The organism is Methylomonas sp. LWB, from assembly GCF_001856095.1.
GTDB classification, from domain to species: Bacteria; Pseudomonadota; Gammaproteobacteria; order Methylococcales; family Methylomonadaceae; genus Methylomonas; species Methylomonas koyamae_A.
In genome coordinates this window covers 113,336-168,723 of record NZ_MKMC01000034.1, presented here as the reverse complement: position 1 = coordinate 168,723, position 55,388 = coordinate 113,336, and the positions used below count along the sequence as shown (strand labels likewise).

The 55,388-nt window shown below is 56.0% G+C and carries 60 protein-coding genes, 1 tRNA gene and 2 other RNA genes (2 of these 63 running past the window's edge); 35 read left to right on the top strand and 28 right to left on the bottom strand.

Translation table 11 applies throughout. From position 1 onward, the window contains the following. From ffs to BJL95_RS14620, 5 genes are all read left to right on the top strand, one after another. Positions 1-45: signal recognition particle sRNA small type (ffs, locus tag BJL95_RS14640), an RNA gene on the top strand (it extends 52 nt beyond the left edge of the window). A gap of 33 nt (positions 46-78) precedes the next feature. Then, complete coding sequence (gene dnaX / locus BJL95_RS14635) at positions 79-1,734, top strand: DNA polymerase III subunit gamma/tau (RefSeq protein ID WP_071158946.1); 1,656 nt, start codon at positions 79-81, stop codon at positions 1,732-1,734. Positions 1,735-1,747: 13 nt separating this feature from the next. Further along, entirely contained in the window at positions 1,748-2,071 is a 324-nt protein-coding gene (locus BJL95_RS14630; protein ID WP_064030769.1) for a YbaB/EbfC family nucleoid-associated protein, read from the top strand. A 3-nt stretch (positions 2,072-2,074) separates the two neighbouring features. Next, a complete protein-coding gene (gene recR / locus BJL95_RS14625; protein ID WP_071158944.1) occupies positions 2,075-2,671 on the top strand; it encodes a recombination mediator RecR in 597 nt (198 codons plus the stop codon). An 8-nt stretch (positions 2,672-2,679) separates the two neighbouring features. Then, positions 2,680-3,018: a histidine triad nucleotide-binding protein gene (locus BJL95_RS14620; protein WP_071158942.1), complete on the top strand. Its 339-nt coding sequence runs from the start codon at positions 2,680-2,682 to the stop codon at positions 3,016-3,018. A gap of 28 nt (positions 3,019-3,046) precedes the next feature. On the opposite strand, the gene BJL95_RS14615 is transcribed toward BJL95_RS14620, so the two are convergent. The 7 genes from BJL95_RS14615 to ssrA form a co-directional block, all read right to left on the bottom strand. After that, complete coding sequence (locus tag BJL95_RS14615; RefSeq protein WP_071158940.1) at positions 3,047-4,336, bottom strand: MFS transporter; 1,290 nt, start codon at positions 4,334-4,336, stop codon at positions 3,047-3,049. Positions 4,337-4,356: 20 nt separating this feature from the next. After that, on the bottom strand, positions 4,357-4,878 hold the full coding sequence (locus tag BJL95_RS14610) for a hypothetical protein (RefSeq protein WP_064030765.1): 522 nt from the start codon (positions 4,876-4,878) through the stop codon (positions 4,357-4,359). Between the two features lie 136 nt (positions 4,879-5,014). Then, on the bottom strand, positions 5,015-5,341 hold the full coding sequence (locus BJL95_RS14605) for a hypothetical protein (protein ID WP_071158938.1): 327 nt from the start codon (positions 5,339-5,341) through the stop codon (positions 5,015-5,017). 124 nt (positions 5,342-5,465) lie between these two features. Beyond that, entirely contained in the window at positions 5,466-6,806 is a 1,341-nt protein-coding gene (locus tag BJL95_RS14600) for a peptide MFS transporter (RefSeq protein ID WP_071158936.1), read from the bottom strand. A gap of 139 nt (positions 6,807-6,945) precedes the next feature. Then, positions 6,946-7,983 (bottom strand): 23S rRNA (adenine(2503)-C(2))-methyltransferase RlmN, encoded by a 1,038-nt coding sequence (gene rlmN, locus BJL95_RS14595; protein WP_071159265.1) that lies wholly within the window; start codon positions 7,981-7,983, stop codon positions 6,946-6,948. Between the two features lie 124 nt (positions 7,984-8,107). Beyond that, complete coding sequence (locus tag BJL95_RS26075; protein WP_368086605.1) at positions 8,108-8,260, bottom strand: Fic family protein; 153 nt, start codon at positions 8,258-8,260, stop codon at positions 8,108-8,110. Positions 8,261-8,435: 175 nt separating this feature from the next. Next, positions 8,436-8,816, bottom strand: a transfer-messenger RNA (tmRNA) gene (gene ssrA, locus BJL95_RS14590). A gap of 465 nt (positions 8,817-9,281) precedes the next feature. Here ssrA and BJL95_RS14585 point away from each other — a divergent pair. Genes BJL95_RS14585 through trxC form a run of 4 tightly spaced genes read left to right on the top strand, consistent with a single transcriptional unit; the run spans position 9,282 to position 11,941 of the window. After that, positions 9,282-10,226 (top strand): DnaJ C-terminal domain-containing protein, encoded by a 945-nt coding sequence (locus tag BJL95_RS14585; RefSeq protein ID WP_071158934.1) that lies wholly within the window; start codon positions 9,282-9,284, stop codon positions 10,224-10,226. 3 nt (positions 10,227-10,229) lie between these two features. Continuing rightward, complete coding sequence (locus BJL95_RS14580; RefSeq protein ID WP_064030760.1) at positions 10,230-10,535, top strand: chaperone modulator CbpM; 306 nt, start codon at positions 10,230-10,232, stop codon at positions 10,533-10,535. A gap of 2 nt (positions 10,536-10,537) precedes the next feature. After that, entirely contained in the window at positions 10,538-11,482 is a 945-nt protein-coding gene (locus tag BJL95_RS14575) for a zinc metalloprotease HtpX (protein WP_071158932.1), read from the top strand. 21 nt (positions 11,483-11,503) lie between these two features. Next, positions 11,504-11,941 carry a thioredoxin TrxC gene (gene trxC, locus BJL95_RS14570; RefSeq protein WP_064030758.1) on the top strand — a complete coding sequence of 146 codons (438 nt, stop codon included), beginning with the start codon at positions 11,504-11,506 and terminating at the stop codon, positions 11,939-11,941. 111 nt (positions 11,942-12,052) lie between these two features. Here trxC and BJL95_RS14565 read toward each other — a convergent pair whose 3' ends face one another. Together BJL95_RS14565 and BJL95_RS14560 are read right to left on the bottom strand one after the other, a co-directional pair. Next, positions 12,053-13,411, bottom strand: coding sequence for a UDP-N-acetylglucosamine-peptide N-acetylglucosaminyltransferase (locus tag BJL95_RS14565; RefSeq protein WP_064030757.1), 1,359 nt, complete (start codon positions 13,409-13,411; stop codon positions 12,053-12,055). Positions 13,412-13,535: 124 nt separating this feature from the next. Beyond that, complete coding sequence (locus BJL95_RS14560; RefSeq protein ID WP_071158930.1) at positions 13,536-13,949, bottom strand: hypothetical protein; 414 nt, start codon at positions 13,947-13,949, stop codon at positions 13,536-13,538. 87 nt (positions 13,950-14,036) lie between these two features. Between BJL95_RS14560 and cysD the strand changes: the two genes are divergently transcribed. From cysD to cysN, 6 genes are read left to right on the top strand one after another with little or no spacing between them, the layout of a single operon-like run. After that, the gene (cysD, locus tag BJL95_RS14555) at positions 14,037-14,945 is read left to right on the top strand and encodes a sulfate adenylyltransferase subunit CysD (RefSeq protein ID WP_071158927.1); all 909 of its coding nucleotides are present in this window, start codon (positions 14,037-14,039) and stop codon (positions 14,943-14,945) included. Between the two features lie 52 nt (positions 14,946-14,997). Then, entirely contained in the window at positions 14,998-15,234 is a 237-nt protein-coding gene (locus tag BJL95_RS14550; RefSeq protein WP_071158925.1) for a type II toxin-antitoxin system HicA family toxin, read from the top strand. Next, positions 15,221-15,559, top strand: coding sequence for a type II toxin-antitoxin system HicB family antitoxin (locus BJL95_RS14545; protein ID WP_071158923.1), 339 nt, complete (start codon positions 15,221-15,223; stop codon positions 15,557-15,559). The genes BJL95_RS14550 and BJL95_RS14545 overlap by 14 nt, the downstream gene beginning before the upstream one ends. A 33-nt stretch (positions 15,560-15,592) precedes the next feature. After that, the gene (locus BJL95_RS14540; protein WP_071158921.1) at positions 15,593-16,669 is read left to right on the top strand and encodes an ATP-binding protein; all 1,077 of its coding nucleotides are present in this window, start codon (positions 15,593-15,595) and stop codon (positions 16,667-16,669) included. Then, a complete protein-coding gene (locus BJL95_RS14535) occupies positions 16,666-17,283 on the top strand; it encodes a hypothetical protein (RefSeq protein WP_071158920.1) in 618 nt (205 codons plus the stop codon). The genes BJL95_RS14540 and BJL95_RS14535 overlap by 4 nt, the downstream gene beginning before the upstream one ends. A gap of 30 nt (positions 17,284-17,313) precedes the next feature. Next, on the top strand, positions 17,314-18,939 hold the full coding sequence (gene cysN / locus BJL95_RS14530) for a sulfate adenylyltransferase subunit CysN (RefSeq protein WP_071158918.1): 1,626 nt from the start codon (positions 17,314-17,316) through the stop codon (positions 18,937-18,939). Between the two features lie 49 nt (positions 18,940-18,988). Here the strand turns inward: cysN and BJL95_RS14525 are convergent, their stop codons facing one another. The 10 genes from BJL95_RS14525 to BJL95_RS14480 all read right to left on the bottom strand — a co-directional run bounded on the left by BJL95_RS14525 (position 18,989) and on the right by BJL95_RS14480 (position 27,616). Beyond that, entirely contained in the window at positions 18,989-19,597 is a 609-nt protein-coding gene (locus BJL95_RS14525) for a hypothetical protein (protein ID WP_071158916.1), read from the bottom strand. A gap of 245 nt (positions 19,598-19,842) precedes the next feature. Then, positions 19,843-20,286 (bottom strand): hypothetical protein, encoded by a 444-nt coding sequence (locus BJL95_RS14520; RefSeq protein WP_071159263.1) that lies wholly within the window; start codon positions 20,284-20,286, stop codon positions 19,843-19,845. A 63-nt stretch (positions 20,287-20,349) separates the two neighbouring features. Beyond that, positions 20,350-21,771 (bottom strand): phosphomannomutase, encoded by a 1,422-nt coding sequence (locus BJL95_RS14515; RefSeq protein WP_071158913.1) that lies wholly within the window; start codon positions 21,769-21,771, stop codon positions 20,350-20,352. Between the two features lie 21 nt (positions 21,772-21,792). Next, positions 21,793-22,398, bottom strand: a complete 606-nt coding sequence (locus tag BJL95_RS14510; RefSeq protein WP_071158911.1) for an RloB family protein — start codon at positions 22,396-22,398, stop codon at positions 21,793-21,795. A 2-nt stretch (positions 22,399-22,400) separates the two neighbouring features. Then, positions 22,401-23,651, bottom strand: a complete 1,251-nt coding sequence (locus tag BJL95_RS14505) for an ATP/GTP-binding protein (protein WP_064030750.1) — start codon at positions 23,649-23,651, stop codon at positions 22,401-22,403. A 116-nt stretch (positions 23,652-23,767) separates the two neighbouring features. Beyond that, a complete protein-coding gene (locus BJL95_RS14500) occupies positions 23,768-24,454 on the bottom strand; it encodes a YafY family protein (protein ID WP_064030749.1) in 687 nt (228 codons plus the stop codon). Between the two features lie 18 nt (positions 24,455-24,472). Continuing rightward, positions 24,473-24,847, bottom strand: a complete 375-nt coding sequence (locus tag BJL95_RS14495) for a VOC family protein (protein WP_064030748.1) — start codon at positions 24,845-24,847, stop codon at positions 24,473-24,475. An 81-nt stretch (positions 24,848-24,928) separates the two neighbouring features. Continuing rightward, complete coding sequence (locus tag BJL95_RS14490) at positions 24,929-26,404, bottom strand: helicase HerA-like domain-containing protein (RefSeq protein ID WP_071158909.1); 1,476 nt, start codon at positions 26,402-26,404, stop codon at positions 24,929-24,931. Between the two features lie 53 nt (positions 26,405-26,457). Further along, the gene (locus BJL95_RS14485) at positions 26,458-27,126 is read right to left on the bottom strand and encodes a TlpA disulfide reductase family protein (RefSeq protein ID WP_254786808.1); all 669 of its coding nucleotides are present in this window, start codon (positions 27,124-27,126) and stop codon (positions 26,458-26,460) included. Positions 27,127-27,133: 7 nt separating this feature from the next. Continuing rightward, entirely contained in the window at positions 27,134-27,616 is a 483-nt protein-coding gene (locus tag BJL95_RS14480; RefSeq protein WP_071159259.1) for a YajQ family cyclic di-GMP-binding protein, read from the bottom strand. Positions 27,617-27,787: 171 nt separating this feature from the next. Here BJL95_RS14480 and BJL95_RS14475 point away from each other — a divergent pair, with 171 nt between their 5' ends. The 4 genes from BJL95_RS14475 (at position 27,788) to BJL95_RS14460 (ending at position 33,378) form a co-directional block, all read left to right on the top strand. Beyond that, entirely contained in the window at positions 27,788-28,318 is a 531-nt protein-coding gene (locus tag BJL95_RS14475; RefSeq protein WP_071158907.1) for a hypothetical protein, read from the top strand. Positions 28,319-28,679: 361 nt separating this feature from the next. Continuing rightward, on the top strand, positions 28,680-30,329 hold the full coding sequence (locus tag BJL95_RS14470) for a methyl-accepting chemotaxis protein (RefSeq protein ID WP_071158906.1): 1,650 nt from the start codon (positions 28,680-28,682) through the stop codon (positions 30,327-30,329). A 56-nt stretch (positions 30,330-30,385) separates the two neighbouring features. Next, positions 30,386-32,353, top strand: coding sequence for a methyl-accepting chemotaxis protein (locus tag BJL95_RS14465; protein WP_071158904.1), 1,968 nt, complete (start codon positions 30,386-30,388; stop codon positions 32,351-32,353). 527 nt (positions 32,354-32,880) lie between these two features. Beyond that, entirely contained in the window at positions 32,881-33,378 is a 498-nt protein-coding gene (locus BJL95_RS14460; protein WP_139306276.1) for a hypothetical protein, read from the top strand. A 101-nt stretch (positions 33,379-33,479) separates the two neighbouring features. Here the strand turns inward: BJL95_RS14460 and rsgA are convergent, their stop codons facing one another. Continuing rightward, positions 33,480-34,379, bottom strand: a complete 900-nt coding sequence (gene rsgA / locus BJL95_RS14455) for a ribosome small subunit-dependent GTPase A (protein WP_071158900.1) — start codon at positions 34,377-34,379, stop codon at positions 33,480-33,482. Further along, positions 34,379-35,629 (bottom strand): M48 family metallopeptidase, encoded by a 1,251-nt coding sequence (locus BJL95_RS14450; protein ID WP_071158898.1) that lies wholly within the window; start codon positions 35,627-35,629, stop codon positions 34,379-34,381. The genes rsgA and BJL95_RS14450 overlap by 1 nt, the downstream gene beginning before the upstream one ends. Before the next feature lie 93 nt (positions 35,630-35,722). Here BJL95_RS14450 and orn point away from each other — a divergent pair, with 93 nt between their 5' ends. The 7 genes from orn (at position 35,723) to BJL95_RS26070 (ending at position 41,206) form a co-directional block, all read left to right on the top strand. Continuing rightward, positions 35,723-36,268: an oligoribonuclease gene (orn, locus tag BJL95_RS14445; protein WP_071158897.1), complete on the top strand. Its 546-nt coding sequence runs from the start codon at positions 35,723-35,725 to the stop codon at positions 36,266-36,268. Positions 36,269-36,393: 125 nt separating this feature from the next. Then, positions 36,394-37,665 carry a serine--tRNA ligase gene (serS, locus tag BJL95_RS14440; RefSeq protein ID WP_071158895.1) on the top strand — a complete coding sequence of 424 codons (1,272 nt, stop codon included), beginning with the start codon at positions 36,394-36,396 and terminating at the stop codon, positions 37,663-37,665. 191 nt (positions 37,666-37,856) lie between these two features. Continuing rightward, positions 37,857-38,246 carry a group 1 truncated hemoglobin gene (locus BJL95_RS14435; RefSeq protein WP_064030956.1) on the top strand — a complete coding sequence of 130 codons (390 nt, stop codon included), beginning with the start codon at positions 37,857-37,859 and terminating at the stop codon, positions 38,244-38,246. Positions 38,247-38,393: 147 nt separating this feature from the next. Next, on the top strand, positions 38,394-40,589 hold the full coding sequence (gene rlmKL / locus BJL95_RS14430) for a bifunctional 23S rRNA (guanine(2069)-N(7))-methyltransferase RlmK/23S rRNA (guanine(2445)-N(2))-methyltransferase RlmL (protein ID WP_071158893.1): 2,196 nt from the start codon (positions 38,394-38,396) through the stop codon (positions 40,587-40,589). Continuing rightward, a complete protein-coding gene (yccX, locus tag BJL95_RS14425; protein WP_071158891.1) occupies positions 40,586-40,858 on the top strand; it encodes an acylphosphatase in 273 nt (90 codons plus the stop codon). Before rlmKL ends, yccX begins: the two co-directional genes overlap by 4 nt. 45 nt (positions 40,859-40,903) lie before the next feature. Continuing rightward, entirely contained in the window at positions 40,904-41,029 is a 126-nt protein-coding gene (locus BJL95_RS25940; RefSeq protein WP_302848349.1) for a hypothetical protein, read from the top strand. 39 nt (positions 41,030-41,068) lie between these two features. Continuing rightward, positions 41,069-41,206: a GNAT family N-acetyltransferase gene (locus tag BJL95_RS26070; protein ID WP_217631691.1), complete on the top strand. Its 138-nt coding sequence runs from the start codon at positions 41,069-41,071 to the stop codon at positions 41,204-41,206. Positions 41,207-41,455: 249 nt separating this feature from the next. Here BJL95_RS26070 and BJL95_RS14420 read toward each other — a convergent pair whose 3' ends face one another. Continuing rightward, a complete protein-coding gene (locus tag BJL95_RS14420) occupies positions 41,456-42,037 on the bottom strand; it encodes a TetR/AcrR family transcriptional regulator (RefSeq protein ID WP_254786807.1) in 582 nt (193 codons plus the stop codon). 162 nt (positions 42,038-42,199) lie between these two features. Here BJL95_RS14420 and BJL95_RS14415 point away from each other — a divergent pair, with 162 nt between their 5' ends. From BJL95_RS14415 to BJL95_RS26065, 4 genes are all read left to right on the top strand, one after another. Further along, positions 42,200-42,616 carry a 4-oxalocrotonate tautomerase gene (locus BJL95_RS14415; RefSeq protein WP_071158887.1) on the top strand — a complete coding sequence of 139 codons (417 nt, stop codon included), beginning with the start codon at positions 42,200-42,202 and terminating at the stop codon, positions 42,614-42,616. Between the two features lie 150 nt (positions 42,617-42,766). Continuing rightward, a complete protein-coding gene (locus tag BJL95_RS24070; RefSeq protein WP_175463720.1) occupies positions 42,767-43,255 on the top strand; it encodes a cupin domain-containing protein in 489 nt (162 codons plus the stop codon). 51 nt (positions 43,256-43,306) lie between these two features. After that, positions 43,307-43,819 (top strand): heme-binding protein, encoded by a 513-nt coding sequence (locus BJL95_RS14405; RefSeq protein WP_083386047.1) that lies wholly within the window; start codon positions 43,307-43,309, stop codon positions 43,817-43,819. Positions 43,820-43,973: 154 nt separating this feature from the next. Then, a complete protein-coding gene (locus BJL95_RS26065; RefSeq protein ID WP_082885655.1) occupies positions 43,974-44,099 on the top strand; it encodes a helix-turn-helix transcriptional regulator in 126 nt (41 codons plus the stop codon). 127 nt (positions 44,100-44,226) lie between these two features. On the opposite strand, the gene BJL95_RS14400 is transcribed toward BJL95_RS26065, so the two are convergent. The 3 genes from BJL95_RS14400 to metG all read right to left on the bottom strand — a co-directional run bounded on the left by BJL95_RS14400 (position 44,227) and on the right by metG (position 47,116). Further along, a tRNA-Arg gene (locus BJL95_RS14400) sits at positions 44,227-44,303 on the bottom strand. A 184-nt stretch (positions 44,304-44,487) separates the two neighbouring features. Then, the gene (locus BJL95_RS14395; RefSeq protein ID WP_071158885.1) at positions 44,488-45,090 is read right to left on the bottom strand and encodes an RnfABCDGE type electron transport complex subunit B; all 603 of its coding nucleotides are present in this window, start codon (positions 45,088-45,090) and stop codon (positions 44,488-44,490) included. Beyond that, positions 45,056-47,116, bottom strand: a complete 2,061-nt coding sequence (gene metG / locus BJL95_RS14390; RefSeq protein ID WP_071158883.1) for a methionine--tRNA ligase — start codon at positions 47,114-47,116, stop codon at positions 45,056-45,058. Before metG ends, BJL95_RS14395 begins: the two co-directional genes overlap by 35 nt. Positions 47,117-47,341: 225 nt before the next feature. On the opposite strand from metG, the gene BJL95_RS14385 reads away from it, so the two are divergent. The 4 genes from BJL95_RS14385 to BJL95_RS14370 all read left to right on the top strand — a co-directional run bounded on the left by BJL95_RS14385 (position 47,342) and on the right by BJL95_RS14370 (position 51,130). After that, positions 47,342-47,740 (top strand): hypothetical protein, encoded by a 399-nt coding sequence (locus BJL95_RS14385; RefSeq protein WP_064030948.1) that lies wholly within the window; start codon positions 47,342-47,344, stop codon positions 47,738-47,740. Between the two features lie 257 nt (positions 47,741-47,997). After that, positions 47,998-48,261 (top strand): hypothetical protein, encoded by a 264-nt coding sequence (locus tag BJL95_RS14380; protein ID WP_064030947.1) that lies wholly within the window; start codon positions 47,998-48,000, stop codon positions 48,259-48,261. A gap of 263 nt (positions 48,262-48,524) precedes the next feature. Further along, positions 48,525-48,863 carry a hypothetical protein gene (locus BJL95_RS14375; protein WP_071158881.1) on the top strand — a complete coding sequence of 113 codons (339 nt, stop codon included), beginning with the start codon at positions 48,525-48,527 and terminating at the stop codon, positions 48,861-48,863. Further along, on the top strand, positions 48,860-51,130 hold the full coding sequence (locus BJL95_RS14370; RefSeq protein WP_071158878.1) for an EAL domain-containing protein: 2,271 nt from the start codon (positions 48,860-48,862) through the stop codon (positions 51,128-51,130). The genes BJL95_RS14375 and BJL95_RS14370 overlap by 4 nt, the downstream gene beginning before the upstream one ends. Before the next feature lie 7 nt (positions 51,131-51,137). Here BJL95_RS14370 and BJL95_RS14365 read toward each other — a convergent pair whose 3' ends face one another. Beyond that, positions 51,138-52,427, bottom strand: coding sequence for a L,D-transpeptidase family protein (locus BJL95_RS14365; RefSeq protein ID WP_254786805.1), 1,290 nt, complete (start codon positions 52,425-52,427; stop codon positions 51,138-51,140). Positions 52,428-52,651: 224 nt separating this feature from the next. Here BJL95_RS14365 and apbC point away from each other — a divergent pair, with 224 nt between their 5' ends. Further along, positions 52,652-53,740, top strand: coding sequence for an iron-sulfur cluster carrier protein ApbC (gene apbC / locus BJL95_RS14360; protein ID WP_071158874.1), 1,089 nt, complete (start codon positions 52,652-52,654; stop codon positions 53,738-53,740). Between the two features lie 17 nt (positions 53,741-53,757). Here apbC and proB read toward each other — a convergent pair whose 3' ends face one another. Both proB and cgtA read right to left on the bottom strand, forming a co-directional pair. Beyond that, positions 53,758-54,879, bottom strand: coding sequence for a glutamate 5-kinase (proB, locus tag BJL95_RS14355; protein ID WP_071158872.1), 1,122 nt, complete (start codon positions 54,877-54,879; stop codon positions 53,758-53,760). Beyond that, positions 54,866-55,388, bottom strand: the end of a protein-coding gene (cgtA, locus tag BJL95_RS14350) for an Obg family GTPase CgtA (protein WP_071158870.1). It continues 524 nt past the right edge of the window; the window shows 523 of its 1,047 coding nt (coding positions 525-1,047); its start codon lies off the right edge, out of view — the gene reads right to left on this strand; its stop codon occupies positions 54,866-54,868. Before cgtA ends, proB begins: the two co-directional genes overlap by 14 nt.

Sequence of the window (55,388 nt, the reverse complement as noted above, 5' to 3'; positions counted from 1 at the left end):
GCAACGGTAGCAGCGGATTCGTGTGCCGGGATGCGGCTGGCACGGTAGCCGCCCAAACCTAGCCTACCCGCGCTGCCAATGGCTTATCAGGTCCTCGCCAGAAAATGGCGTCCCAGCAACTTCTCCCAGCTCGTCGGCCAGGAGCATGTCAGCCAATCCCTGATACACGCCCTGCGCCACGACCGCCTGCATCATGCCTATTTGTTCACCGGTACCCGCGGCGTCGGTAAAACCACGGTGGCTCGAATTCTCGCCAAGGCCATAAACTGCGAAAACCTCCAGGATTTCAATCCCTGCGGCGAATGCCCGGTTTGTCTGGCGTTCGAGCAGGGCCGCTTCATGGACATGATCGAAGTGGATGCGGCATCGCGCACCAAGGTCGAAGACACTCGCGACTTACTCGACAACGTCCAATACGCGCCGAACCAAGGTCGCTACAAGGTCTATTTGATCGACGAAGTCCACATGCTGTCCGGCCACAGCTTCAATGCACTGTTGAAGACGCTGGAAGAGCCGCCGCCTCACGTCAAGTTTTTGCTGGCCACCACCGATCCCCACAAAATTCCGGTGACGGTATTGTCTCGCTGCTTGCAGTTCAATCTGAAGCGTCTGCTGCCGGATCAAATCGCCGCGCAGATGCAGTTCATTTTAGAGCAGGAACAGATCGGCTTCGAAATCCCGGCTTTGAAAATCTTGGCTCGCGCGGCCGACGGCAGTTTGCGCGACGGCTTGAGCCTGTTGGACCAGGCCATCGTTTACGGCGGCGGCGGCGTCGTGCATGCGGCGGTAACCGGCATGCTGGGTACGGTGGCGCAACAGCCGGTCGACGATTTGTTGCAGGCTCTGGCGGCCGGCGACGCCAAGGCCTTGCTGGCCAAGATCGGCGATATCGCCGAACTGTCGCCGGATTTCGCCGACATCTTGCAGCAAATGCTCCGGGTCCTGCATCGCGTCGCGCTGCTGCAGCAAATTCCCGATTTCGTCGACGCCGAGTTCGATCAAGCATTGATCGGTCTGTTGGCGCGGACGCTGACCGCCGAGGACGTGCAACTGTATTATCAGATCGGCTTGCTCGGCCAGCGCGATCTGCCGCTGGCGCCCGATCCGCGTACCGGCTTCGAAATGACGATGCTGAGAATGCTGGCTTTCCGGCCGAAGACGGTGGACCAGCGGCAAGAGACGCCGCCCGGTCCGGTGATAACTACGGTCCGGCCGTCAACGCCCGCCAAGGAAACTGGGCAGTTTTCCGGTCCGGTGGCGGCTGTCGTAACACCCGCCGCGGCGCCGGTTGCGGCGGAACCACCGGCCGCCGTCGAGCCGAAGCCCGAGATGCGCTCGGTTTCGCCGGACTCGCTCCGACCGGAACAATGGCCGGAGATTATCGCCGCATTGAACATCGGCGGCCGAGCCAGGGAGTTGGCCAACAACTGCGTGCTGGAGGGCATCGACGATCACACTTGCCGGTTGTTGCTGGACCCGAGTTTTCATCAAGTCGGCACTCGGGCCGAGGATACGTTACGTAGCGCGCTGCAACAGTACTTCGGTCGGCCGATCAAGCTGGTGATCGCCGCTCGGGCCGGCGACCTGATGACGCCGGCGCTGCAGATGCAAAAAGCCAAGGAAGATCGCCAACAGGCGGCGGTGGAGAGCATCCAGACCGATCCTACCGTGCAGGCCTTAAAAGATACCTTCGGCGCCAGGGTGTTGCCTGGCAGCATAGAGCCTATTAATTGATTTCGGAGACACTATGAAAAACGCACTCGCGGGCATCATGCAACAAGCCCAGAAAATGCAGGAAAACTTGAAAAAGGCCCAGGAAGAACTCGAAAACATGGAGGTGCTGGGCGAATCCGGCGGCGGCTTGGTGACGATACTGATGACCGGCAAGCGCGAAGTGCGTAAGGTCAGTATCGATCCGTCGCTGGTCGGCGACGACAAGGATATGCTGGAAGATTTGGTGGCGGCGGCAATCAACGACGCCGTCCACAAGGTTGGCAAAATGAAGAAAGAAAAAATGGCCGATGTCACCGCCGGCATCCCGATTCCGCCCGGTTTTCAGATGCCGTTCTAAATCATGGCTAATCAGGGGCTGCTGAAGGAACTGATCCAGAGCCTGTGCTGTCTGCCCGGCGTCGGACCCAAGTCGGCGCAGCGGATGGCGTTTCATTTGCTGCTGCGCAACCGCGACGGTGCCCGCCAGCTCGGTCAGTTGCTGGAAAAAGCCGTCGCCGAAATCGGTTATTGCCGCGACTGCCGCACCCTGACCGAAGCCGAGATTTGCGAAGTCTGCGCCAATCCGCTACGGGAGAACGATACGCTGTGTATCGTCGAAAGCGCCGCCGACGTTTGGGTCGTCGATCAGGCCACCACGTTCAAGGGCAAATACTTTGTGTTGCACGGCCGCTTGTCGCCGCTGGACGGCATCGGGCCCGACCAGCTCGGTTTCGACTTGCTCGAGCAGCGCATGGCCTCCGGCACGTTAAAGGAAATCATCCTGGCAACCAATTCCACGGTGGAAGGCCAGGCCACCGCGCATTTTATCGGCGAAGTTGCCGCCAAACATGGGATACAAGCCACCCGCATCGCCCACGGCGTACCGATGGGCGGCGAGCTGGAATTCATCGACAGCGGCACGCTGTCGGCGGCTTTTAACGGGCGTAGAGAACTTTAGGAGGCACGATGAGCGATTGTTTGTTCTGCAAGATGGTCGCCGGCGAGATCAAGCCGGACGTGGTTTACGAAGACGATAAGGTGTTGGCGTTTCGCGATTTGCACCCGCAAGCGCCACTGCATGTGTTGGTGATTCCGAAACGGCACATTGCTAACTTAAACGATCTGGACGATGCCGAGTTGGGCGGGCACCTGCTGCAAACCGCCGCGAAAATCGCCAAGGACCTGGGCTGTGCCGACAGCGGTTACCGCACCGTGTTGAACTGCAACGCCGACGGCGGTCAAACCGTTTTTCACTTGCACCTGCACCTGCTGGCCGGCCGAGCAATGCATTGGCCGCCGGGTTAAGCCCTATCTGGTCGGCGGCCGGCGCGATTTACCGATTCAAGCTTGAGACCCGCATCGGTTCTTTCATCGCGATCGCGACGACCAGCGATAGTGCGCTGCAGGCGCTGACGTAGTAGCCAAACCATTCCGGATGGCCGTGGCTTTTCATCGATAGCGCCAGGTATTCGGCGCTGCCGCCGAATAAGGCCACCGTCACGGCATACGGAAATCCCACGCCCAGCGCCCGAATGTGTACCGGGAACAGTTCGGCTTTGACGATGGCGTTGACCGACGAGTAGCCGGAAACGATCAGCAGCGCGCAGATGTACCAGAACAACGCCGAAGTCAGGCTTTGCGGCTGTGACAAAACGCTCAGGATCGGTGCTGTGAACAGACTGGCGCAGACGCCGAAGCCGATCAACATGCAGCGGCGGCCGACGAAGTCGGACAGCAGGCCGAACAGCGGCTGTACCAGCATGAATACCGACAGCGCGATGGCGCAGATCAGCGTGGCGTCGTCCTTTGCAAAGCCGGTGGTGTTCACCAAAAACTTCTGCATGTAGACGGTAAACGTGTAATACGACAAGGTGCCGCCGGCGGTTAAGGCCACGACGGTGAAGATTTGCTTGGGATAGTTGAGCAACTCGCGCGGATTGGCTTGCTTGGCCGATTCGGTGTGTTGCTCGACGAAAGCGCTGGTTTCCGCCATATTGCCGCGCAACCGGACCGCGACGACGGCGAGCAAGCCTCCGACCACGAAGCCGATGCGCCATCCCCAATCGTGCAGTTGCGCGTCGGTCAAGAAACAGCGCTGCAACAGCATCAGCAAACCCAGCGCCAGGATTTGGCCCAAGACGATAGTGACGTATTGAAAGCTGGAGTAGTAGCCGCGCCGGTCGGCGCTGGCCATTTCGCTGAGATAGGTGGCGGAGCTGCCGTATTCGCCGCCGATACTAAAGCCCTGCAACATCCGGGCGATCAACAGCAAGGCCGGCGCCCAGGTGCCGATCACCGCATAGCCCGGCGTGCAGGCGATGATTAACGAGCCCAGGCACATCAGGCCGACCGACAAGAGCAGCGCGCTCTTGCGGCCCTTGCGATCCGCCAAACCGCCCAGCCACCAGCCGCCCAGCGGCCGAAACACAAAGCCGACCGCGAAGATCGCGGCGTTGTTTAGCAATTGGGCGGTTTGGTCGGTTTCCGGAAAGAATGCCGGCGCAAAGTACAGGGCGAAAGCGGCGTAAATGGCCCAGTCGAAATATTCCACCAGATTGCCGATCGAGCCGCTGAAGATATTCCGCAGGCGGGCGCGGTGCGAGAGCGCTGATCGATTCGTCATGTCGGTTGCCGTCCCGCCGCTCAATGCAGCGTCTTGGAGGCGCCGGCGGCGTCGTGCAGGCTGCAAAACAATTGTACGGTGACGAATATCAAGGTCTTGATCATCCGCACCGCGTCGCCGGGTGCCGGATGTTCGGCCAGATATTCATCGATGCAATCGTGGAGAAATTGCACCAAGCCTTTTTGCTCGTCGGTTTCGAACACGCTTTCCGAATGCGGTTTGCCGGACATCATCGCGGTCATTTCGGCGTCCACCAACGCGGCTTTTTCCTGTAGCCAGGCCATGCCCAGGGTTTGTTGGCTGGGCAGGGTGCCGGAGGTTTTTTCGAACACGCAAATAACGTCGAACACCAGATCCATGAACAGATGGGCGACGTTTTGATCCTGCTCGGCAATTAGCGAAGGAAACACCCCAAACAGCGTTTGCGCCAATACCGGTTGCTCGTTCTGAAACCGGGTCAGGATGGTATGGCCGGCGTTTTGATCCAGGCTTTTGGCATATTCCAAGCCCAAGTAAAGTTCTTTATCGGTAAATTCGCGCATGTTGAGTGAGTATGGAAAAGTGAAAATCGCGGCTATGGTCAGCGCATCGCCTCGAATTGAATGCCTCCAAAATGCCGGAGCCGGTTTGCTCCGACGAGTCAGTCGGCCGATCCGCCGGCATCGGCAGTCAAGGCCTTTAAGCTTCGAAGCCCGCCATGAACGCCGACCGGCTGGTTTCGTCGCCGTAGAGCAGGGTCAGGCCGGCGGGGTCGGGCGCGCCGGTCGGATGGGCCGAATAGGCCATCAGTAACGGGACGATATAGCGGCCCGCCGCCGGCGAAACATAGACGAAATAGCGCTCGCCGTCTTCCGTCCAATGCCCGAACATCGCCATGCCGGCCGGTCCGTTCTTGGCGATAAACGCGGCCCGAAACGAGCCGAACAAAACGCCTATCTCCCCGGACTCGTATTCGTGTCGGGTCAGGGCGATCCTATGCCAAGTTTGGGGTTTTGTGGTCGCCACGGGAATCTCCTGTCATCGCCAAACGTTTGATATACAGATGCGCGTCCGGCGGTTTCTCGCGCGGGCAGCGGGTCTTCGGTTCAGACTATAAAGCCAATTCCGCCACAATGCCATGCCGGCCGGATCAACAGTCCTTGCCGGCCAGTCGGCTTTCCAAAAACGTTCTTAATCCAAATATCGCCAAACCGGCGCCGCAGGCCAGCCCAGCCAACAACAGAAAGAAGCCGGCATGGGACATCGTCGAGTAAAAGCTACCGATATAGCCGGCCAAATAATTGCCGAAGAACACCGACAAAAACCACAGTCCCATCACCGCGCCGACCGCCTTGGCCGGCGCGACTTTACTGACCAGCGACAAGCCGACCGGCGACAGATATAGCTCGCCGACCGTGTAAATCAGGGTACACAAGGCCAGCCACAGGCCGCTGATTTTTTGGTCCAGGCCGTGTAGCGACACCGCGACGATCAACACCAGAAACGAGGCCGCCAGCCAAGCGCAACCCCAAGCCATTTTCACGACGCTGGAACGCGGCTTGGAGGGCTTGCCGAGCATGCCGCCCATCAGCGGCGTCAACAAAAAGATGAAGGCCGGATTCAAGGATTGAAACCAGGTGGACGGCATATCCCAACCCAACACCCGCCAATCGGCCCGCTGCTCGGCAAACAATTGCAAGGTATTGCCTTGCTGCTCGTAGACCGCCCAAAACACCACGTTGATCGTCGCCAACACCGCCAAGCTTAAAATCGCCCGCCATTCCTCGCCGCTGATCGGCGTTTCCGGTATCGGCGTCCGAGTCCCGTGCCGGGCGGCATCGCCGCCCAGAAAGCGTTGGCCGGCCAAATAAATCGACAAGCCTATCGTCATGCCGACACCGGCCGCCGCGAAACCGTAATGCCAACCGTAACGCTGGCCCAGCGTGCCGCAGACCAACGGCGCGAAAAAACCGCCGATATTGATGCCCAGGTAAAAAATCGTGAACGCGCCGTCGCGGCGCGGATCGCCGGCCGGATAAAGACTGCCGACCTGCGTCGAAATATTGGGTTTGAAGCAACCGTTACCCGCGATCAGCAAGGCCAACGCCGGCAAGAACCAGGCTTCCCGTGCCATCAGAAAATGCCCGGCGGTCATCAACACCGCGCCGAGTGCAACCGTGTTGCGCGGCCCCAACCAACGATCGGCCAAATAGCCGCCCAACAGCGGAGTCAAATAGACCAGGCCGGTGTACAAGCCGTAGATTTGCGAAGCCAGCGGCTGGATGTCCAAGCCGCCGTAAAGCCATTCCAGCCCGGCCCGCAAGCTCGCGAAGCCGAATATATCGGCACCGTCGTTCACCGCCGGAATCAAATACTGGATCATGTACAACACCAGCAAGGTCCGCATGCCGTAATAGGAAAACCGCTCCCACATCTCGGTCAGAAACAAGACATACAAACCCGGCGGGTGGCCGAAAAGCTGCTTAGGCATCGTCGCTCGAAAAAAATCGGTCGTTATGAAGTGACATCGCGGCGAATTTTAGCGCCCATACGGTCGTGCCGATGACGGTCTTTACCACGCGCAATCGGCCTGGACAAAACGGCCTCCGCCGTTCCGGCGCTGAATCCTATCACCCATTGGAATTGAGTTGCCCGCACGCCGCCAGCACGTCGTCGCCTTTAACCCCGCGAATCAAAGTTGGAATCCTGAAGGTATCCAATACCGCCTTAAACCTTTCCACGGTTTGCATATCCGGTCGTCGGTAACGCGATCCGGGGAAGGGGTTGAACGGAATCAAACTGATATAAGCGCTTTTTCCCGCCAGCAAGGTACCCAGTTTCTCCGCGTCGAGCGGGCCGTCGTTGAAATCCTTGATCAAAATATATTCGTAAGTCACGAATTGCTTTTTGTTTAATGCTATGCGGTCGATATGAGCCAACACTTCGTCCAGCGGATATTTTCTATTGATCGGAATCAACTCGTCGCGTTTTTCCGAGAACGGCGAATGCAGAGATAGAGCCAGATTGACGCCAGGCATTTCCTGGTTCCAACGTTTAAGTCCCGGAAGATAACCCGCCGTCGAAATTGTGATTTTCTGAACGCCGACTGAAAATCCAAATTGCGATAAAAATATTTCGCACGCTTTTTTAACCGCATCGAAATTATGCAAGGGCTCGCCCTGGCCCATAAACACGATATTTAATATGCGTTCTTCTCCAGGCCGGTTTTCGGCCAGCCACTGCCAGGCTTTCAAGAATTGTCCGATCATTTCACCGGTGGTCAAATTGCGTTTAAGGCCTTGTTCTCCGGTAAAGCAAAAAGCGCAATTCATCGCGCAGCCGACTTGCGACGACAGGCAAATCGAATATTTGTTATTGAACGGAATCAGCACAGTCTCGACTTTTTGGCCGTCGTTCAACTTAAACAGAAACTTCACGGTCCGGTCTTTTTCGGATTCGTAAACCGTATCGATTTCAGGCAAGGAAAAGTCGTAATACCGTTCAAAAAACGCCAAGGCCGGCTTGGATATTAGATTATGACAAGGCGAGTTCTGCTTTTTCTTGTAATACCAATTAAATAGCGTCGGCGTCACCGAGTTATTAAAGCCCTGCCGTTCGACTATCGTCTCTAAGTCGGTATACGTTAGATCGTAAAAAGAGGGTTTCAACGAGTTCTCCACGCGCTATAAATACCGGCCAATATCGGTGCGTTATAAATATTCAAAGCCGATTATCCCCGGCCAAACCGCCAACGGCGTTTACCTTGTCGATCAATCGTTGCCGTGCCGAGATTTATTGACGGAGTTTCGTGGCGGCAAATGTCCAGCTAGAGTCGGTCAAACGATATGGTTGCGAGCGGCTGTTAGGTTTGTCGGGAACGGTCATTTCGATCCGTCCCAGAGCAAGCGTTGGTTTCAAGTAACGCTCACGGAAAGATGTTTTCATATGCGGAACTCTCAAGCAGATTCTTTGCCGGCCGCGGTTCCGTTAACCGTTCAACAAACCGAGGCAATATATCATTTGCAAATCCCGCCGGTGAGGTTGGAGTCTACAGTATTTGATTCGGCTGGCGACAGGCGATAAAAAACCCCAGCCGGTCACCCGACTGGGGTTTGGTGTTTGGTGGAGGTGGCGGGAATTGAACCCGCGTCCGCAAGCACTCCGCCACAAGCTCTACATGCTTATCCCGCGCTTTTAATTTAACTGTTGACTACCCGTCGGGCCAAGAGGATCAACAGCGATTTCGATTGGATTTAGCGCTTTAGGCTCCGAACTAAGCCCTGGCGCGATCTTATGTAATATGATCCCTGAGCGCTCCCCGAGAGGAACTCCAGACGCATAAGTACATCTGGTCAGAGAAGTGGTGCAGGTTTTAAGCTGCGATAGCCACTGAGTAGTTTTCGTCGTTTGCGAATACTTTTTTTCAGTAGGTTTTACGAGCGGTACTGTGCTCGGCATGCACCTGAGGTTTTGCTACCCACGTCGAAGCCATGTCACCCCCAAGAGCGGTCATTCTATCAAAGCGGCGGGACAGTTGCTAACAATATGGATGCGGGTCCGGCAAATTCAAGTCCCCGCCGGTCGAGGCAAACGCGAATTTCGCTTGGCGAAATTGTAGTTGTTCTCACCGGTACGATTCGCTATAAATCGGCTAGCGTGCCGCCCGGTAAGGCAGGTAGCTCATTGGGGCTTGCAATTTTGGATTGACGCGCCCATTTCATGTCTTGCGTAATTCTACTTTGTCGGATTACAAATAAGCATCGTCATTCCGGCACGGATGGCCGGACCCGTTAGAGCGCGGAGCGAATCCAGACGCTATGGACGGATTTAAGCCATACCATCCATGGCACTGGATGCCCGCTTCCCGGCGGACATGACGGTCTGAACAAATCCGACAAAGTAGAAGTAATTCGGATTAAGAACAGCTATCCATCCTTGCCGGCCTTGTGCGCCGACGGAGAGCAGCGTGCAATACAAAGATTACTACCAGATTCTAGGCGTGGAACGCGAAGCGGCCTTGCCGGAAATCAAGAAGGCCTATCGCAAGCTGGCGCGCAAATACCACCCGGACATTTCCAAGGAGCCGGACGCCGAAGCCCGGATGAAGGACGTCAACGAGGCTTATGCGGTGTTGTCCGACACCGAAAAGCGCGCAGCCTACGATCAACTGGGCCGCGGTTACCGGTCCGGCCAGGAATTTCATCCGCCGCCGAATTGGGATGCCGGCTTCGAATTTTCCAGCGGCGATGCCGGCGATTTCGGTGACTTTTTCAGCCAATTGTTCGGCCGGATGGGCGCCGGCCGGCGCGGTGGGCCGTTCGAGGCGCAAGCCGGTGGTTTTCGGGCGCAGGGCGACGACCATCACGCCAAGGTGTTGCTGGACGTCGAAGACGCCTTTCGCGGCGCCTCCCGGCAAATCAGCCTGCGGGTGCCGACGATGGATGCCGACGGCCGGGCGGTTTTGAACAATCGCACGTTGAACGTCAAAATCCCGAAAGGCGTTTACGAAGGCCAAATCATTCGCCTTGCCGGCCAGGGCGCACCGGGCCTGGGTGGCGGCAAGGCTGGCGATTTGTTGCTGGAAGTCCATTTCAATCCGCATCCGCGCTTCCGGGTGGACGGCAGCAATCTGCACATGAGTTTGCCGGTCGCGCCCTGGGAAGCCGCGCTGGGCGGCGTCGTAACGATTAATCTATTCGATAGCGAATTGAAGGTTAGGATTCCGCAAGGCCTGCAAAGCGGCCAACAATTGCGCCTGCGAGGCAAGGGTATTCCCTGCGCCACACCCGGCGATTTGTTGCTGGATATTCAAATCGTGCTGCCGCCCGCCAACTCTGACAAGGCCAAGCAACTTTACGAAACCATGGCGCGCGAACTGGCCTTCGACCCGCGCGCAAGCCACAGGAGTTAAGCTATGTCTCAAGCCCTGTCCCCACTCGATGCGGTTCTCGAAGAACACGGCCTGACCTTGCAACAACTAACTTCGCTTGGCGAAGTCGATCTGGAATGGGTCAGCCGGCATATTGCCGAAGGCCAACTCGCGCCGCAGCGGCACGGTGGCGAATGGCGGTTTTCCAGCGCGATGCTGCTACGGGTTCGGCGCATCGCCGCGCTGGAGCGCGATTTCGAGGCGGTTCCGGAACTGGCGGCGCTCGTGGCCGACATGCAGGAAGAAATCGACGGACTACGCCGCCGTTTGCGTCGAGCCGGTTTGGAGTGAGCATGCAAAACACCATCGTCCACAATCACCGCTGGGCCAATCGGCTGCAAACCGTTCTATTGATCGCGGCACTGCTGGGCATTTGCGCGTTGGCCGGCCAATTGCTGCTCGGTGAAGACGGCATATGGATGGCGTTGATCGCCGCCGGGTTGGGCTTGGTCATCACGCCGGCTGCCGCTTGGCGCCTGACCTTGAGTTTTTACCGGGCCCGGCCGATCTCGCCGCGCCAGGCGCCGGTGTTGTGGCAACTTTTGGAAACGCTGGCTGAACGCGCCGAATTGCCGACCGTGCCGCAACCCTACTACGTGCCCAGTCCGATCATCAACGCCTTCGCGGTTGGCAATCGGCAGCAGGCGGCGATCGCGCTCAGCGACGGTTTGCTGCAACGATTGTCGACCCGCGAGTTGGCCGGGGTGTTGGCCCACGAGATGGCGCATATCGCCAATAACGACCTGCGGGTGATGGGCTTGGCCGATGCGGTCAGCCGGATTACCGCGCTGTTCGCCAGCGCCGGCCAATTATTCTTGTTGCTGAGCCTGCCGGCCCTGTTTTTCGGCGACGTGGCGTTTACGGTCAATTGGCCGGGAGTGATATTGTTGTTGTTTTCGCCGCATCTGGCTGTGTTGATACAGTTGGGGTTGTCCAGAACCCGCGAATACGATGCCGACCTGCGGGCGGCGACGCTGACCGGCGATCCGCTGGGTTTGGCGCAAGCCTTGGCCCATATCGAGCAAGCCAGCCGGGGCTGGTTGTCGGTGCTGTTTCCGGGCTGGGGCAACCCGGAGCCGTCCTGGCTGCGCACCCATCCGCCGACCGATGAACGGATTCGCCGGTTGCAAGCCCTGGCGCCAGCCGCGCCGTGGCAAATTCACGCCCCGATATTCGCCTATCCGCTGCAACCGGTCGCGCGCCTGCCACGTTGGCGGATCGGCGGCCTTTGGCATTAAGCTTCATTTTTCGAGGACATCATGAGCGACGCTTTACATCTGGTTTGCCCGCACTGTTCGGCCGTCAACCGCGTTCCAACGGAACGTCTGAACCAACAGCCCAAGTGCGGCCAATGCCATCAAGCCTTGTTTACCGGCCATCCGTTGGAGTTGACCGAAGCCAATTTCTCCAAGTATCTGGGCCAAAGCCAAATTCCGTTGCTGGTGGACTTTTGGGCCGCCTGGTGCGGGCCGTGCAAGATGATGGCGCCGGCTTTCGCCCAAGCCGCCCAAATGCTGGAGCCGGCGGTGCTCTTGGGTAAGGTGGACACCGACCGTCACCGCTATCTAAGCGAGGATTTCGGCATTCGTAGCATTCCGACGCTGATTTTGTTCAAGAATGGTCGAGAAATTGCGCGCGAAGCCGGCGCGATGTCGCTACAGGACATCCTGCGCTGGACGAGAAGTCATTTGGTTTGACGGTTGGCGCCGCTGGTCGGGCTGGCTTCGGCTACGCTCAGCCTACGCGGGTAGTCGAACATCCGGCTCGAGGAACACACCGGCATTGCTTGCCGGTCTAAGTCCAGCGCATCAATGGCTTTCGATCGTGATCGGTTGTAGGCCGTCCTGATGACGCCGCCACATGGCTTGAAACAGCGCCTCCAGATGCAGCGTATAGGCTAGCGTATCGAATAGCGGGGTGTTCAGGCGATTGGCGGCCAGCTTGCGGTTGACGTCGGCCAACTGCTCGGGACAGTTGGCTAGATCGTGAGCCAGCGTGTAATAGGTATCCAGATCGGTCGCGATCAACTCGTCCAAGCCTATCGCCCGCAACAGACTGCCGGCTACCCGTGACGGGAAAGTGTCGCCGGCGCAGGTAATCATCGGCACGCCGACCCACAGTGCGTCGCTGGCGGTGGTGTGGGCGTTGTAGGGCGCGGTATCCAACACCAAATCCGCCAGGCCCAAGCGTCCCAGATGCTCGATTTGCGGTAGCTCGTCGGCGAAGATGAGTCGGTCGGGCACAATGCCGCGCTGGTAGGCTTCGTTTCTGAGCCGGCCCTTGGCGGAGGCGTTTTTCAACAACCACAGTACGCTGCCCGGCGTGTTGTAGAGCAGCCGGCACCAGACGTCGAAAATTTCCGGCATGATCTTGTAAGCCTGATTGAAGCAGCAAAACACAAAGCCGTGTTCCGGCAGGCCCTGCTCGACGCGGCTGGATAGCTTGCCGATTTCGGCGTGCCGACCGTGCGGCTGGTAGCTGTCCGGCAGGTAGGCGAAGGCCTCGCTGTAGTCGGCGGCGCTGCCGGGCGGCGTCAGGTAGGGATCGGTGACGATGTAATCGCAAAAATCGCCGCCCAGCGTACTGGGGTAACCCAGGTAATTGACCTGAATCGGGGCCGGCCGGTAGGTGAGGATTTCGGTGCGGGTGCCGCGGGTATAGCCCTTTAAATCGATCAGAATGTCGATTTGGTCGGCATGAATGGCTTTGGCGCTGTCGGCGATCGATAACTCGCTCAAATCGACGAAACGGTCGAAGCAACGCAGCAGGCGTTGGCGCATGTCGCCGCCGTCGTCGGCGCCGTAGGAGTAAGCGTAGATTTCGAACCGGTCCTTGTCGTGGGCTTCCAGCATTTCCACCAACAAATACGCGGTGGCGTGATCGTGGAAATCGCAGGATAAATAGCCCAGCCGAATTTTCGGTCTGGCCGGGCCGACGAATTGGAACGCCAAGTCGTCCCGCTCGGCTTGACTGGCGGCGAGTCGGGCCAGCAACCACAAATCGGCGCATTGTCGTTGTTCGGCGGCACTGATGCCGGGTAAGGACAACAAATGGAAAGGCGAAATCCGGCTGCTTTCATTGGCGGCCAAACTGGCCCGTACCTTGTTCCGCCATTCGTCCAGACGCTCCCATTCGCATAATTTGCGGCTGCGGTCGTAGTGTTTCATCGGGGTTCCACTCCATCGTTGGCGCAAACCGCCAGGGAAGGCCCGACGTCTAGTCCGGGGGCATGGCGCCATCGTACCCCACTTTAGCCGGAATACCGAGGAAATCCGGCGCTTGCGGCGGCGATCAGTTCATTAAGGATTTCAGCGGTATCGCGAAGCGTTGCCGAACCACGTCGCCGATTCGGCCGCTGTAAGCGCTCAGATACAAATCCCGGCCGCAGACGTGCGGCAAGGCCGAACAACGACCGGTGATCGCGAATTGCCGGCCGAACAGCCGGAAGGTCAACGGTACGCAATCGGCGCGCAGAATGGGGCCGGCCACGCTGAGATCGATACGCCGGTCGAATGAATCGTAAGCCAAGCTATCGGTCACCAGAGCCAGTTCGGCCAGGACGATACGGTCGTTGTCGCCGATACAGCCGTAAACCGTGCAGCGGCACCCTTGCAAATCCGTAAGTAAGGCTTCCGCCAGCCGCTTGGCGGTCAGCCGACCGGGGAGTTGTTCCCGCAGAGTTTCCAAGCCGTGGTAGTGTCTCATAAGCTTTGTCGATAGCGTCACTAGGGGTTTGCCCGTAAAATACCCGGCCGACACCTGACTTCCATTGGCCCCGCGCCCCGAGATTTGATGACCGATTATAAACTGACCCATCTCAAACAGCTCGAAGCTGAAAGTATCCACATCATCCGCGAAGTGGCCGCCGAATTCGAAAAACCGGTGATGCTGTATTCGATAGGCAAGGATTCCGCCGTGATGCTGCACTTGACCCGCAAGGCCTTCTTCCCCGGCAAGCCGCCGTTTCCGCTGTTGCACGTGGATACCACCTGGAAATTCCGCGAAATGATCGAATTCCGCGACCGGATGGCCAAGGACCTGGGTTGGGATTTGCTGGTGCATATCAACGAAGAAGGCGTCGCCCAAGGCATCGGCCCGTTCACTCACGGCAGCAAGAAACACACCGACGTGATGAAAACCGACGCACTGAAACAGGCCTTGAACAAATACCAGTTCGACGCGGCGTTTGGCGGCGCCCGCCGCGACGAGGAAAAATCCCGCGCCAAGGAACGGGTGTATTCGTTCCGCGATAAAAATCACCGCTGGGACCCGAAAAACCAACGCCCCGAACTCTGGAACATTTACAACGGCAAAGTCGATAAAGGCGAGTCCATCCGCGTCTTCCCACTATCCAACTGGACCGAACTGGACATTTGGCAATACATCCATTTAGAGAACATCCCCATCGTACCTTTGTATTTTGCCAAAGAGCGCCCGGTCGTCGAAAAAGACGGCATGCTGATCATGGTCGACGACGAGCGCATGCCGATCGGCCCGGAAGACAAAGTCGAAATGAAGATGGTGCGCTTCCGCACGCTTGGGTGTTATCCCTTGACCGGGGCCGTTGAATCGACCGCGACCACACTGCCGGAAATCATCCAGGAAATGCTGCTGACCACCACCTCCGAGCGCCAAGGCCGTTTGATCGATCATGACCAGGCTGGGTCTATGGAGCAGAAGAAGCGGGAAGGTTATTTTTAGAACCGGACCTAAGCATTGCGACTGTTTTTTAGTTGCCATAGAATAAAGCGGCATGAGCAAAAAGCAAAAGCTGATTGAGAAATTCAAATCTGATTCCGAATTCACTTGGCAGGAATTGGAAAGAATGATGCTGCTACTGGGCTTTGAAAAACAGGAAGGCGACGGGTCGCGGGTTAAATTCTACAAACCGGAATTAACCATCAGCATCCACAAACCCCATCCCGACAAATCGATCAAGCACTATGTTCGAAAAGAAATTTTAGCGAGGTTAAAAGATGAATTGCTTTAGCTACAAGGGCTATCAAGGCTCGGTTGAAACCAGCATTCAGGATAAATGCCTCTACGGCAAATTGCTTAACATTACCGATTTAATTCTCTACGAAGGCAACACCGTAGATGAACTGGAGCAAAATTTTAAAGCCTCGGTAGACGATTATCTGGAGCACTGCAAACAGCAAAATAAACCGCCTAAAAAACCGTTCAAAGGCTCCTTCAATGTCAGAATCGGCCAGGAACTCCATGAAAAAGCCAGCAAAAGAGCCAGCGAAATCGGCAAGTCCTTAAACGACTATATTAAAGACATTGTGCAGAAAGACACCGAATCGCATGCCTGATAATAGTTTTTATCAAAATGACTAAAACCACTGATGATTAACAGCGTCCAGCTAAAAAACTTTGGCCCTCTCACCGAAATTGATTGGCAAGACTTAGGCCCGATCAATTTGGTGATCGGCAATAACGGCTGCGGGAAATCGTTTTTGTTGAAGGCGATATATAGCGCTGTGCGGACATTAGAGGATTATAAACGAGGAGATAATCCCGAAGATGCTTCGGATATTTTATTCAATAAATTGTATTGGACTTTTCAGACAGAAAAAATAGGCGACCTTGTTTCGAAGCAAAGCGATGCATCCCTATATTTTGGCTTAATGATCGACAAGCTAGCATTTAACTATTCGTTTGGAAAAGACACGTCTAAAGCAATTAATTCAGTAGAAAACAATGTTACGCCCCGTGAAAGCAACTCTATATTTTTGCCCGCCAAAGAAGTTATATCGATACATCAAATTATTTTAGAGACAAGGGAGCGCGGCAAGCGTTTTGGATTCGATGATACTTACTTTGATCTAGCAAAAGCTTTAACAATTACTGAACTTGAAGGATTTATAAACAATTTTGAAAAAACAGGCGTGACTATTAGTGAGCATCAAAGCCCTGCAAAAGGATATGGTTCGAAAGAATTCGAGGAATCACGCAATAAATTAGAACTCTTGCTCGATGGTAAAATTGAATACGACAAAACCTCAAGTCGCTGGTATTTCAAAAAAGGCAGGCAACGATTCTCTATAGGCATAACTGCGGAAGGTATAAAAAAAATTGCCATTCTTGATACATTACTGGGTAATGGGCAATTAGATAAAGACTCTATTGTCTTTATTGATGAACCTGAGTCAAATTTACACCCAAAAGCAATTTCTGATTTTTTAGATATTATTGCTTTACTTGCTCAACAAGGTCTCCAGTTTTTCCTAGCCAGCCATTCTTATGCTGTGGTCAAAAAACTCTTCTTAATTGCCCAACAACATCAGCTTTCCATTCCGGTAATATCTAAAGAAGGCGACAACTGGCTGCAATCCGATTTGTTGCAAGATATGCCGGACAATCCGATTATCAACGAATCGATTCGGCTTTACGAAGAAGAAGTGGATTTAGCGTTTAAATGACAGTGTCCTTCGTTGAATCGGATATGACATTTGGCCCGTATCCTGACGGGCGTTGTTTCCTCTTAGAGCAATCTGATATTTATAAAAATATCAAAAACAATGGAATTAAAACAGTTGAGGCTTTATTAATATCGAATGATTCAAAAAAAATTTTCTTTATTGAGGCAAAATCAACTGTCCCACAACCTCAAGCGAAATATCACAAACTCAATCCTGGCATAGAAAATATTGAGCTCTTGCTTGATCAGTTAAATCAAGATCAAGCACATATACAAATACTAAAAAAAGCACGAAAGGAACTGGGAAGCTTTAAAAACGAATCTTGGTATATTGAGATAAAAGAAAAATTCTTATATAGCCTTAATTTACTTTTTTCTATCTATCTCAATAGGCATGCTAATGAGCTGCCTGATGCTTTTAATAAAATCGAGACAGATAAGCTAGAAATCCGACTAATAATAGTCATAAAATCATGTAAAGCAGATCACCTTAAGCACATTAATAGCCATCTAGCCACAATATTAAAACCAGTAGCTCAAGCATGGAATCTGGGGCCATCTGCTTTTCATGCCATAAATGAAGAAATGGCTAGAAGTCGCAATATAGTTGCTTAATATAAAAGTTTCAAAATTAGGAATCCTTAAATGTCCCACCAATCCGACCTCATCGCTACCGATATCAACGCCTACTTGGCGCAACACGAACGCAAGGAGTTGCTGCGGTTTTTGACCTGCGGCAACGTCGACGACGGCAAGAGCACGTTGATCGGCCGTTTGTTGCACGACTCGAAAATGATCTACGAAGACCAGTTGGCCGCCGTCCAGGCCGACAGCGTCAAATCCGGCACCACCGGCGCGGGCAAGATCGACTTGGCCTTGCTGGTCGACGGCTTGCAGGCCGAGCGCGAGCAAGGCATCACGATCGATGTTGCCTACCGCTATTTCTCGACCTCGACTCGCAAATTCATCATCGCCGACACGCCGGGCCACGAGCAGTACACTCGCAACATGGCCACCGGCGCCTCGACCTGCGATTTGGCGGTGATTTTGATCGACGCCCGCTACGGAGTGCAAACGCAGACCAAACGCCACAGTTTCATTGCTTCGCTACTGGGCATCAAGCACATCATCGTCGCGGTCAACAAAATGGACTTGGTCGGTTACAGTCAGGAAACCTTCGAAAAGATTCGCGACGATTACATGGCCTTTGTCAAAACCCTGGATCTGCACGACATTCATTTCATTCCGATGTCGGCGCTGGACGGCGACAACGTGGTCAATCCCAGCGTAAACATGCCCTGGTTTACTGGCCTGCCGATGATGGAGTTGCTGAACAGCATCGAAATCGCCAGCGATCACAATTTCGACGATGCCCGCTTCCCGGTGCAATACGTCAACCGGCCCAACCTGGATTTTCGCGGCTTTTGCGGCACCGTCGCGTCCGGCCTGTTTCGGCAAGGCGATGCGATTACCGTGTTGCCGTCCGGTAAGACCAGCACGATCAAATCCATCGTCACCTTCGACGGCGACTTGCCGCAAGCTTTCGCCGGCATGGCCGTGACCTTGACCCTGAACGACGAAATCGACATCAGCCGCGGCGACGTGGTGCTCGGCGGACAGCAAACCGCGCCCAGCGTCGCCGACAAATTCAAGGCCAATATCGTGTGGATGACCGAACAAGCGATGCTACCCGGCCGTCAATACGTGATCAAACTGGCGACTCGCGGCGTATCCGGTTCGGTGGCGACGATACACCACCGCATCGACGTCAACACCCTGGAACACCACGACGCCGACGAATTGAAGCTGAACGAAATCGGCCTGTGCACGGTAGCCGTTAATGCGCCGGTTGTCTTCGAACCTTACAAACGTAATAAAACCACCGGTTCGTTCATCGTCATAGACCGCTTGACCAACGTCACGGTCGGCGCCGGTATGATCGTCGGCGAAGCGAATGATGAGGATTGGACGCCGGTTAGCGCTGAGGAACGCGCCAGCCGCTTCGGTCAATCCGCCAGCATCGTCGCTTTAACTGGCGCCAACGCCAAAACCATGGCTTATCACTTGGAGCGCCGCTTGTTCGACACCGGCCACGCCGCAACGGTGTTGGAACACGGCGACGTAAATCTGGCCGCCGCGATCAAGCATGCCGGCCTAATCTGCCTGTGTGCGGGCTTGGCTGCCGAGCATGCGGATTTGGCCTTCGATGCCGACCGGCAAACCATCGACGAAATCTACGACGCATTGAAGAATCGTAGCGTGGTTCACTAAGCCGCGCGGCTGTTCCCATGCGCCGCATGGGAACGCGAAAGGCCGTTTGTTATGCGCCGCGAATTGGCCGACCGGAATTTGACCTCAGCAGCGTCAACCCGCTTAAAAACAGTAAAAACGAAGCTGGGAGCGGAATATTGGTCGGTGTGATTGGGGAGCCGGTTATTTGAAAGCGAACTTCAGGATAGAGTTGGGTAATCTTGATGGAGTCTATCGCCCGCTCCGGTGATAGGTTTACATTGCCGCCCACCGGGACATAGATTGGCGTGAATATCGTGATCGAGGGCGCAAGCCTTGCCGTCAAATCTATATCGTTTCTCGCGGAGATGTTCCAGCCGGCCGATGACCTGGCGCCCGTCAGCGTCACGGTAGTCAAATCGATACTTCCGCCCGTGAGAATGGTCGCGGCCGGCGCGGGATTGATTTCTATAGGCGTTGCTCGACTTAGATCGGGCGTTGTCAACAGAATGTTGGGATAAGGAAAGATTACCCTGGTAAAGACGCTGGCCAACGAGGTACTGGGGCCGAGGTTGATCGCTCGACTGCTTGAGGACCGCAGGTCCAAGCGTTGAACGTCTTCCACTTCGGACGTTGCCGACGCATAGGCGGTGGACGTCGACAAAACCAAGAGTCCCACGAATAAGCCGTTCAAGCGCATAACTATCTCCTTAGTCTAGTAATTCAGATAAGTGTGCCTGGCGATTGTGTCAGAACGATGACCGATGCCGCGATCGATCAAGTCCGCACATTCTTTGTTGCTCTTGGCTGCGCTCGGCGCGCGAGTTTCGGCGGGGATTTATGCCTCGGGTAGGGGGGCTATGTGGCGAGCGGCGCGGTCGATCCAACACAAAAAAGCCCCGGTGGTTAAGCACCGAGGCTCCGCGTAGCCGAGGCGTTGGCCGGTTATTGCAACAAATCCAACGCCTTCTCGGCCGCTTTTTGCTTGGCCTTGGTTTTGCCGGCCTTGATCGCTTGTTCGGCGTTTGGGGCTTGCTCTACCTGGCTTTTCAATTGTTTAACGGCTTGTTTTTTCTCTTTCAAGAGTTGCGCGCCTTGTTTCAATTCTTCCGGCGTGGCTTGCTCGATTTTTTGTTTGACCGCTTGTTTGGCGGCGTCTTCGACTTGCTGTTTCGCGGCGGCCGGGGCATTTTCGACGCCGGCTTTGACCGCTTTCGCACTATCGACCGCCGCGCCGGCCGCCTCGACGCCGTTGACCGCGTCGGGCGCGACGGCGTTCGCGCTGTTTTGGACCGCCTGCTTGCCGACCGCTTCCAACAAGCCGGTGTCGGCCACGGCGGCTGAAGAAGCCAATACGAAGGAACTCAATACAACGATGCTGGTTTTCATGGATTTATCCTGGTCGTTCATTATTAGGAGCTTGCAGATTAGCCGTCCCAACTTAACCGACGATTAACGTCCGGCAATGCGGCGCAAGGTTTCCGTGACCAACTGGCCCGCCCGGTCCACCGAGTCGGATTCGGCATAGCAGCGTAATTCCGGGGCATTGCCGGACGGCCGCAGGTGGACGATGTCGCCGCTGGCGAAGGTCAGCCGCAGGCCGTCGGTAGTATCGCTATCGACCGGCGCGCCCAGGCTATCGCCCCACAGGCTGCGATAGGCGCTGGCGTCGGCCTGCAAGCGATCCAGCAAGGCGCGACTGTTGGCGGTCGGGAATTCCTGAATCCGGTCGCTGGCGGTGAAGCGTTGCGGCAAGCCTTGTAGCAAGCCGGACAGCTTGACGCCTTGGCCGCGCGCCATTGCCAGTAACGCCAACGCGGGCAACAGCGAATCCCGAGTCGGCAGGGCCGCCAGGGGCTTGCCGTTTACCGATAAACCGTTGCCGGCCAAAAAGCCGCCGTTGGCCTCGAAACCCGCCACGCCGCCCGTCGCGACCTGCTCCATGCCGGCGATTACGTAGGGCGAACCGATTCGGGTTCTAATCACCTGCTTGAACGAGCCGGACGCTTCGATCGCGGTATTGCAACTGACCGGCGTGACGACGGTGTCCGCGCCCAAAAACTTCGCGCACAGCAGGCCGACGATGTCGCCGCGCAGCCACTCGCCGGTCTCGTCCCCGATCAGCGGCCGGTCGCCGTCGCCGTCGGTGGAAATGATCGCGTCCAGTTGGTATTGTGCCGCCCAGTCGCGGCCGCGCTGGCGATCCGCCTCGCCGACCGCTTCGGTATCGATAGGCACGAAGGTGTCGGTGCGCTCCAATCCGACGACTTCGGCGCCCAATTCGGCCAAGACTTCCTTCAACACGTCGCGGGCCGCGCTGGAATGCTCGTAAACGCCGACTCGCCAGCCGGCCAACAAATCGTTGCCGAACAAACGGGTATAGCGCTGCTGAAATTGCGCCAGCGCGGCGGGATTGACGGCCGGCAATTCAGCGTTCACCGCTACGACTTCCACGGTCGCGCCGGTCATCGCCGTCTCATCGGCTTTGCTGATTTCACCGTCGGCCCGGTAGAACTTGATGCCATTACGGTCGAACGGAATGTGGCTGCCGGTGACCATGATGGCCGGCAAGCCTTGCGCCAGCGCATACAACGCCAGCGCCGGCGTTGGCAATACCCCGCAAAAATCCACTTCGCAGCCAGCTTGGCGAATGCCGGCCACGCACGCTTGGGCGATTGCCGGGCTGGACGGCCTTAAATCCATGCCCAGCGCGATTTTTTGGCCGGGCTTGGTCAGCTGCAAGCCGTGGATAAACGCCAGCGTATACGCGGCGCAGACTTCGCCGCTCATTTGGCTAACCAAGCCGCGCGCGCCGCTGGTGCCGAACGCCACGCCGCTGTCGGCCATCATTTGTTGGATGTTGATTGTTGTCATGGGATATTGAGATAGGTTGAATTAACGGATTTTTTGCGGTTGAGATAATTCTTCAAAATACGCCAGCAACTCATGCAAACGAGTACTCGGATTCATCTCGCCGCCGTCGATTGCTTCGGTTAAGACTTTTGGCGCTAAACGTCTGGCTTCAGGAAGGCGGTTTTCCAGGCTCCGGAAGATATTTCGTTCATTGCCTTTATCGTAGTCCGCGAATTCAGGATAAGCGCGTAAGTCCTTGAGCAAAGAGTCAGGCGAATGCGGCTTTCGGCTATATCCGAAATGCAGCAACAACCAAAACTCGAAACAGGGATAGGAAACCACCACATCGATCTTAGGCTGGCTTTTCGCTGCGTACAAAGCATTTTCGAAGTTGGCATGGGCATCGCGGTCTATCGTGCAGAACACCCTGTCGAATTTGCCTTTTCTGCCAATCGCTTCGTTGACGATACTCGTCGGATCGGTTTTGCCGCAGTGACGGATTTCCACTTGCACCTTCACCCGAAAATATCCACAGGCATCTTCCAAATAGCGCTTACCGGATTTGCTGTCTTCGCAAATCACCAATACCGTGGGTTGTGGTTTGAAACGCGGCTTGGCTCGATTAAACGACGCGGCACTACGAGCCATTCTTAACTCCGGCGAATGATCGGTAGTGCGCGATAGCGGCCTTCGTAATAGCGCTTTTCCAGATCCTCGCCTTCCCGGCCCTCGAAATCGTGGATGGAGCGGAGTTGGGTTGCGCCATTGGCATCCCGCTCGGTTAGCCAGAATTGGTCGCGGCGCAATAATTTGGCATCCATTAAGTGGGTGTCGTGGGTGGTAAATATGAGTTGCCCTGGCGATTCGGAATACAGATGCTTTGTTACTAGAGAGATGACAATCTCAGGGTGTAAACTCGTATCGAGTTCATCGAAAATTAACGCCAAGCCTTGTTCCGAAACGAGAGTAAGTAATTGCCACAGCAGCCAGAAACCTATCAAATTTCTTGTCCCATCTGACTCCTCATCAAAATTAAACTCAGCATCACCTAATGTAGTTCGATGAGTAAATACAGTTTTAGCTTGTCTTCCCGCCATTGGCGAGTCTAAAAAAGTACGCGATAAATTAGTAGAAACCGATTCAAGCTCATCAAATCGAATATCTGTGATCGGGACATCGACTTCTCGCAAAAACGATGACAGTGCTTCTGCAAATGTGGCGTCTGTTTCGGCTCGTTGCTGAGCAATTTCGGCTAATTCCGGAGTGCTATGGGTAAAATAAACCGACAATCCCCCCTGAAACCATAAGAGCGGTATTCTAAGTTGTTTTAATTCTTCGCTACTATTTGCAACTGCTTGAGAAATAAATAAGGTCTGAGGCCCCGTCGCTTTCCGCCATAATTCATGCAAATCTATTCCACCTTCTAACGCCGCACCGAAACGATAAATATCTCCTCCAGCTTGATGCTTTCTTTCGTATAAAAGAGTTTCTCTACCTTCGGGAAATATAACTAAACGTTCTTCAACGATGCGCTTTTCAGTTAATGCCAACTCAAATTGATAGCGCTGCTCATAGACAATAAAATGCACATCAATTCTTGTCGGTTTGTCAATTAACGTGGCGTCAAACCGAAAAGGAGCAACCGGAAGTGGCACAGGATGCGCCATTGGCTGACGATTGGAAACTTCACGAATAACATCGAATGCCTTAATTAAATTACTTTTCCCTGAAGCATTTGGCCCATAAATCGCTGCCACTTTCAGCAAATCAGGCAATTTCTCACCTTTGACCGCTGGTTTGATCAAATTCTCCCGCTTTCGCAATCTAGGCGCAGCAACCATCGAAAAGGTCTGCTTCTCGCGGAAGGATCGAAAGTTAGTGACGGAAAATTCAATTAACATGCAGAAATCTCGCAACTAGATGGCGTTATTTGCTGAATAATATAGCCACTTGTCAATTTATCTGCAGAAAAACTGCACTCAGCCTCAACTGCTTATGCGGGTTTGATCGGTAAGTGTCACTGCGGCTGGCAATGCATCTGGCGGATGAAATCCTGCAAGGTTTGGCCAGGATCTTCGGTGAAAGCTTCGTCCAGCACCCGCGCGTGCTCGATACGGTCCAGGCGGAAGTTGCGGAAATCGCCGCGCAGTTCGCACCAGCCGACCAGGGTCCAGACGTTGCCCCAAAAATACAAGCCCAGCGGCCGAATCCGGCGTTGGCTGAATTCGCCGTCGCCGCGCCGGTAATCGATCTGTAATACGCGTTTCTCGTCCAAGGCCTTGCGGCAAATGTCCAAGGTCACATCCAAGTCGTCGCGCCGCGAGAAGCGCAGCGCGAACAGTTTGGAGCGATCCAGGCGGTCGCGCAATTCGGCCGGTACGACCGCCACGACCTTGTCCAGCACCGACTGCGCGGAGCGGCCCAGTTCGGTGCCGCCCCAAGTCTTGACCATCCTGGCGCCGACCACCAGCGCCTCCAGTTCGGCGGCGCTGAACATGATCGGCGGAATATCCAGGCCGTGCCGTAACGCGTAGCCGACGCCGGCTTCGCCTTCGATCGGAATGCCGGACAGGCTGAGCACCTGGATGTCGCGGTAAATCGTGCGTTCCGAGACCTCCAGCCGCTCGGCCAGCGCCTTGGCGGTCACCAAACGTCGGTTGCGCAGAATCTGGACGATCTGGAATAGGCGGTCCGCTCGGCGCATGTGCGGTCGATGGTCTCGCTAAGCCGGCGAATACAAGCCGACCCGGTTGCCTTCGCTGTCGATGAACAGCGCGAAGTAACCGCAGTCGCCGTCGTGAATCGGCGTTTTCGGCACCAGCACCCGGCCGCCGCCGGCTTCGACCTTCGCCAGCGGCTCGTTCAAATCGGCGCCGCCGTTGAAATACACGACCGCGCCGGTCTCGGAGGGTTGATAGCACTCGCCCTGCACCAACATGCCGCTGACCGCGCCTTCCTCGGCTTCGAAAATCGCCAAGTTCATGTCATTCATCTCTTCCAGCTTGAACGTCGAATTCAACACGTGACGGTAGAAGTCCTGGGCGCGACCAAGATCGGCGGCGGGTAGTTCGAACCAAGTAGCTAGATTGTTGTTCATGATGCTCTCCTCGTTGCAGTTAAAAGAGCGGTCATGCTAAACCAGTGCTACTGACAGCGTGGTGTCAGCAGTGTTTTAGCGCTAGCGCCGACCGCCCAGCAACGAGCCCAGTACGCCGCGGATGATTTGGCGGCCAAGTTCCTGGCCGATGCTGCGCGCGGCGCTTTTCGCGGCGGCTTCCAGGACGCTTTGGCCGCCGCGCCGCCGCGATCCGGATTGGCCGCCGCCCGGCAACACTTCGCCCCAATCGAATCCGCCGCCGACCGTCGAGGCTTCTGCCTTTCCCGCCCGTTGTTTCAAGATTTCGTAGGCCGATTCGCGATCGATCTGTTTTTCGTAATGGCCGGCGATGATCGATGCGGCCAGCGTCTCGCGCCGCTCGGCGTCGCTGACCGGGCCGATCCGCGAGCGCGGTGGCTTGATCAAGGCGCGTTGGACCGGTAACGGAGTCCCCTGTTCGTCCAACAACGACACCAAGGCTTCGCCGACGCCCAGCTCGCCGATCGCGGCGGCCACGTCCAGTCCTGGATTGGCGCGGAAGGTTTCGGCGGCGGCCCTGACGGCTTTTTGATCGCGGGGCGTAAAGGCGCGTAACGCGTGCTGAATGCGATTGCCGAGCTGGCCGAGAACGACGTCCGGAATATCTTGGGGATTTTGGCTGACGAAATACACGCCCACGCCCTTGGAACGAATCAAGCGCACGACGTGTTCGATTTTCTGCAATAAGGCCGCCGGGGCGTCGTTGAATAATAGGTGGGCCTCGTCGAAGAAAAATACCAATTTGGGCCGGTCCAGGTCGCCGGCCTCCGGCAGGTTTTCGAACAATTCCGACAACAGCCACAGCAGCAGCGTCGCGTAAACGCGCGGCGATTGGTATAAGGTTTCGGCGGCTAGGATGTTGATCACCCCTCGCGAGCCGTCGGTTTGCAGCAGATCGTTGAAATCCAGGGCCGGCTCGCCGAACAAGTGTTCGCCGCCCTCGTGTTCCAGTTGCAGCAAGCCGCGTTGAATCGCTCCGACGCTGGCCGCCGAGAGTTTGCCGTAATCGTTGGCCAGTTCGGCGCCGTGTTCGGCAACGTATTGCAGCATCGCCTTCAGGTCTTTCAGATCCAGCAACAGCCAGCCCTGGTCGTCGGCGATCTTGAACGCGGCGGTCAATACGCCGCTCTGCACGTCGTTCAGGTTCAACATCCGCGCCAGCAGCAGCGGTCCCATGTCCGAGATCGTCGCGCGCAGCGGATGGCCCTTCACGCCGAACACGTCCCAGAACAGCACCGGCGCCGCGGCCGGCCGGCTATCCTGGATAGCCAAGTCCGCCAAGCGGGCTACCACTTTGGGATTGCCGCCGCCGGCCCGGCTCAGGCCGGCCAGATCGCCCTTGACGTCGGCCACGAATACCGGCACGCCGATGTCCGAAAAGGCCTCGGCCAGCGTTTGCAGCGTGATGGTTTTGCCGGTGCCGGTGGCTCCGGCAATCAGACCGTGGCGATTGGCCATCGCCGGTAGCAGGTTCAATTCGGCGGTGCCGGCTTTGGCGATCAGCAAGGGTGTGGTCATGGCGAGTCCTGGAGAAAAAAGGTCGGATCAGCCAGGAGCTGACCCGAGAATGTTTACAGCAACGCGATTAAGTCCGCTTCCAGCGTCTCGTAGGCGCCGAAGCGGCTGGCGACCAGATGGCCGTTCCGGTCGATGAGCAGGTAGGATGGCGTGCCTTGTAACTGGTAACGCTCGAAGCTTTCCGGCCGGAAGGGTTGCCTGGAAAAATAGTCGCGCAAATGGGCGCGCAGTGCGTGCTGCTCGGCGGGCGCCCGCGCCTGAAAATCGTCGATCCGTTGTTCGATGAAGCGCTCGACTTCGGCGGCTGTCCCGTCCGTTTCGCGCGGCGTCAAATGGTCCATCGCTACCGGAAAACTCAAGCGATAAGGCCAGGTGCCGCGCTCCAGCAAGCCGTATTGGCTCAACAGTTTTTCGGTTTCGCCGATGACCCGGCCTTCTTCCAACAACAGGCGCAGATTGGCGACGGTATTTTTATCGAAATCCTCGAAGGCGGTCGCCAGGCCCAACACCGTCAAGCCTTGTTCCCGGTAACGCCGATACAGGCCTTCGACGCGCGGCAGACAGTGCAAAAAACAGCCGGGGCAATTGACTTGAAATACCGCGACCAGGACGACGCGGCCGGCCAGATCGCTGAGTGTGGAGGGATCGCCTTGCAGCCAGGCGTCGACCGCCAGAGGCGGCGCGGTTAGGCCGATGCGGGCTTCGTTGATCGCGGTGTCCAAACCGGCTTCAATCGCGAAAATTGTTGAATTGCAACGGCTGTTCCAAGTCCTCGGCGCGCAGCATCTGAATCACTTCCTGCAAATCGTCGCGTTTCTTGCCGGTAACCCGCACCTTGTCGCCGTTAATCGCCGCCTGCACTTTCATCTTCTTGTCCTTGATCAATTTGACGATTTTTTTCGCCACTTCGCTGCCGATACCCTGCTTCAACGTAATGGTTTGAGTCGCGGTCTTGCCGGTGTCGGTGATTTTGCCGCTTTCCAGCGCGGAAATGTCGATGCCGCGCTTGCCCATCTTGGCGTATAAAATCGGCAACATTTGTTGCAATTGAAACGTCGATTCGGCCTTCATCTGAATGCCGTCGTCGGATTGTTCGAAATTGGCGTTGGAGCCCTTGAAATCGAAGCGGGTCGAGACTTCCTTGTTGGCTTGGTCCACGGCATTGGTCACTTCGTGGGCGTCGAGTTCTGAAACGATGTCGAAAGATGGCATGGCGTTGATTTGCAAGTATAAAAGTCGCGCCACTATAACGGCGTCGCGACCATTATTCAACTGTGGCGGGTGTCGCGGCGGACTTGTCCGCCGGCGGAGAAGCCGTTATCTTGTGGCTAAGCCGGCCATTTGTCGAACGGAACCGGCGCATTGCAACGGGGGAAAACCACTATGAGAGCTATTGTTTACCTAAGCGGCCCAATCCTGGCCGGCATCCTTCTGGCAGGCTGCGGCCAGGAGCAAGCCCAAACCGCCATCGCGGCGAACGCGCCGCTCAAAACCTTTCCGCGGGCCACGACATTGCGCGGCACGGTCAGCGACAATACCGGGCCGGTCAAGATCGGTACGGTCACGCTGTCGACCGAGGCCGGCAAGGTGCTGACCAGCGTTGAATTGCAAGACAGCCAGCGTTACGAAATCGAAGCGCCGGCCGGAACGCCGCTACCGGTATTACTGACCTACGCCCCGCCACCCGGAAAATCCGGCGACACGATGACCAGCGTGGTGATTTATCCGGAAATCAGCAAATACGACATCAACCCAACCACGACTGCGATTGCCAAGAGCGCGAAGGCGATGGGCGGATACAACCACAACAATCTGGTACGCGCCGCCGAAAATACCGCTCACGTTCCGGACGCCAACAAAACTACCGCCGGTTTTCGCGGCGATCCCACCACGCAGTACGGCGGCTGGCACTAGCCGGAGCCGCTTTCGGTATTACCGTTCGACCGGCCAAAATCCGGTCGATTTTAGCTCTTGGTTCAGCGCCTTATCGCCGTATTTTCCAGTCGTCGCGATACCTGAGCGGCAAGCTTGGAAATTAAGCGCCCGTTTTTGCAAAACGCTCTACACTAAAATCTTGATCGGCTAAGTTGCAATACTAGCGATGCGTCATGCAGTCAACTCTGATGAACCGCGCCAATTGTTCTAGCTGGGTTAAAGCTTGACGCAACTGCAAATAACGCGGCGGATTGCCGGCCCGCTTGTAACAAAACTGTCATAAACACCGTTTAATATTCCGGCGATCCGACGTCGGCAATTCTCACAGGAGTATAGGCTTATGGCTAATCTAACGATTAAAGCTCGACTCTACGTCATCCTGGCCGCGGCAGTCAGCGGATTTATGCTTCTGGGGCTGGGAAGCCTGTATCAGATCGAACAAATCCACGGCAAGGTTAAGGAAGACTACAGCAGTTTCGAAAGCGGCATGCATACGCTGGTGCTGATTCAGAGCGCTAACATCGCGTTCAAGACCCAGGTGCAGGAATGGAAAAACATCTTGCTGCGCGGTAACGATGCGGCCAATTTCGAAAAATATTCCCAGGGTTTTTCGGCTTCGGAAAGCTTGGTCGGCACCAAACTGACTCAGGCATTGGAGGCGCTACGCGTGGTGGGGTCGCCGTTTGCGCGCGATATCGAAAATCTGCTGAGCGAGCATCGGGAGATGGGCAAGAAATACCGATCGGCCTTGGCGCAATTCGATCAGGCCGACCCGGAAGCCGGCAAGAAAACCGATGCGCTGGTCAAGGGCATGGATAGAAGCACCACCGACAGCATTAACAAGTTGGTGGAAGCGTTCGAAACCGGTCAGCATGATCGCCTGAACCGACAAATTCAGTCTTCTCAAGACGAGTTTCGGCAAATCCGCAATACTCAGTTGGCGATCTTCGCCGCGCTGTTGGTGATCTGCGGCAGCCTGGTATTGTTCACCGCGCTGCATATCGCGCGGCAGGTCGCGGACTTTCAGCAAGTCATCTCCGGCATTAGCGCCAATCGCAATCTGACCTTGCGGATGCCGGCCGCCGGCGACGACGAAATATCGGCGATCGGCAAAAGCTTCAACGACTTGTTGCAGGTTTGGCAGAATGCGATCGGCCAAATAAAGCGTAGCGCCGATTCGGTCGCCAGCTATGCGCGCGACATGACGGCGTCGGTTGCCGAGTTGTCTTACAGCGTCGGCGCGCAGAAAGCGGCGACCACGGAAATGGCCGCCGCTATCGAAGAAATGACCGCCAGCATTGCGCATATTTCCGATTCGTCGCAAAACGCCAACACCATTTCCAGCACCTCGTCCCGCCAATCCGCCGACGGGAGCTCGGTGATCGAAAAAACTGTCTCGGCGATGCAAAACACCTCGAACGGCGTGATGGAAACCGCCAAAGTCGTGGAGCGGGTCGGCCAGCAATCCCAAGAAATCTCCGGCATCGTTCAAACCATCAAGGATGTCGCCGATCAGACCAATCTGCTGGCACTCAACGCCGCGATCGAAGCGGCCCGTGCCGGCGAGCAAGGCCGCGGTTTCGCGGTGGTCGCCGACGAGGTCCGCACGCTGGCCGAAAAAACCACCCGGATGACTGAAAACATCACGCAGTTGGTCGATCGCATCCAGGCCAGCGCGCAGGATGCCGTCGTCAATATCGGTAAGGTGGTGCAGGGCGTCGATCAAAACGTCGCGTTGGCCCATCAGGCGGGCGAGGCCATCGGCGGCATTCGCGAAGGCAGTATCCGCGTCGTGGACGCCACCAACACGATCGCGACGGCGCTGGCCGAACAATCGGTGGTGAGCGAGAGCATCGCCAGCAAAGTGGCCGCCATCGAACTGATGAGTAACAAAAACAACGATTCGCTGGCGCGCCTAAAAGACGCGGCCGGCCGGATGGATACGCTGGCCGGCGACATGCGCGCGATGGCATCGCAGTTCAAAGCCTAGTCATCCGTCGGAACGCTAAACCGTACATATTCCTCTTGGGTTCCAAGCCAGACATCATGAAAATCAGCCGTATCTCCAAAATTGTCAGTCTCTTGTTGGTCCTCACCCTGACCGGCTTCACGGTTGCGGTGGTTCGCTCCTTGCAACACCTTAACCACGCTTTCAAGGCCGTCGAATTCGTCGGTCAACAGCAGAACCAGTTTTACACCCGGATCAGTCAGCCGGTTTTCAATTACCTGGCCAGCGGCGATGCCACCTTGTTAACCGACATCGATACCAATGTCGGTCGGGCTGTGCGCGACATCGAAGCGAATCGCGAGGTGGACGACCGGCTGAAAGCGCCGTTTCTGGATTTGTTGCGGACCGTTCAACAATCCATCGTCGTCGAGTTGACCTCGGCCGGGAAATTGGCCGATCCGCAAATCCTGCTGATTAACAACGAACAGCAAATGTCCGGGCATTTGCAAAGCTTAATCGACTACGCGTCTCGCGCGCCGGTGGATGCCAAGACGAAACAACCCTACTGGGAATTGATAGGCCAAACCCAAGCGGCAGTGTTGAATTTGTCTCGAGCGAGACAAAGCTTTTTCGCGGCCCGCGAAGCGGTTTCGGCCGAGAACATTCAGCGTTATCAGCGCCAACTGCTGGCGCTAGCCGATCGGTATAAACAGTTGCCGTTGCTGGGCGTGATGCGCGACGCCGCCAACGCGGAGCCGGACTTCGGTCTGGGGTTGACCGAGCGAGTGGCCGAGGCGCGCGACCTCGCCGAGGAACCCATCAGCGAGATCGGCGCGCTGATTCGGCGTTACGACATCGATCTGGGTAGCGCCGAACAGTTCGCGCGCCAAAAAGCCGCCAGCCGGACGCAAGCCGCCGCGCAACTGCAAACGCTGCAACAACGGTTCGCCGATCTGCAAACCGAGATCGCCGGCGAATATCAGTATTACGAACATATCCTGTACACGATCGTCGCGATCTGCACCGCGATCTTGATCGCTATCTGTATGCTGATGATTTATATCAAACGCCATCTGGCCGATGTCATCGCCCATATCAGCAACCATGTCGATCTGCTGGCGCGCGGCGATTTGCGCGGCTCGGTTTCGTTGCGCAGCCGAATCGCCGAAATCAATTTGGTCAAGGAATCTCTACACAAATTGCATGATTATTTCGAATCGCTAATACGCCACATCAATCAGGAATCCTCGGCCTTGAACCAATACGGACGAGACATATTGCTGGTCGCGGCAAGCCTGGAATCGATTACCGCCGACCAACGCCAGGCCACCGAAGCCGGCGCCCAACAAATGACCGAGTTACACAGTTCTTTCGTGAATGTCGCCAACAGCGCGGCCGACAGCCAACATGCGACCACTTCGGCGCACGGCCTGATCGATAGTGGCGTGGCCTATATGCGACATACTCAGGTCCAAGTCGCCGAACTGGCCAAGGCCACCGACGAAACCGCCGCGTCGTTGGAACATCTGCGCCGCGACGCCGCCGGCATCGAAACCGTGCTCGGCGTCATTCAGGGCTTCAACGACCAGATTAATTTGCTGGCTTTGAATGCCGCGATCGAAGCCGCCAGGGCCGGGCAATACGGGCGAGGCTTCGCGGTGGTCGCCGACGAGGTTCGTAAACTGGCGTCGAACACAGCGGACTCCGCCGAGCAGATTCGCGGCTTGATCGAAAGGCTTAATCGGGCCACCGAAACCACGGTCAAACTAATGAATCAACAACAAGCGGCGGCGAAAACCACGGCCGAGGCGGTCGATCATGTCCATCAGGTATTCGCCGGCATCAAGTCGTCGATAGGCGAGGTATTGAGCCAAAGCCGGGTGATCGCGGCGACCTCGCTGCAACAATCGCAAGCCGCCGAACGAATTGCCAACAATTTCTCGCATACCGCCGAATTGGCCAAACAAACCACGCAAGAAGCCCAGACCAACAAACTCAGCGCGTCGGCGATTTCCGACGTCAATCAAAACCTGCAAAACCTGATCGCGCAATTCAAGGTGGCGTGAGGGATGCTAGTGCTATCCGCTATCCGCGCAAAACAAGCACGGTGCGGTTCTCCGCGCACGGTTCCCGCCAAGCGGCTAGTGATTTCAAGGGTTGAGTAGGCTATTGAAATTTGCCGATATACCATCGGTTCGGCGCCATTTTTCGGAGTACCGGGCCGTCAGGAAGCCCGATCAGGCCCAAAAACTACTTCTCGCCGGTATATTCGCGTCAACGGGGTTAAATTCCTCCTTTTGGTGGATTTTAGGCGTACAGTCATCTACGCCGTACTGTAACGCAAACGAAAAATAGCGTCCATGCGCGTCAGGCTATACGCGGCAAAGGTAAAAATTGTTTGTGCTACGACCGTCTTCAAACCTTGGAACTCGGTTTGTCGTAGCGAGCCGACGGTCTTGGCTCAGTCTTTTTCCTTGCAACATGCGGGGTGACTTTGCACTGACGTAGCGTGTCAAAGAAGGCTTGTTATGGTTATGTGTATATATCTTCGCGTTTGTACAGGGACTCACCACTACAATTTTGGAGGTGGATCGTGAACAGTATGAATCTTCTGCCGGAATTACCATTGGATTTTCCTATTGCGGCAATAGATCGATGGTCGCTCGAAGTATATTTCGGCGTAGGTAACGTAAAGCCTTATCCTGGGCGGGACCCAAATGACTTGCTAGTTGTAACGGATAAGAATGGTCAAACGCAAGTTTGGGTGCGTCCTCTAAGTGACGACGGAACTTTTAATACTAAATACCGAAAGGACTACGAAACCGTTATGAACATGGTTGTTTCGAAAGACTTAGATATCGATCATATTCAAAGTAAGACTCGAGCTGGTCAGCAGGGTTACAAATATGTCCGATTAATACCGCTTAAACTCGAAGTGAATAGGGCCTGGGGGGCTAGGTGGGAAAAAAGGACTGCGAATCTTGGCAAGAATGGGTTCGTGGATCCGAGTCCTCCTACAATAAGAATGATTGATCATTTCCAATGGTGGAAGATATTGGGTGTTTTACCGGAAAATACTCCTTATGGTTAAGGCCTATAGAGTAAGGGGGAAAGGGGAGTTCTGAAAAAATGAATGAAACCTAGGGGAGGACTTGAGGGTTCAGCCCTGGGCTACGTTTTTGGTGATCCAGTCTACCCGCCACGCGACGGCGGCGGCATTTTTTCCCGCAGTTTCAAGAAACGCCGGTAGCGCGCCAGCGGGATTTCGCCGGCTTCGGCGGCGGCGCGGACCGCGCAGTCCTTGTCGGTGACGTGCTTGCAATCGTTGAAGCGGCAACGGGCGATGTAGGGTTGAAATTCTCGATAGCCCCAGGCCAGTTGCGCCTCGGTCAATCCGGCCAAACCGAAAATGGCGACGCCGGGGCTGTCGATCAAATCACCGCCGCCGGGCAAGTGGTAGAGCGTGGCGGCGGTGGTCGTGTGGCGACCGTGTTTGCTGATCGCCGAAATGGTATTGGTGCGTAGCGTTTTGTCCGGCAGCAGCGCGTTGGTCAACGAGGATTTGCCGACCCCGGATTGGCCGGCGAACAGGCTGGCGCGGTTTTGCAGCGTATGGGCCAGTTCGGCGATGCCGATTTGGCGGTTGGCGCTGACCGGGTGTAGCTGGTAGCCCAGCGTTGGGTAGTAGTGCAATTCGGCGTCGATGTCGGCCGGCAACGGCAGGTCGATCTTGTTCAGGATTAGGTCGGCGTCGATATTGCTGTTCTCGCAGACCGCCAGATATTGATCCAGCAACAGAAAATCGCAAGCCGGCTCGACCGCCAACACCACGTACACGCTGTCCAGATTAGCGGCCACCGGCCGGCTTTCGTTGCCGCGCGCCGGACGAAACAGCGTGGAACGTCGAGGCAGGATCGCTTCGATGCGGCCTTGCTCCGGCGACGACAGCGTTAGTTTGACGCGGTCGCCGACGACGACGGTATCCAGTTTGCGCAGGGTTTGACACAGGACGGGCGGCGTGGCTTCGTCCAACTCTACCGCGATGCCTTTGCCGAGATGGGCGATGACCAGTCCTTCCCGCTGAGCACTCATCAAGCGGTTTGTATCTTTTCTTCGATATGGGCGATGCGGATCGCGGCGGGCGGATGACTGTAGTGGAAGGCCGAATACAGTGGGTCGGGCGTCAGCGTGCTGGCGTTTTCTTCGTACAGCTTGACTAGGCCACTGATCAGCTTGCCGGCCTCGGCGTTGCGGGTGGCGAAATCGTCGGCTTCGAACTCGAATTTGCGTTGAAAGAACGCGCTGATCGGTTGCATGAAGGTGGTGAATACCGGCGACACCAGCATGAACAACAGTAAGGCCGCCGCATTGGAGTGAGTGCCTACGCCGAGTCCGTCGAAAAACCAGTCTTGGGTAATCAACCAGCCCAGAATCGCGAAGCTGATCAAGGTCATCAGCGACGAGGCGATCAGCATCTTGATCGTGTGCTTGCATTTGAAATGGCCGAGTTCGTGGGCCAACACGGCTTCCAGTTCCGATTCGTCGAGGGACTTGACCAGGGTATCGAAAAATACGATGCGTTTGTTATTGCCCAGGCCGGTGAAATAGGCGTTGCCGTGGCCGGAACGGCGCGAGCCGTCCATGATGAAAATGCCGTTGCTGTTGAACCCGCAACGTTCCAGCAAGGTTTGAATGCGTTGCTTCAGCGAGCCGTCCTGCATCGGTTCGAACTTGTTGAACAAGGGTGCGATCAGGGTTGGGAACAGCCAGCTCATCAACAGCGAAAAACCCATCATGATGGCCCAGGCATACAGCCACCACAGGTCGCCGATACTGTCCATCACCCATAGAATCAACGCCAAAATCGGCAGACCGATGCCGAGCGTCAGCGCGATCGACAACAACTGATCCTTGACGAATTGCGGCAGGGTGTTTTTGTTGAAGCCGAATTTTTCTTCGATGACGAAGGTTTGATAGAGGCTGAACGGGATTTCGACGACGGTCATCAACAAAAAGACGCTGGCCATCGCCGCCAAGCTAGCTTTCAGCGGCGACAAATCGAAGGTCGTCCAGAAGTCGAATACCAGGCTGATGCCGCCGCCCAACGTCAGCGCCAGCAGAAACACAATGCCGACCACGCTGTCCAAGTCGCCCAGTTTGCTCTTTTCCACCGTGTAGTCGGCGGCTTTTTGATGGGCGGCCAGCGATACCCGGTCGCGGAATGCCGCCGGCACTTGGTCGCGATGTTGCAGCACGTGGGCTTTCTGGCGCATTGCCAGCCAGAATTGGACGCCGTAAGACAGGACGAGGGCGACGAGAAATAGGACGGTAAAGGTGTTCATCAAGGCCGTGAGGTTGGGGGTTAACGATTAGCGGTACAGATTAGCTAATGCTACAATTTGCCGCAACTTTATAAATAATCTAGGGAATAGCCAATGGCTCAGGATGCAAACAATCTTATCTGGATAGACCTGGAAATGACAGGGTTGGACCCGGATAACGATTTGATCATCGAAATCGCAACCGTCGTTACCGATCCAAATTTAAACATCCTGGCCGAAGGCCCGGTGATCGCCGTCCATCAATCCGACGCGGCGTTGGCGGCGATGGACGACTGGAATCAACAGCATCACGGCCAATCCGGGCTCATTCAACGGGTCAAGGATTCCCGCATTGATGCCGCCGCCGCCGAAGCCGAAACGTTGGAGTTTTTGCGGCAATGGTTGCCGGAACGGGCGTCGCCGATGTGCGGAAACAGCATTTGCCAGGATCGGCGTTTTTTGTACCGCTATATGCCCAAGCTGGAAGCCTTTTTTCATTACCGCAACCTGGACGTATCCACCGTTAAAGAACTGGCGGCGCGTTGGGCGCCCAAGGTCAAGGACGGTTACAACAAGCAAGCCTCGCATAAGGCGCTGGACGACATTCTCGAGTCCATCGAGGAATTGCGGCATTATCGCGAGCACTTTTTTAAATATTAATCCGTCCACTTGGGTTGGCTTGCTGCATTAACGACGGAGTTTGGCCCAGCGATACGGAATCAATAGATCGGCTTGCCAGATGCCTGGCTCGCCCCACGCCCTTTAATTTCAGGTACCACACAGCCATGCTAGACCCCCGTTTATTTAGAAGCGAACTGGAGACGGTTTGCCAGCAATTGCAACGCCGCGGCTTTCAATTCGATGCCGCCGCCTATCAAGCCCTGGAAGACCGCCGCAAGGACATTCAGGTCAAGACTCAGGATTTACAAAACGAACGCAACACCCGCTCGAAGGCCATCGGTCTAGCCAAGGCCAAGGGCGACGACATCCAGCCCTTGCTGGATCAAGTGGCCGATTTGGGCGACCAGCTCAAGGCCGCCGAAGCCGAATTGAACGACGTGCAAAACCAGTTAAACGCATTGATGGCCGGCATACCGAACATCCTCGACGCGGCGGTGCCGGACGGCAAAAGCGATGCCGATAACCTGGAAGTCAGCCGTTGGGGCGAGCCGCGCCAGTTCGATTTTCAACCCAAGGACCACGTCGATCTGGGCGAGCCGTTGGGCATGAACTTCGAATGGGGCGCCAAGATCGCCAGTGCCCGTTTCGTCGTGCTGGCCGGCAAACTGGCGACATTGCAACGGGCCATCATTCAACTGATGTTGAATACCCACATCAACGAGCACGGCTACCAGGAAACCTATGTGCCGTTCCTGGCCAACTCCGACAGCCTGCGCGGCACCGGCCAGTTGCCGAAGTTCGAGGCCGATTTGTTCACGGTGCAAAACGATCCGACCTTCTACCTGATTCCAACCGCCGAAGTGCCGGTCACCAACATCGTCCGCGACGCCATTGTCGAAGCCAAGCAGATGCCGCTGAAGTTTGTCTGTCATTCGCCCTGCTTCCGCAGCGAGGCTGGCGCTTACGGCAGCGACGTGCGCGGCATGATTCGTCAACACCAGTTCGAGAAGGTCGAGCTGGTGCAAATTGTGTCCGCCGAAACGTCCGCCCAGGCCCACGAGGAACTGACCGGCCACGCCGAGAAAATCTTGCAAATACTGAATCTGCCGTATCGAAAAATGCTGTTGTGCGCCGGCGACACCGGCTTTTCGTCGGCCAAGACCTACGATCTGGAGGTCTGGTTGCCGGGACAGCAAAAATATCGGGAAATTTCGTCCTGCAGCAACTTCAAAGACTTCCAGGCCCGGCGCATGCAGGCGCGCTGGCGCAATCCGGACACCGGCAAGCCGGAGTTGGTGCATACCTTGAACGGCTCGGGACTGGCGGCCGGCCGTACCTTGATCGCGGTCATCGAAAACTATCAAAACGCCGACGGCTCGATCACGGTACCGGAAGCCTTGCGGCCTTATATGGGCGGGCTCGCGGAAATTCGCTAAGCAATTAGGGCCGGACACCGCAAGCCGGGGTAGCGATCCAAGCGCTACCCCGGCTTTTTTATGCCCCTACTGGGATTGGCAAAATAGTTTTGAACCAAAACTAACCTGGAGTATCATCGCCGCCGGAGTTGCGGCGGGCTCTTCGGTTCGCTCGGCTCCGACCATAATTTTAATAACTGACTGGGGTTAACATGAGCGAGAACAATCAAGTACAAGAGCCGTCGCTGTACGAGCGTCTGGGTGGCGAAGCCGCCGTCAACGCGGCGGTCGATGTGTTTTACGGTAAGGTGTTGGATGATTATCGAATTAACCGCTTCTTCGAAAAAACCGATATGGCTAAACAAGTCGAGCACTTGAAAGCCTTCATGACCGTCGCTTTCGGCGGTCCCAACCAGTATACCGGTCGCTCCTTGCGCGACGGCCATGCCAGATTGGTTCAAAAGGGTTTGAGTGACAGCCACTTCGACGCCGTGATGGAACACCTGGGCGCGACGATGCAGGAACTGAACGTGCCGGCCGAGTTAATCGGCGAAGCGGCCGCCTTGGTCGAAAGCGTTCGCGGCGAAGTCCTCGGCCGTTGATGTCGGTGCCGCCATGCGCGCGGTTCGGCGCGTGGCGGCAATCCTGGGGATGGCTCATCCTCGGCGCTAGCTCGAGCCTTACAAATTTTCCGCCGCCCCCGTCCGGTTTTAGTATCCTAGCCGACCATTCCGTATTCGGTCGTCGTCATGTCGCTACATTCTCTTTACGCCACCGCGCCTAAGGCGCTGGAAGGCATCCTCGCCAACGAAATCCGCGCCCTCGGTGGCCAAAACGTCAAGGAAAAACTGGCCGGCGTGGCCTTCGACGGCGATCTGGCGCTGGCTTACCGGGTGTGCTTGTGGTCGCGAGTGGCCAACCGGGTGTTTCTGCCGCTGAGCAGTTTCGAGGTCAAATCCCAGCAGGACCTGTACGACGGCGTCAAGCGCATTAATTGGTTCGAGCATATCCAGCCCGACGCCAGCCTGGCGGTGTCGTTCAGCAGCAAGAACAGTCCGGCCATCAACAACACCCACTTCGGCGCGCAAAAGGTCAAGGATGCCATCGTCGACCAGATGCGGGCCAAGTTCAACGAGCGCCCCAGCGTCGATACCGACCGGCCGTCGCTTCGCGTCAACGTTTATCTGCACAACGACCTGGCGCAACTCAGCCTGGACTTGTCCGGCGAAAGTTTGCACAAGCGCGGCTTCCGCGACATCAGCATCGCCGCGCCGATCAAGGAAAACCTGGCGGCGGCGATTTTGTTGCGCGCCGGCTGGCCCAAGATTGCCGAGCAAGGCGGCAGTTTGCTCGATCCGATGTGCGGTTCGGGGACGATGTTGCTGGAAGGTGCGCTGATCGCCGCCGACATCGCGCCGGGATTGCAGCGCGATTACTTTGGTTTTCTGGGCTGGAAAAAACACGATGCCGGTTTGTGGCAAAGCTTGCTCGACGAGGCCCGCCAACGCCGCGAAGCCGGAATAAACAAAATGCCGACCATAGTCGGCTTCGACCAGGACCGGCGTACCGTCACCACTGCGGTTCAGCACGTCGAAAACGCCGGACTGTCCGGCAAGATTCATATCGAAAAACGCGACATCGGCGATGCGGCTGCGGCGGAAAGCTGGCCCAAGGGCTTGATCGCCTGCAACCCGCCCTACGGCGAACGGTTGGGCGACGAAGCAGAAACCGCCGCGCTGTACCGTCGCTTCGGCGAGGTGCTGAAACAGCGCTTCGCCGGCTGGCAGGCGGCGATGATCATCAGCGACCCCGAATTGGGTTTTAGGCTGGGCATTCGTTCGCAAAAGCCGATCACCTTGTTCAACGGCGCGCTGGAGTGCAAATTGCTGCGTTTTAACATCGAGGAAAAAGCCTTCTTCGAGCCCAAGGCCAAGTCGCAACAGGAGCGGGCCGAATCGATCTGGCGCCGCGCCCAAGTCGAACAAGTCGACCCGCAAGCCGAGATGTTCGGCAACCGCTTGCGCAAGAATCTGAAGAAACTCGCCAAGTGGGCCAAGCAAAACCGGGTGAGTTGTTACCGCCTGTACGACGCTGATTTGCCGGAATACGCGGTGGCAGTCGATGTTTACCAGGGAGAGCAGCTTTGGGTCAATGTGCAGGAATACGAATCGCCGAAAACCATCGATCCGGCCAAGGCCAATCAACGCCTGGCCGGGGCAATGGCGGAGATTCCGAAAGTGCTGGAAATTCCGGCCAACCAGGTGTTTCTGAAAATCCGCCGCAAGCAAAAAGCCAGCGACCAATACGAAAAGCTCGGCGAACAAGGCCATTTTCACGTGGTCGAGGAAGGCGGCTGCAAGTTCTGGGTCAATTTCGAGGATTATCTGGATACCGGCCTGTTTCTGGATCATCGGCCGATGCGCTTACGCATTCAGCGGGAGGCCAAGGGCAAGCGCTTTTTGAATTTGTTCGCGTACACGGGCAGCGCGACGGTGCACGCGGCGGTCGGCGGTGCGGCGGCGTCGGTTACCGTCGACATGTCCAATACCTATCTGGACTGGGCCAAGCGCAATTACGAACTCAACGGCATCCGCGGCGACCACAAGCTGGTGCGCGCCGATTGCCCGAAATGGCTGGCCGAGCAGGCGGCATTAAAAAACAAGCCGCAATTCGACCTGATCTTTCTCGATCCGCCGACGTTTTCCAATTCCAAGAAAATGGACGATGCCTTCGACATTCAAAGCGATCACGTGGCTTTGTTGAAAAATGCCGCCGCGTTGGTGGCGCCGGGCGGCGTGTTGTATTTTTCGACTAACTTCCGCCGCTTTAAACTCGACCGCGAGGCCTTGGCCGGCCTGAACATCGAAGACATCAGCGCGGCGACGATTCCCGAGGACTTCGCCCGCGACCAAAAAATTCATTATTGCTGGAGAATCACGCGATGAAGGATTGCCTGCGCATCATCGTCAAGGGCAGGGTACAGGGCGTGTATTTTCGCGCCTACACTCAAAAGCAAGCGGTCAAACTGAATCTGTCCGGTTTCGTCCGAAATCTGCCAGACGGCAGCGTCGAAATCGTCGCTTCCGGACACCCGGACGATTTGCAAAAGTTGGTGGCCTGGTGTCACAAAGGGCCGCTATTGGCCAAGGTTGCCGAGCTTGTCGTCAATGCCCATCAGCCCGACGAACATTGGCAAGCATTCGAGATTCGTTGATTGATGGCAAGATTGAGCTGAATCAACCTCGAACGTCTAACGCTGATGACAGCACTCAGGCTACATTTGTCGGATCAGGCGCGATTTGTCGTACAAATCCTGCGCCAATTTCAGGCGGGCTATCATCTCTCAGGGTTTTACGAATTCGGTTGGCAAGGCTTGGTCGGCTAACGATTCAGCGAGAATCTGCGCTATGCTCGCTATCTGTATGTGGATGATCTGGTCGTCAAGGGTAAGCGGCAAAATCAGGGCATAGGCAAACGTCTCATTGAATATGTCAAACAGGCAGCCCAATTTGCAAACTGCAATAATCTGGTTCTGGATACCCGCTTATATACATGCCGCTAGCACAACGATGCTATTACCGACAAGGCTTGTCGGCGAAGGGTATGCATTTTGTTGAACACCTAAATGGCGGATTTGTTGCCTAACCCCGCTGCGCCATAATCTATGTGTCTGTAAACTGGGTCCCGTATCGCTTCGCGAGGTGGGCTTCAAGCTGCATCGTTCTCGGCGTACTTTGGTTTCGTTTTGTGACGGCGGTTGGGTTGGGTAAGCGTGGATGGAATTCGGACGACCGGACGAACTCTAATGAATTTAAGTACCCTTTTGTCGGGTGATCACCGCTTGCTGAACGGCCGTTGCAATTTCATTGGCGATTTTTTCGTCGGTAACCGCGCGCGCTAACGTTACGCCGCCAATCAACATTGCAAAGTTAGCCCACGCATTATCAATAGCCGCCTGATCGGTTGTTTGGGATGTACCCTCTGCCGCAAGTTTGACTATCGTTAGCAGCTCCGACTCGAATGCGGTACGTATCGTTTCCTCGGAGCGACAGACTTCCGGAGTTACACTTTGAAGTATGCAGCTGTCGCCCAGATCGCAGGTGCGTTTTGGACCCATGTAAAACGTTGCAAATTCTTCCCACCAGTTTTCGCCATATTTCTGCTGAAAAGTGCCGATCCCGGATTTCAAGTCCTCCATTCCGGCAATGATCGCCGCTTTAAACGCCTCGGCTTTGGAGCTGAAGTGTCCGTAGAACGCCCCTGACGTCACGCCGGCTTCCTTTGCCAAGCCATCGACGCCGATGCCACTGTAGCCGCCTTTTCGAAAGCAACGCCCGGCCGCCTCAATAATGCGCTGGCAGGTTTGTTGTTTTTGGTCTGCTGTATATCTCACGCGGGTAGATCCAATGCTATTTGGGATTGACATTGTATCAAATGGCCAGCATCGGCATCTTTGACAAGATAACGATCGTTATATAATATTGTATAGCGATCGTTATTTAATGTTCGTCGCGTAGCTTCCGCTACGCGTAACCCCAAACAACAGGAAACCGACATGCCGCTTACTCTTACGCTAACAGAAGGTGTCTTACCCGCGGGAAGCGAAAGGCTCGCTTTTCGCAGAATTTGCGATTCGATGTTGAAATGGCACGGGCTATCCGGCAATAAGGTGATGACGCCCAATGTCGTTGGCGCTATCCATCTGCTACCCAAACATCAAACCTATTCAGGATTGCAAGAAACCGATGTCGTATTTATCGAATGGAAGGTGCCGTCATTTGCGTTTAACACACCAGAAATTCAGCAGGGACATATCGAAGAAGCCACCGACATTATTCATGAACTCTCGGGCGGCAGCCTGCCTAAACACCAAATTTGGGCTAATGTCGTCCATGCTGTTGATGGCGCCTGGGGAATCGCTGGTCAGGCGTTGACCAATAAACAGTTAGGCGAGGCGCTTTCCACAGGTTAAATTTAGATCCATTCGCGGGTCGATCTCTCATCGCCCGCGAGTAACAATGTTTATTCACTCGGCTGGCGGCCCATGCCAAAAAACCGCCCGCAAAGCTGCGAAAACATCACGTTAGCGTCTAGTAAACGCACATTGATAAAAGGAAGAGATATGTCAAACGGTTATACCTCGAAAGCTGTCGAAGTCATGACACCTAACATCGAATGCGATATCAAACGACGGCTGTTGCTGGCTGGGATGGTCGGTGCGGTAGGCGCATTCACCGCGACGCCGTTGTTCGCACAAATCACATCGCAGGGCAATACGACAGTCTCCAGCGACGGTATCGTTCGAACTATCCTGCAAAGTCATGAAGATAATGAAGGCAACGAATTTCGTTTGGTCATGGCTACCTATCCGCCGGGAGTGGGCTTGCCAGTTCACCATCATCCCTCAGTCGGTTTCAATTACATTCTTGAGGGGATAGCGGAATCGCAGTACGTTGACGAGCCAATACTAACCTTCAGAGCAGGGGATAGCTACCAAGACAAGGCCAACGCTCAACACCTGATTTTTCGCAATGCCGACAGGATTAATCCGCTGAAATATTTAATCACTTATACCACCCAAAAAGGCCAACCATTTTTGATGGTTCCTTAATGCCAAAGCGCTTATTGGGCATTTGGGACATCACGTCACCGGAAATACGCTATGAATAAACAACGAAAAGGTTTGCAGGTCATTTCGATACTTTTGTTATTGCAAGCCAATGCGCATGCTGCGGGAAATAGTTATACGCTTCCGCTTACTTTAGCGGTCGAAGCTGCCAGCGAAACGGTACGCTCCTGCGAAGCTTTGGGATATAACGTTTCGGTGGCTTTTGTCGATATGTTCGGTCAGCCCAAAGTTCAGCTAAAAAGCGACAAGAGTACGCCGCATACCTTCGAGACGGCCTATCGAAAAGCCTACACTATCGTGACGTTTGGCCCCAACTATCATTTAGAAACCAGCGGTCAAGTGGCCGACCTAATGAGCAAAAACCCGGCGTTTTATAATGCCGCACTCACCATCCCCAATGTCACGCCATTGCCCGGCGCATTAGCGATAAAAGTGCAAGGAAATATAATAGGTGCGATTGGGGTCAGCGGTGCACCGGGTGGCGATAAAGATGAAGCCTGTGCTCAAGCGGGTATTGACAAAATCAGCAGTAGATTGCCGGAATAATCATTCTATTCAAAATGGGAAAATTACAGTTATTGTGCTTAGGGAACCTCTGATTAATTCAGTTTTTCAAAACATTCGAACACACAAGTCATTGATTTAATTAGTTATAGAATTCTAGGTTACGAATTAATCAGAGGTTCCTAAACCATAGAGAATACAGCACCGTACAGACAATCTGGATAAACTTTGCGCTTATTTTCACTGCAGAATTGAAGATTTAGTTGAATATGTTTCTGAAGATCTTTTAACAGGCAGTCAAAACGTAAACCCTAAAGATTAAGGATGTTTGGTCGTTGAGGGCAAATGTCAAATTTGGGTGACGACAAATAACATCAATTTTAGCTGGCCGCTGAATGGCCGCCTATGCCAAACCAGGGGAAAATGGCAGTTTAGGGAAGATGTGAAAATGGCGCGCCCGAGAGGATTCGAACCTCTGGCCTCAGCCTCCGGAGGGCTGCGCTCTATCCAGCTGAGCTACGGGCGCAATGGGATTTGCGGTCTTACGATACAGTCTGTTCGGTCAAACGGTTTTGACCGTTTCCCTAGAACCCTAAATCCGGCTGACGGTTTCCTCCGGAGGGCTGGGCTCTATCCATCTGAGCTACGGGCGTGTATTGCAGAGCTGCTTATTATAAAAGCAATTGCGGCTAAAGTCATGGCCGATCGCGTTAATCTTGGTTTTTCGCGGATTTGGCTTTTGACAATAGCTGCTTCTGGCGTTGCAAGCGCTCGGCCTTTTCGGCTTCCAGTTTTGTCAGGCGTTGTTGTTTGGTGAGATGGCGCAGCCTGGCGCGGTCGGCGTCGGTCTCGGTCCAAGTGAGGTTGGGCGCGGGAACCATGGCAATGCAGGCGACCGGACACGGCGCGATGCACAATTCGCAGCCGGTACACAGGTCGGCAATGACCGTATGCATGTGTTTGGAGGCGCCTAGAATGGCGTCGGTCGGACAGGGCGGCAGGCATTTGGTGCAGCCGATGCACGCGTCTTCGTCGATGATCGCAAGTAGGCGCGGCCGCTCAATGCCGTAGCCGGGATTCAACGGCTTGGCCGCGATGCCCAGCAACTCGGCCAATTTGGCGATACCGGCATCGCCGCCGGGCGGACAGCGGTCGATGTCGGCTTCGCCGCGAGCGATCGCTTCGGCGTAAGGCCGACAGCCGTTAAAACCGCATTTTCGGCACTGAGTCTGCGGCAGCAGGGCGTCGATACTGTCGGCCAGCATGCTCGGTTCCGTTTTATTTGACGCGCATGCCGGGTTGGGCGCCGGCATCCGGCGACAGTACGAAAATGTCCTTGCCGCCTGGGCCGGCCGCCAGCATCATGCCTTCCGAGGTACCGAAGCGCATTTTGCGGGGTTTCAGATTGGCGACGACGACGGTCAGCTTGCCTTCCAAATCGTCCGGTGCGTAGGCCGACTTCACGCCGGCAAAGATGCTGCGGGTGTGGTCGCCGAGGTCGACGGTCAACTGCAGCAGTTTTTCGGCGCCTTCCACCGCTTCGGCCTTGACGATACGGGCGATGCGTAAGTCGATTTTGGCGAAGTCCTCGATTTCGATGGCTTCGGCGATCGGCTCCAGCTTTTGGTTTTCGGCGGGTTTGGCGGCTTCGCCGACGGTCTTGGCGGGCTTGGCCTTGACCGACGGAGTCTTCTCCAGGTTGTCCTTGGAGGCTTCGACGATCGCGGCGATTTTGTCGGCCTCGACTCGGGTCATTAATGGCGTGAATGCGTTGATGGCGTGGTCGGTCAGCGGCTGGGCGTCGGCCGGCCAGCCTTGCGGCGGGATGTTCAAGAAGGCTTCGGCGTTGGCGGCCAGCGTCGGTATCACCGGGCGCAGATAAACCACCAGCAAGCGGAACAAGTTCAGGCCCATGCTGCAAACGTCGTGCAACTCGGCGTCGCGGCCGTCTTCCTTGGCGATCAGCCAGGGCTTTTTTTCGTCGATGTATTGGTTGGCCTTGTCGGCCAGGGCCATGATTTCGCGCATCGCCTTGCCGAATTCGCGGCTTTCGTAAAGGTCGGCAATGGCTTGATGGGCGGCGACGAATTGGCCGAACAATTCCGGTTCGGCGCAGGCGGCGGATAGCCGGTTTTCAAAGCGTTTGGCGATAAATCCGGCGCAGCGGCTGGCGATGTTGACCACTTTGCCAACCAGGTCGGCATTGACCCGGAGCGTGAAATCGTCGAAGTTCAAGTCGATGTCGTCGACGCCGGCGCTGAGTTTGGCGGCGAAGTAATAGCGCAAGTATTCCGGGTTCAGATGGTCCAGATAGGTACGGGCCTTGATGAAGGTGCCGCGCGATTTGGACATTTTCTCACCGTTGACCGTTAAAAAGCCGTGGGCGAAGATCGCGCTCGGCGTGCGGAAGCCGGCGCCGTGCAGCATGGCCGGCCAGAATAGCGCATGGAAATAAATGATGTCCTTGCCGATGAAGTGGTACAACTCGGCGTCGCTGTCCGGGCTCCAAAAGTCATCGTAAATTAAACCGGTACGCTCGCATAAGCGCCGGCAACTGGCCATGTAACCGATCGGCGCATCCAGCCAGACGTAAAAATATTTGCCGGGCGCGTCCGGGATTTCGAAACCGAAATACGGTGCGTCGCGGGAAATGTCCCATTGTTGCAAGCCGTTTTGCAGCCATTCGGCCATTTTGTTGCTGACTTCCGCTTGCAAGTGGCCAGCGGTGGTCCAGTCTTTCAGCATTTCGGCGAAGTGACCGAGTTCGAAGAAATAGTGCTCCGAGTCTTTTTCGATCGGTTGTTCGCCGGACACGACCGACACCGCGTTTTTCAATTCGGTTGGCGAGTAGGTGGCGCCGCAAGCTTCGCAGTTGTCGCCGTATTGGTCGGGCGCGCCGCATTTGGGGCATTCTCCCTTGATGAAACGGTCTGGCAGAAACATGTTTTTGACCGGGTCGTAAGCTTGAGTGATGCTGCGGCTGCTGATATGGCCGCCCTCGCGTAGTCTGAGGTAAATCAGTTCGGCGCAAGCCTTGTTTTCGGGCGAATGGGTGCTGTGGTATTGGTCGAACGCCACGCCGAAGGCGTCGAAGTCGGCGCGGTGTTCTTGCTCGACGCCGGCGATCAGTTGTTCCGGCGTAATGCCTTCCTTGTCGGCGCGCAGCATGATCGGTGTGCCGTGGGTGTCGTCGGCGCAGACGTAGTAGCATTCGTGGCCGCGTTGTTTTTGAAACCGCACCCAAATGTCGGTCTGAAGGTATTCGACCAGATGGCCGAGGTGGATCGGACCATTGGCGTAGGGCAAGGCGCTGGTGACAAGGATTTTTCGTTTCGACATGGCGGTAAAACGGCCGGAAAAAGGAGCCGGCGATTATGGCATAAATCGCCTGGGCTTTCATGGCAAGGCGTGACAAGCCGGCGGCGGGCAAGGGTTCTTGGGCAACGTCGGGCAGTAGGGTACAATCGCCGCCAAGCTCGACGCTTCGGCGACGCCGGGGTGCCGATCGGGATTTTTCCGCGTGGGGCTTGCCCGATTTCAAATCACAATAAAAGAGGCTACATCATGAAAAAAACCTTGTTCTTGGCCATCGCGCTAATGTCCGGTTCCGTAATGGCGGCGACCGATCACTATCTGTTGCGCGACGGTAACCACGTTCAGCATTTGAAGATTAATACGGTCGGCAACGATACCAATGTCACCGTGGATGTGGATTTCGAACCGAATCCCGACGAGGCCGGCAAGCACGCATGTTCTGCTCTAATTTCTGGCGAAGCTAAAGTCATTGCCGAAAACGAGTTGGTTTTGAAAAAGCATATCGAGGGCGAGGCGCGTTCGTGCTCGGTAAAAGTGCATTTGACCCCAAACGGCGCCAAGCTGGAGCAATCCGAAGAATGTACTTATTTTGCGGCCGGGATTTGTAAATTCGCTAGCGACGGCAAGGAGTTGTTGAAAATCAAATAAGCCAGTCCGCTTCGCGGCGCGATCGGCAAAGTCCGTGCGCCGCTACTCGCGGGCTAATCTTAAGACAGTCGGCTAGTGTCTTTGCTATGCTGACTGATCCGATGCTTTAATTGAATTATGTTATTTGCCGCTATATTCGGACAGATTGTCGCGCGTCAATCCGCCACATTTTTAACGCTAGACTTTTTTGTTAGATTACCGGTGTCCCGCCAATACGGGATTCCAAATTTCCGGTAACAGATAGCGAAGGAGTCTTTATGAAAAACGCCAACAAATTTATAGCTGCCGCCGCGATTGCGGTACTCGGGGGAGCCGCGATCCTGAATGTAACCAATGCTAGTTCCGAAGTTAACGAAGACAAGGCGGCTACCGAGGGTAAATCCGTTGCTTGGTATGTGGCCAATATCAAGGAAGCGAAGGCGCAAAACCAAACCTGCCACGATAATCCTAACCTTCAAGCCAGCGCGGATTGCGTGAATTCGCTGCACGCTTTGCAAATTAGCTTCAAGGGCGGAAACTAATTTCTCTGCCGGCGTTTTCTCTGTCAGCCGGGCGGTAGCCTTACCGTCCGGTTTTTTGTGTTCCAACTCTCAATTTTCACTTTCGCCGATCTGGATTGGCGTTGCTGTCTTTCGTTCTTGCAAGCCGTCTGCCCGGCGGTTCGGCTTTCCGTTGTTCCGTAATGATTAACCCTCTCCTGTGAGTTCCGTCCTTGGGCCCAGTCCTGAGAGTGCTTAATTTCTGCTAAATTACCGGTCAAACTTAGGGAAATAAGGTTACCGGCATGTTCAAGCAAACTCAAAATCAGGTCAATATCTCCGCCGTGCTTGGCGAATACACCATTCCTCCACTGAAAGACATGTTGATTTTGGGGCGCGATTCGCCAATCGGCTGTATCGCGATGCGCCGCGCCATTGAATTATTGGTGAAAGCGCCGTTCGAGCATATCGAGTGCGACGACGAAATCATCAGTGATATCTTGGTCCGAAAAAGCCTGTTGAACCGGGCTTCGCGCGAGGCATTGATTGAGTTTGTGATAGGTCAGGTTAAGCCGCTGATGAGCATCGACGAGATTTTGCACGCCGATTTGGACGTCTCGGTGCGCTTGAGCGGCAAGGTATGAAGGAATTGACAGTAAAGGCCTGTCTTTGGCCCGATGTGGTTAGGGTCCGGGAAGAAGACCGGCCTAAGGGGCGGGCGAATGGCAGTACCGTGTACGCGGTATTTCGCGATGGCGAACTTAGTGCCGATTTTTGCGGCGTGGCTACCCACCATGACATTTCCCTGCACCCTGGCTGGATTTTTGCCGACTTGGTCGAGCATCGCAAGCTCGCGGCCGTGCCGGTCGGTGCCGGTATCCGTACCGCGTTGAAAACCATGCGGAAGCATGGCATGGAAGTGTTGGCCGTGATGAGCCGCGACGAGTTTGTCGGCGTCGTGACCCGGGAAAGCATTTTGCAGGCCTTGCTGGAACGCGATCGGCAGTTGTTACTCGAAAGCGTGCGTTTGCGGGACATCGCCGAGGAAAACCATCGCCAGACCGTGATTTGGGTCGAACGCTTGGCCGCCCTCAACGAGGCCGCCAGAAGCTTGTTGGGGGTGTTGGCTCGGACGTCGATAGAAACCGAATTGCTGCAAGCCGGGCTCGATGCCTTGCGTAAGCTGTTGGACGCCGATTTTGGGGCGATTGGTATCGTCGATGAGCACGGCGGGATGGCTGAATTCATTTATTCCGGAATCAGCGAGGCTCAGGCCAAGCAAATCGGCGAGCTGCCGCAAGGCAAGGGTTTGTTGGGCGTCGTGATCGAAGAGGATATTTCGCTACGCCTGAGCGATATGCGCACCGATCCGCGTAGCATCGGATTTCCGCCGCATCATCCGCCGATGAAATCGCTGTTGGCGGTGCCGATTTCCCGGCACGGTCGGGTGTACGGGCGGATCTATTTGTGCGACAAAGTCGGCGGCGAGGCGTTTAGCGCCAACGACGAGGAGTTGGCGGCCAGTTTCGCGCATTCGTTATCGTTGGTGATAGACAACGCCAGGGAGATGGAAGAGGTCAAGCGGGCTCGCCAGCGCCTGGATTACATGGCGCATTTCGATGCGCTGACCGATCTACCCAATCGCACGCTGCTGACCGACCGCGCCTTGCAATTCATCGCGCGCGCGCAGCGCAAACGCGAGGTGGTGGCTTTTTTGTTTCTCGATCTGGACAATTTCAAGACTATCAACGATTCGTTCGGCCATACCGTTGGCGACGAATTGCTCAGAGAGGTGGCCAAGCGCATCGCCTCGTGCTTGCGTGAAGGCGACACGCCGGCACGCATGGGCGGCGACGAATTCATCATCATGTTGCCCGGCATCAAGGACAGCCTGGATGCCGCCAAGGTGGCGGTCAAGATTTTAGGGCTACTGAATGAACCCTTTGTCATTAACCAACACCAGATTTATTCGCGGGCCAGTATCGGCATCAGCGTGTTTCCGGAGAACTCGGGCAATCTGGACGAACTGCTGGCGCAGGCCGATTCCGCGCTGTACCACGCCAAAAAGCTCGGCAAGAACAACTATCAGTTTTTTACGTCGGAAATGAACAGTACCGCGCAGCGGTATCTGCAGCTTGAGCATCATTTGCGTTGCGCGCTCGGTCAGGGCGAGCTGTCGCTGTACTACCAGCCGCAAGTGCAAATCGATAGCCGGGCGGTAATCGGCATGGAGGCGCTGTTGCGCTGGCATAGTCCGACCTTGGGCATGGTGATGCCGGATCAGTTTATCGGTTTGGCCGAGGAAACCGGGTTGATCGTGCCGATAGGCGAATGGGTGTTGCGGACCGCTTGCGAACAGGCCCAGCGCTGGCGCGAGACAGGTACGCCGGTGCGCGTCGCCGTCAATCTATCCGGTCGGCAGTTCCAGGATTTTCAACATCAACGCGGCTTGTTGGACGTGGTTGCGACCGTGTTGGCCGAAACCGGCTTGCCGGCGGAATTATTGGAGTTGGAAATCACCGAAAGCATCATGATGCGCGATGTGGATACCACGCTAGCCACTCTGCAAGGCTTAAAGAGCCTGGGCGTGCGTATTTCGGTGGACGATTTCGGCACCGGTTATTCGTCGCTGAGCTATTTAAAGCGGTTTCCGCTCGACACGTTGAAAATCGACAAGGCCTTTGTAAAGGACGTTTCCACCGACGACAGCGACCGGGCGATCGTGGCCGCGATTACCGCGATGGCCGGCCAGTTGAAATTGGAGTTGGTCGCGGAGGGCATAGAGGACTTGGAGCAGTTGGTCTTCCTGTCCGGACAGCGTTGCAATTACGGCCAAGGCTATTACTTCAGCAAGCCGGTGCCGGTGGAGCAAGCCACCGCGTTGCTGAAGCCGGGGGCCTTGTCGGAATGACGGCGGCTTAGTTTGCCGACGGTGCTTGCGGCATCGCGTCGATATCGAAGTTCTGTTTGATGCGTTTCGCCGCCGCTCTGGCTTCGGATTTGGTTTTGAAAGGCCCGGCCAAGACTCGGTAATTGCCGTTGCTGGCAATCTTGCGGGCCGGGATCGGCGGGCCTTGGTGATTGAGCATGGCCGCCAGCTTTTGCGCTTCGGTTTCGCTCTGGAACACATCGGCGATGATCGTCGACCAGGCGTCGGCGTCCAGTTCGCCGATTTCCGGTTGGCCGAACAGTCGTTCCGGATGTTCGATCTGCGGCGCGGCGGCGCTTAGTTCGGCAAGGTTCGGACTGTTGACGAGTACCGGTGTCGGCACGCCGTCGGCGCGCTTGAGGATGGCTTCCACCTTGGGCCAATCCAGTGTAGCTTGCCGTTCCGCGGCGAGCTGCTTCAATTTGCCGCGCAGGTCTTTTTCCAGTTGCTTGCGTTGCTTTTCCCATTTATCCAATGGTTGGTGGGCTTCCAGATACAGCGTGTCTCCCGCCCAGGCGGCTAAGAAGGGTTGGTGGACGATGCGTACCGGCGTGCCTATGTCGACTTGCTTGAACAGGTTTTCCACGTCCTCCGGGTAGAGCTGTACGCAGCCGTGGCTGACTTGCATGCCGATCCCGTAGGGCTTGTTGGTTCCGTGTATCAAATAGCCCTTAAAGCCCAGCGGCATTGCGTAATAGCCGAGAGGATTGTCCGGGCCGGAGCGGATGACTTTGGGGAGAGGGTCGCCCAGCGCCTGGTGTTCGCGTTGGATCGATTCCGGCACGGTCCAGGCCGGATTGGCTTTCTTGGCGACGATTTGCGTCTGACCCAGCGGTGTATTCCAGCCTTGTCGACCGATGCCGACCGGATAGGTCAAGACCGATCGGGCATTTGGAAAATAAAACATGCGCATGTTGGCCAGGTTCAACACGATGCCTTGGCGCGGCGCGTCGGGGATTATGAATTGCAAAGGCAGCAATACCGTGCTGTCGTTCTGTAAGCTCCAGGGATCCAGGCCGGGATTGGCGAGGGTAATGTCGTTGTATCCCAGGCCGTAATGGCGAGCAATGTCCGAGAGCGTATCGTTTTCCCGGCTGGAGAGAGTGGCCAGGCCTCCGACGATGTTCAAGTCGGCGGAGAGGCTGAATTGGTGAGTCTCGACGACTTCGTTGGGTTTGACCGTCCAGGTGACTTTTTCCGATTGTGGCTCGGAAAAGAAGGCTAAGGTTTGGCAGCCGCTTAGCAACGACGCCAGTATCAGCGCGAATGGTATAAGCAACGGAGAGTGGACCGGGGAATGGCGGATAGGCGGACGGGTTAAGGCGATCATGACGGTGACGGGACTGGGGCGTCGGATGGTTGTTTCCGCCCGGAGAGTAGCGCGTTTGACGCGGCCTGGCAAGAAAGCCCGTGGATTTGGTTGTCCGGGTTTCTTGGCTTCCCGGAAGATGGTATCTTCCCCCACTATTTTGCTTGGTTATTGGCTTATTGTAGGAGTTGTGAATGGCTATTGAAAAAGCGGCTGTCGAAAATATATTGAAAAATTTCATTGACCCGAATGTCGAGACCGATTTGCTGTCGGCTAAGGCCGTCAAGAAGATTACGGTGGACGGCGACGCGGTCAGCGTTGTCGTCGAAGTGGGCTATCCGGCCAAGAGTTACGTTGGCGAGCTGCGCGCCGAGTTGGAGAAACGCTTGCGCGCGTTGCCGGGGCTTGGGAAGCTGGAGGTCGAAGTGTCCTTCAAGATTGTGTCGCACGCCGTGCAAAAGACCTTGAAGCCCTTGCCGAATGTGAAAAATATTATCGCGGTGGCGTCGGGCAAGGGAGGCGTCGGTAAATCGACGACCTCGGTGAATCTGGCGCTGGCGCTGGCAGCGGAGGGCGCTCAGGTCGGTATTTTGGATGCTGATATATACGGCCCCAGCATTCCTACCATGCTGGGTTTGTCCGGTCAGCCGGACAGTGAGGACGGCAAGATGTTGCAACCCAAGTTGTCTTTCGGCGTCCAGACCATGTCGATCGGTTATCTGGTCGATCCCGATCAACCGATGATTTGGCGCGGCCCGATGGTAACCGGCGCTCTGCAGCAGTTGTTGGGGCAGACGCAGTGGCATGACGTCGATTATTTGATCATCGATTTGCCGCCGGGTACCGGCGACATTCAATTGACGCTGGCTCAGCAGATTCCGGTCAGCGGCGCGGTCATCGTGACCACGCCGCAAGACATTGCGTTGATAGACGCTCAGCGTGGCTTGGGCATGTTCGAAAAGGTCAACGTTCCGATACTGGGATTGGTCGAAAACATGAGTCTGCATATTTGCAGCAACTGCGGTCACGAAGAGGCTATTTTCGGCCAAGGCGGCGGCGTGGCGATGGCCGCCAAAAACGGGGTGGATCTGTTGGGTGCGTTACCGTTGGATATTAAAATCCGGGAGTTTGCCGACAGTGGCCGACCGACGGTAGTTGCCGATCCGGACGGGCGGCCGGCGCAAATCTACAAGGCCATCGCCCGCAAAATGGCCGCGAAACTGGCGCTGAGAGCCAAGGATTTCAGCGGCCGATTCCCGAATATCGTGATTCAGAATACTTGATCCGGAGCTGGGTCCGGCTAGACCAGTACTAGATTGTCCCGGTGGATGAGTTCGTCGTCGTCGGCATAGCCCAGCAAGGCCTCGAACTCGCTGCTGGGTTTGCCGGCGATTTTGGCGGCATCCTCGGCACCGTAGTTGATCAGGCCGCGGGCGATTTCCTGGCCGTGGGCGTCCAGGCAAGATACCAAGTCGCCGCGTTGGAATGAGCCACTCACCGTCTTGACGCCGACGGCCAGCAAACTTTTGCCGGCGGCTTTCAGAATTTTGACGGCGCCGTCGTCCAGCGTAACGCTGCCTTTGAGCTGCAATTGCCCGGCCAGCCATTGCTTGCGGGCCGCCAGCGGGGCGATGTTCGGGATCATATAGGTGCCGAGCGCTTCGCCGGCGAACACTCGGTTGACGACTTGGTCCAGCTTGCCGGAGACGATGACGGTCGCGGCGCCGGATCTGGCCGCCAACCGGGCGGCGCGAACCTTGGTGAACATGCCGCCGCGTCCTAGGCCGCTAATGCTGCCGCCGGCCACTTCGTCGAGCAGGCTTTCGTTGACGCTGATTTCGGAAATCAATTGGGCGGCGGGATTCAGGCTGGGATTGGCGTCGAACAGACCAAGCTGGTCGGTCAATAGCAATAGCAAATCGGCTTCGACCAGATTGGCTACCAGCGCGCCCAGGGTGTCGTTGTCGCCGAAACGGATCTCTTCGGTGGCCACCGCGTCGTTTTCGTTGATGACCGGAACAACGCCGAAATCCAACAGGGTTAGCAAGGTGCTGCGGGCATTGAGATAGCGTTGCCGGTCGGATAGGTCGTCGTGGGTCAGCAAGACCTGGGCCGCCAGCAGGCCGTGAGTCTGGAATTCGTCTTCGAAGCGGCGCACGAGGCCCATCTGGCCGACCGAGGCGGCGGCTTGCAGTTCGTGCAGCGTTTTCGGACGGGTTTTTAATTTCAGGCGGCTCATGCCTTCCGCCACCGATCCCGACGAGACCAATACCACGTCGACGCCCAACTGGCGTAGCGCCGCCATTTGCTCGACCCAGCCGGCGATCGCGGGCTTGTTTAGGCCGCGGCCGCCGTCGGTCAGCAGCGAGCTGCCGATTTTGACGACGACGCGTTTAGCTTTAGAGAAATCAGACCGGCTCATCGGCGATGGGCTCCAGCGAATTGCGTTGCGCTTCCAGAAAATCCATGATCGCGTACATCAGTTCTTGGGTGCCCTGGTTTTTCAGCGCGGAAATCTTGTATACCGGGCCATCCCAGTCCAATTCGTCGAGGATGGCTTGACAGTGGGTGTCGAGCTCGTCGTCCGGGACGTTGTCGATTTTGTTCAGTACCAGCCAGCGCGGCTTTTCGGCCAGTTCGTCGCTCCATTTTTCGACTTCGGCAATGATTTTCCGGGCGGCGGAAACCGGCGTTTCGTCGCTCTGGTAGGGGGCAATGTCGAGGATGTGCAGCAGCAAACCGGTGCGCGACAAGTGCTTTAGAAACTGCAGGCCGAGCCCCGCGCCTTCGGCCGCGCCTTCGATGACGCCCGGAATATCGGCGATCACGAAGCTGCGCATGTCGTCGACCCGAACGACGCCCAAATTGGGATGTAGCGTCGTGAACGGATAGTCGGCTACTTTCGGGCGCGCCGACGAGACGGCCCGAATC

What these genes read in the sequence shown, in the direction of transcription:
- apbC (WP_071158874.1), top strand. Translation starts at nt 52,652, where the DNA reads ATGGCTATTGAAAAAGCGGCTGTCGAAAATATATTGAAAAATTTCATT.
- BJL95_RS14560 (WP_071158930.1), bottom strand. Translation starts at nt 13,949, where the DNA reads ATGAGACACTACCACGGCTTGGAAACTCTGCGGGAACAACTCCCCGGT.
- proB (WP_071158872.1), bottom strand. Translation starts at nt 54,879, where the DNA reads ATGAGCCGGTCTGATTTCTCTAAAGCTAAACGCGTCGTCGTCAAAATC.
- serS (WP_071158895.1), top strand. Translation starts at nt 36,394, where the DNA reads ATGCTAGACCCCCGTTTATTTAGAAGCGAACTGGAGACGGTTTGCCAG.
- BJL95_RS14395 (WP_071158885.1), bottom strand. Translation starts at nt 45,090, where the DNA reads ATGCCGGCGCCCAACCCGGCATGCGCGTCAAATAAAACGGAACCGAGC.
- BJL95_RS14380 (WP_064030947.1), top strand. Translation starts at nt 47,998, where the DNA reads ATGAAAAACGCCAACAAATTTATAGCTGCCGCCGCGATTGCGGTACTC.
- BJL95_RS14465 (WP_071158904.1), top strand. Translation starts at nt 30,386, where the DNA reads ATGAAAATCAGCCGTATCTCCAAAATTGTCAGTCTCTTGTTGGTCCTC.
- BJL95_RS14535 (WP_071158920.1), top strand. Translation starts at nt 16,666, where the DNA reads ATGACAGTGTCCTTCGTTGAATCGGATATGACATTTGGCCCGTATCCT.
- BJL95_RS14565 (WP_064030757.1), bottom strand. Translation starts at nt 13,411, where the DNA reads ATGAAACACTACGACCGCAGCCGCAAATTATGCGAATGGGAGCGTCTG.
- BJL95_RS14615 (WP_071158940.1), bottom strand. Translation starts at nt 4,336, where the DNA reads ATGACGAATCGATCAGCGCTCTCGCACCGCGCCCGCCTGCGGAATATC.
- BJL95_RS14475 (WP_071158907.1), top strand. Translation starts at nt 27,788, where the DNA reads ATGAGAGCTATTGTTTACCTAAGCGGCCCAATCCTGGCCGGCATCCTT.
- recR (WP_071158944.1), top strand. Translation starts at nt 2,075, where the DNA reads ATGGCTAATCAGGGGCTGCTGAAGGAACTGATCCAGAGCCTGTGCTGT.
- BJL95_RS14600 (WP_071158936.1), bottom strand. Translation starts at nt 6,806, where the DNA reads ATGCCTAAGCAGCTTTTCGGCCACCCGCCGGGTTTGTATGTCTTGTTT.
- BJL95_RS14520 (WP_071159263.1), bottom strand. Translation starts at nt 20,286, where the DNA reads ATGAAAACCAGCATCGTTGTATTGAGTTCCTTCGTATTGGCTTCTTCA.
- yccX (WP_071158891.1), top strand. Translation starts at nt 40,586, where the DNA reads ATGAAGGATTGCCTGCGCATCATCGTCAAGGGCAGGGTACAGGGCGTG.
- orn (WP_071158897.1), top strand. Translation starts at nt 35,723, where the DNA reads ATGGCTCAGGATGCAAACAATCTTATCTGGATAGACCTGGAAATGACA.
- BJL95_RS14495 (WP_064030748.1), bottom strand. Translation starts at nt 24,847, where the DNA reads ATGAACAACAATCTAGCTACTTGGTTCGAACTACCCGCCGCCGATCTT.
- BJL95_RS14525 (WP_071158916.1), bottom strand. Translation starts at nt 19,597, where the DNA reads ATGCGCTTGAACGGCTTATTCGTGGGACTCTTGGTTTTGTCGACGTCC.
- BJL95_RS14450 (WP_071158898.1), bottom strand. Translation starts at nt 35,629, where the DNA reads ATGAACACCTTTACCGTCCTATTTCTCGTCGCCCTCGTCCTGTCTTAC.
- BJL95_RS14550 (WP_071158925.1), top strand. Translation starts at nt 14,998, where the DNA reads ATGAGCAAAAAGCAAAAGCTGATTGAGAAATTCAAATCTGATTCCGAA.
- rlmKL (WP_071158893.1), top strand. Translation starts at nt 38,394, where the DNA reads ATGTCGCTACATTCTCTTTACGCCACCGCGCCTAAGGCGCTGGAAGGC.
- BJL95_RS14435 (WP_064030956.1), top strand. Translation starts at nt 37,857, where the DNA reads ATGAGCGAGAACAATCAAGTACAAGAGCCGTCGCTGTACGAGCGTCTG.
- BJL95_RS14370 (WP_071158878.1), top strand. Translation starts at nt 48,860, where the DNA reads ATGAAGGAATTGACAGTAAAGGCCTGTCTTTGGCCCGATGTGGTTAGG.
- BJL95_RS14505 (WP_064030750.1), bottom strand. Translation starts at nt 23,651, where the DNA reads ATGTTAATTGAATTTTCCGTCACTAACTTTCGATCCTTCCGCGAGAAG.
- BJL95_RS14510 (WP_071158911.1), bottom strand. Translation starts at nt 22,398, where the DNA reads ATGGCTCGTAGTGCCGCGTCGTTTAATCGAGCCAAGCCGCGTTTCAAA.
- BJL95_RS14540 (WP_071158921.1), top strand. Translation starts at nt 15,593, where the DNA reads ATGATTAACAGCGTCCAGCTAAAAAACTTTGGCCCTCTCACCGAAATT.
- BJL95_RS14470 (WP_071158906.1), top strand. Translation starts at nt 28,680, where the DNA reads ATGGCTAATCTAACGATTAAAGCTCGACTCTACGTCATCCTGGCCGCG.
- BJL95_RS14375 (WP_071158881.1), top strand. Translation starts at nt 48,525, where the DNA reads ATGTTCAAGCAAACTCAAAATCAGGTCAATATCTCCGCCGTGCTTGGC.
- rsgA (WP_071158900.1), bottom strand. Translation starts at nt 34,379, where the DNA reads ATGAGTGCTCAGCGGGAAGGACTGGTCATCGCCCATCTCGGCAAAGGC.
- BJL95_RS14545 (WP_071158923.1), top strand. Translation starts at nt 15,221, where the DNA reads ATGAATTGCTTTAGCTACAAGGGCTATCAAGGCTCGGTTGAAACCAGC.
- BJL95_RS25940 (WP_302848349.1), top strand. Translation starts at nt 40,904, where the DNA reads ATGACAGCACTCAGGCTACATTTGTCGGATCAGGCGCGATTTGTCGTA.
- trxC (WP_064030758.1), top strand. Translation starts at nt 11,504, where the DNA reads ATGAGCGACGCTTTACATCTGGTTTGCCCGCACTGTTCGGCCGTCAAC.
- BJL95_RS14415 (WP_071158887.1), top strand. Translation starts at nt 42,200, where the DNA reads ATGCCGCTTACTCTTACGCTAACAGAAGGTGTCTTACCCGCGGGAAGC.
- BJL95_RS14405 (WP_083386047.1), top strand. Translation starts at nt 43,307, where the DNA reads ATGAATAAACAACGAAAAGGTTTGCAGGTCATTTCGATACTTTTGTTA.
- BJL95_RS14610 (WP_064030765.1), bottom strand. Translation starts at nt 4,878, where the DNA reads ATGCGCGAATTTACCGATAAAGAACTTTACTTGGGCTTGGAATATGCC.
- BJL95_RS14620 (WP_071158942.1), top strand. Translation starts at nt 2,680, where the DNA reads ATGAGCGATTGTTTGTTCTGCAAGATGGTCGCCGGCGAGATCAAGCCG.
- BJL95_RS14490 (WP_071158909.1), bottom strand. Translation starts at nt 26,404, where the DNA reads ATGACCACACCCTTGCTGATCGCCAAAGCCGGCACCGCCGAATTGAAC.
- BJL95_RS26075 (WP_368086605.1), bottom strand. Translation starts at nt 8,260, where the DNA reads ATGAAAACATCTTTCCGTGAGCGTTACTTGAAACCAACGCTTGCTCTG.
- BJL95_RS14385 (WP_064030948.1), top strand. Translation starts at nt 47,342, where the DNA reads ATGAAAAAAACCTTGTTCTTGGCCATCGCGCTAATGTCCGGTTCCGTA.
- metG (WP_071158883.1), bottom strand. Translation starts at nt 47,116, where the DNA reads ATGTCGAAACGAAAAATCCTTGTCACCAGCGCCTTGCCCTACGCCAAT.
- BJL95_RS14575 (WP_071158932.1), top strand. Translation starts at nt 10,538, where the DNA reads ATGCAAAACACCATCGTCCACAATCACCGCTGGGCCAATCGGCTGCAA.
- BJL95_RS14480 (WP_071159259.1), bottom strand. Translation starts at nt 27,616, where the DNA reads ATGCCATCTTTCGACATCGTTTCAGAACTCGACGCCCACGAAGTGACC.
- dnaX (WP_071158946.1), top strand. Translation starts at nt 79, where the DNA reads ATGGCTTATCAGGTCCTCGCCAGAAAATGGCGTCCCAGCAACTTCTCC.
- BJL95_RS14630 (WP_064030769.1), top strand. Translation starts at nt 1,748, where the DNA reads ATGAAAAACGCACTCGCGGGCATCATGCAACAAGCCCAGAAAATGCAG.
- BJL95_RS14580 (WP_064030760.1), top strand. Translation starts at nt 10,230, where the DNA reads ATGTCTCAAGCCCTGTCCCCACTCGATGCGGTTCTCGAAGAACACGGC.
- cysN (WP_071158918.1), top strand. Translation starts at nt 17,314, where the DNA reads ATGTCCCACCAATCCGACCTCATCGCTACCGATATCAACGCCTACTTG.
- cysD (WP_071158927.1), top strand. Translation starts at nt 14,037, where the DNA reads ATGACCGATTATAAACTGACCCATCTCAAACAGCTCGAAGCTGAAAGT.
- BJL95_RS14500 (WP_064030749.1), bottom strand. Translation starts at nt 24,454, where the DNA reads ATGCGCCGAGCGGACCGCCTATTCCAGATCGTCCAGATTCTGCGCAAC.
- BJL95_RS14515 (WP_071158913.1), bottom strand. Translation starts at nt 21,771, where the DNA reads ATGACAACAATCAACATCCAACAAATGATGGCCGACAGCGGCGTGGCG.
- BJL95_RS24070 (WP_175463720.1), top strand. Translation starts at nt 42,767, where the DNA reads ATGTCAAACGGTTATACCTCGAAAGCTGTCGAAGTCATGACACCTAAC.